Origin of the sequence: Marinicrinis sediminis (assembly GCF_042685085.1) — a bacterium.
Classification (GTDB): Bacteria; Bacillota; Bacilli; order Paenibacillales; family KCTC-33676; genus Marinicrinis; species Marinicrinis sediminis.
In genome coordinates, this window is sequence record NZ_JBHUMM010000038.1 from 1 (window position 1) to 55,991 (window position 55,991).

72 protein-coding genes, 1 rRNA gene and 1 other annotated feature (1 of these 74 running past the window's edge) are annotated in these 55,991 nt (G+C 47.3%); of the genes, 3 read left to right on the forward strand and 70 right to left on the reverse strand.

Features of this window, described 5'->3' with window-relative positions; genetic code table 11:
- The 3 genes from ACFSUC_RS12725 to ACFSUC_RS12735 form a co-directional block, all read right to left on the reverse strand.
- Positions 1–61 (reverse strand): 16S ribosomal RNA (locus ACFSUC_RS12725); the annotation flags it as partial.
- A 670-nt stretch (positions 62–731) separates the two neighbouring features.
- A complete protein-coding gene (locus ACFSUC_RS12730) occupies positions 732–959 on the reverse strand; it encodes a hypothetical protein (protein WP_379929998.1) in 228 nt (75 codons plus the stop codon).
- Between the two features lie 188 nt (positions 960–1,147).
- Positions 1,148–1,759 carry a stage II sporulation protein M gene (locus tag ACFSUC_RS12735; protein ID WP_379929999.1) on the reverse strand — a complete coding sequence of 204 codons (612 nt, stop codon included), beginning with the start codon at positions 1,757–1,759 and terminating at the stop codon, positions 1,148–1,150.
- A gap of 115 nt (positions 1,760–1,874) precedes the next feature.
- Here ACFSUC_RS12735 and pdaB point away from each other — a divergent pair, with 115 nt between their 5' ends.
- Entirely contained in the window at positions 1,875–2,645 is a 771-nt protein-coding gene (pdaB, locus tag ACFSUC_RS12740; RefSeq protein ID WP_379930000.1) for a polysaccharide deacetylase family sporulation protein PdaB, read from the forward strand.
- Positions 2,646–2,797: 152 nt separating this feature from the next.
- On the opposite strand, the gene ACFSUC_RS12745 is transcribed toward pdaB, so the two are convergent.
- Positions 2,798–3,430 (reverse strand): KinB-signaling pathway activation protein, encoded by a 633-nt coding sequence (locus tag ACFSUC_RS12745; protein ID WP_379930001.1) that lies wholly within the window; start codon positions 3,428–3,430, stop codon positions 2,798–2,800.
- 213 nt (positions 3,431–3,643) lie between these two features.
- Between ACFSUC_RS12745 and gerD the strand changes: the two genes are divergently transcribed.
- A complete protein-coding gene (gene gerD / locus ACFSUC_RS12750) occupies positions 3,644–4,291 on the forward strand; it encodes a spore germination lipoprotein GerD (RefSeq protein ID WP_379930002.1) in 648 nt (215 codons plus the stop codon).
- Between the two features lie 185 nt (positions 4,292–4,476).
- Here the strand turns inward: gerD and ACFSUC_RS12755 are convergent, their stop codons facing one another.
- From ACFSUC_RS12755 to ACFSUC_RS13065, 63 genes are all read right to left on the reverse strand, one after another.
- Positions 4,477–5,628: an Mrp/NBP35 family ATP-binding protein gene (locus ACFSUC_RS12755; RefSeq protein WP_379930003.1), complete on the reverse strand. Its 1,152-nt coding sequence runs from the start codon at positions 5,626–5,628 to the stop codon at positions 4,477–4,479.
- A gap of 45 nt (positions 5,629–5,673) precedes the next feature.
- Complete coding sequence (cwlD, locus tag ACFSUC_RS12760; protein WP_379930004.1) at positions 5,674–6,426, reverse strand: N-acetylmuramoyl-L-alanine amidase CwlD; 753 nt, start codon at positions 6,424–6,426, stop codon at positions 5,674–5,676.
- A gap of 79 nt (positions 6,427–6,505) precedes the next feature.
- The gene (gene sat, locus ACFSUC_RS12765) at positions 6,506–7,681 is read right to left on the reverse strand and encodes a sulfate adenylyltransferase (RefSeq protein WP_379930005.1); all 1,176 of its coding nucleotides are present in this window, start codon (positions 7,679–7,681) and stop codon (positions 6,506–6,508) included.
- 78 nt (positions 7,682–7,759) lie between these two features.
- Positions 7,760–8,452 carry a phosphoadenylyl-sulfate reductase gene (locus tag ACFSUC_RS12770; protein ID WP_379930006.1) on the reverse strand — a complete coding sequence of 231 codons (693 nt, stop codon included), beginning with the start codon at positions 8,450–8,452 and terminating at the stop codon, positions 7,760–7,762.
- A 323-nt stretch (positions 8,453–8,775) separates the two neighbouring features.
- Complete coding sequence (rpsI, locus tag ACFSUC_RS12775; protein WP_379930007.1) at positions 8,776–9,168, reverse strand: 30S ribosomal protein S9; 393 nt, start codon at positions 9,166–9,168, stop codon at positions 8,776–8,778.
- 20 nt (positions 9,169–9,188) lie between these two features.
- On the reverse strand, positions 9,189–9,626 hold the full coding sequence (gene rplM / locus ACFSUC_RS12780; RefSeq protein WP_379930008.1) for a 50S ribosomal protein L13: 438 nt from the start codon (positions 9,624–9,626) through the stop codon (positions 9,189–9,191).
- A gap of 282 nt (positions 9,627–9,908) precedes the next feature.
- A complete protein-coding gene (gene truA / locus ACFSUC_RS12785) occupies positions 9,909–10,688 on the reverse strand; it encodes a tRNA pseudouridine(38-40) synthase TruA (protein ID WP_379930009.1) in 780 nt (259 codons plus the stop codon).
- 356 nt (positions 10,689–11,044) lie between these two features.
- On the reverse strand, positions 11,045–11,410 hold the full coding sequence (gene rplQ, locus ACFSUC_RS12790) for a 50S ribosomal protein L17 (RefSeq protein ID WP_379930010.1): 366 nt from the start codon (positions 11,408–11,410) through the stop codon (positions 11,045–11,047).
- 45 nt (positions 11,411–11,455) lie between these two features.
- Complete coding sequence (locus ACFSUC_RS12795; RefSeq protein WP_379930011.1) at positions 11,456–12,400, reverse strand: DNA-directed RNA polymerase subunit alpha; 945 nt, start codon at positions 12,398–12,400, stop codon at positions 11,456–11,458.
- Positions 12,401–12,532: 132 nt separating this feature from the next.
- A complete protein-coding gene (gene rpsK, locus ACFSUC_RS12800; protein WP_379930012.1) occupies positions 12,533–12,931 on the reverse strand; it encodes a 30S ribosomal protein S11 in 399 nt (132 codons plus the stop codon).
- Positions 12,932–12,950: 19 nt separating this feature from the next.
- Positions 12,951–13,319, reverse strand: coding sequence for a 30S ribosomal protein S13 (rpsM, locus tag ACFSUC_RS12805; protein WP_379930013.1), 369 nt, complete (start codon positions 13,317–13,319; stop codon positions 12,951–12,953).
- A gap of 15 nt (positions 13,320–13,334) precedes the next feature.
- The gene (rpmJ, locus tag ACFSUC_RS12810; protein WP_003333770.1) at positions 13,335–13,448 is read right to left on the reverse strand and encodes a 50S ribosomal protein L36; all 114 of its coding nucleotides are present in this window, start codon (positions 13,446–13,448) and stop codon (positions 13,335–13,337) included.
- An 82-nt stretch (positions 13,449–13,530) separates the two neighbouring features.
- Positions 13,531–13,746: a translation initiation factor IF-1 gene (gene infA, locus ACFSUC_RS12815; protein ID WP_379895380.1), complete on the reverse strand. Its 216-nt coding sequence runs from the start codon at positions 13,744–13,746 to the stop codon at positions 13,531–13,533.
- Positions 13,747–13,748: 2 nt separating this feature from the next.
- A complete protein-coding gene (locus tag ACFSUC_RS12820) occupies positions 13,749–14,054 on the reverse strand; it encodes an RNA-binding protein (RefSeq protein WP_379930014.1) in 306 nt (101 codons plus the stop codon).
- 17 nt (positions 14,055–14,071) lie between these two features.
- Positions 14,072–14,818, reverse strand: coding sequence for a type I methionyl aminopeptidase (map, locus tag ACFSUC_RS12825; protein ID WP_379930015.1), 747 nt, complete (start codon positions 14,816–14,818; stop codon positions 14,072–14,074).
- The gene (locus ACFSUC_RS12830; protein WP_379930016.1) at positions 14,815–15,468 is read right to left on the reverse strand and encodes an adenylate kinase; all 654 of its coding nucleotides are present in this window, start codon (positions 15,466–15,468) and stop codon (positions 14,815–14,817) included. The genes map and ACFSUC_RS12830 overlap by 4 nt, the downstream gene beginning before the upstream one ends.
- Positions 15,469–15,612: 144 nt before the next feature.
- Positions 15,613–16,920 (reverse strand): preprotein translocase subunit SecY, encoded by a 1,308-nt coding sequence (gene secY, locus ACFSUC_RS12835; protein ID WP_379930017.1) that lies wholly within the window; start codon positions 16,918–16,920, stop codon positions 15,613–15,615.
- Positions 16,920–17,360 (reverse strand): 50S ribosomal protein L15, encoded by a 441-nt coding sequence (gene rplO, locus ACFSUC_RS12840; protein WP_379930018.1) that lies wholly within the window; start codon positions 17,358–17,360, stop codon positions 16,920–16,922. Before rplO ends, secY begins: the two co-directional genes overlap by 1 nt.
- Before the next feature lie 163 nt (positions 17,361–17,523).
- Positions 17,524–17,703 (reverse strand): 50S ribosomal protein L30, encoded by a 180-nt coding sequence (gene rpmD / locus ACFSUC_RS12845; protein ID WP_379930019.1) that lies wholly within the window; start codon positions 17,701–17,703, stop codon positions 17,524–17,526.
- Between the two features lie 12 nt (positions 17,704–17,715).
- Positions 17,716–18,213 (reverse strand): 30S ribosomal protein S5, encoded by a 498-nt coding sequence (gene rpsE, locus ACFSUC_RS12850; protein ID WP_379930020.1) that lies wholly within the window; start codon positions 18,211–18,213, stop codon positions 17,716–17,718.
- A gap of 26 nt (positions 18,214–18,239) precedes the next feature.
- The gene (rplR, locus tag ACFSUC_RS12855) at positions 18,240–18,608 is read right to left on the reverse strand and encodes a 50S ribosomal protein L18 (RefSeq protein WP_379930021.1); all 369 of its coding nucleotides are present in this window, start codon (positions 18,606–18,608) and stop codon (positions 18,240–18,242) included.
- A gap of 40 nt (positions 18,609–18,648) precedes the next feature.
- Positions 18,649–19,185: a 50S ribosomal protein L6 gene (gene rplF, locus ACFSUC_RS12860; protein WP_379930022.1), complete on the reverse strand. Its 537-nt coding sequence runs from the start codon at positions 19,183–19,185 to the stop codon at positions 18,649–18,651.
- A gap of 31 nt (positions 19,186–19,216) precedes the next feature.
- Positions 19,217–19,615, reverse strand: coding sequence for a 30S ribosomal protein S8 (gene rpsH / locus ACFSUC_RS12865; protein WP_379930023.1), 399 nt, complete (start codon positions 19,613–19,615; stop codon positions 19,217–19,219).
- Positions 19,616–19,644: 29 nt separating this feature from the next.
- Positions 19,645–19,830 carry a type Z 30S ribosomal protein S14 gene (locus ACFSUC_RS12870; RefSeq protein WP_379930024.1) on the reverse strand — a complete coding sequence of 62 codons (186 nt, stop codon included), beginning with the start codon at positions 19,828–19,830 and terminating at the stop codon, positions 19,645–19,647.
- Positions 19,831–19,849: 19 nt separating this feature from the next.
- Positions 19,850–20,392 (reverse strand): 50S ribosomal protein L5, encoded by a 543-nt coding sequence (rplE, locus tag ACFSUC_RS12875; protein ID WP_379930025.1) that lies wholly within the window; start codon positions 20,390–20,392, stop codon positions 19,850–19,852.
- A gap of 31 nt (positions 20,393–20,423) precedes the next feature.
- The gene (gene rplX, locus ACFSUC_RS12880) at positions 20,424–20,774 is read right to left on the reverse strand and encodes a 50S ribosomal protein L24 (RefSeq protein WP_379930026.1); all 351 of its coding nucleotides are present in this window, start codon (positions 20,772–20,774) and stop codon (positions 20,424–20,426) included.
- 75 nt (positions 20,775–20,849) lie between these two features.
- Complete coding sequence (gene rplN / locus ACFSUC_RS12885; protein WP_379930027.1) at positions 20,850–21,218, reverse strand: 50S ribosomal protein L14; 369 nt, start codon at positions 21,216–21,218, stop codon at positions 20,850–20,852.
- A 32-nt stretch (positions 21,219–21,250) separates the two neighbouring features.
- The gene (rpsQ, locus tag ACFSUC_RS12890) at positions 21,251–21,517 is read right to left on the reverse strand and encodes a 30S ribosomal protein S17 (RefSeq protein WP_379930028.1); all 267 of its coding nucleotides are present in this window, start codon (positions 21,515–21,517) and stop codon (positions 21,251–21,253) included.
- A 64-nt stretch (positions 21,518–21,581) separates the two neighbouring features.
- Positions 21,582–21,779 (reverse strand): 50S ribosomal protein L29, encoded by a 198-nt coding sequence (gene rpmC / locus ACFSUC_RS12895; protein ID WP_379930029.1) that lies wholly within the window; start codon positions 21,777–21,779, stop codon positions 21,582–21,584.
- Positions 21,766–22,203 carry a 50S ribosomal protein L16 gene (gene rplP, locus ACFSUC_RS12900; RefSeq protein ID WP_379930030.1) on the reverse strand — a complete coding sequence of 146 codons (438 nt, stop codon included), beginning with the start codon at positions 22,201–22,203 and terminating at the stop codon, positions 21,766–21,768. The genes rpmC and rplP overlap by 14 nt, the downstream gene beginning before the upstream one ends.
- Before the next feature lie 3 nt (positions 22,204–22,206).
- Positions 22,207–22,869, reverse strand: a complete 663-nt coding sequence (gene rpsC, locus ACFSUC_RS12905; protein WP_379930031.1) for a 30S ribosomal protein S3 — start codon at positions 22,867–22,869, stop codon at positions 22,207–22,209.
- A gap of 13 nt (positions 22,870–22,882) precedes the next feature.
- Complete coding sequence (rplV, locus tag ACFSUC_RS12910; RefSeq protein ID WP_379930032.1) at positions 22,883–23,215, reverse strand: 50S ribosomal protein L22; 333 nt, start codon at positions 23,213–23,215, stop codon at positions 22,883–22,885.
- A 44-nt stretch (positions 23,216–23,259) separates the two neighbouring features.
- The gene (rpsS, locus tag ACFSUC_RS12915; RefSeq protein ID WP_379930033.1) at positions 23,260–23,535 is read right to left on the reverse strand and encodes a 30S ribosomal protein S19; all 276 of its coding nucleotides are present in this window, start codon (positions 23,533–23,535) and stop codon (positions 23,260–23,262) included.
- Positions 23,536–23,646: 111 nt separating this feature from the next.
- Positions 23,647–24,477, reverse strand: a complete 831-nt coding sequence (gene rplB, locus ACFSUC_RS12920; RefSeq protein WP_379930034.1) for a 50S ribosomal protein L2 — start codon at positions 24,475–24,477, stop codon at positions 23,647–23,649.
- 30 nt (positions 24,478–24,507) lie between these two features.
- Positions 24,508–24,798: a 50S ribosomal protein L23 gene (gene rplW, locus ACFSUC_RS12925; RefSeq protein ID WP_379930035.1), complete on the reverse strand. Its 291-nt coding sequence runs from the start codon at positions 24,796–24,798 to the stop codon at positions 24,508–24,510.
- On the reverse strand, positions 24,798–25,421 hold the full coding sequence (gene rplD / locus ACFSUC_RS12930) for a 50S ribosomal protein L4 (protein ID WP_379930036.1): 624 nt from the start codon (positions 25,419–25,421) through the stop codon (positions 24,798–24,800). Before rplD ends, rplW begins: the two co-directional genes overlap by 1 nt.
- Positions 25,422–25,437: 16 nt before the next feature.
- Positions 25,438–26,064 (reverse strand): 50S ribosomal protein L3, encoded by a 627-nt coding sequence (rplC, locus tag ACFSUC_RS12935; RefSeq protein WP_379930037.1) that lies wholly within the window; start codon positions 26,062–26,064, stop codon positions 25,438–25,440.
- 36 nt (positions 26,065–26,100) lie between these two features.
- Complete coding sequence (gene rpsJ, locus ACFSUC_RS12940; protein ID WP_379930038.1) at positions 26,101–26,409, reverse strand: 30S ribosomal protein S10; 309 nt, start codon at positions 26,407–26,409, stop codon at positions 26,101–26,103.
- A gap of 392 nt (positions 26,410–26,801) precedes the next feature.
- Positions 26,802–27,995 (reverse strand): elongation factor Tu, encoded by a 1,194-nt coding sequence (gene tuf, locus ACFSUC_RS12945; protein WP_379930039.1) that lies wholly within the window; start codon positions 27,993–27,995, stop codon positions 26,802–26,804.
- Between the two features lie 35 nt (positions 27,996–28,030).
- The gene (gene fusA, locus ACFSUC_RS12950; RefSeq protein WP_379930040.1) at positions 28,031–30,106 is read right to left on the reverse strand and encodes an elongation factor G; all 2,076 of its coding nucleotides are present in this window, start codon (positions 30,104–30,106) and stop codon (positions 28,031–28,033) included.
- Between the two features lie 52 nt (positions 30,107–30,158).
- Complete coding sequence (gene rpsG, locus ACFSUC_RS12955) at positions 30,159–30,629, reverse strand: 30S ribosomal protein S7 (RefSeq protein WP_379930041.1); 471 nt, start codon at positions 30,627–30,629, stop codon at positions 30,159–30,161.
- A gap of 43 nt (positions 30,630–30,672) precedes the next feature.
- A complete protein-coding gene (gene rpsL / locus ACFSUC_RS12960) occupies positions 30,673–31,092 on the reverse strand; it encodes a 30S ribosomal protein S12 (RefSeq protein WP_379930042.1) in 420 nt (139 codons plus the stop codon).
- Positions 31,093–31,220: 128 nt separating this feature from the next.
- Entirely contained in the window at positions 31,221–31,469 is a 249-nt protein-coding gene (locus ACFSUC_RS12965) for a ribosomal L7Ae/L30e/S12e/Gadd45 family protein (protein WP_379930043.1), read from the reverse strand.
- 126 nt (positions 31,470–31,595) lie between these two features.
- Positions 31,596–35,219 carry a DNA-directed RNA polymerase subunit beta' gene (gene rpoC / locus ACFSUC_RS12970; RefSeq protein ID WP_379930044.1) on the reverse strand — a complete coding sequence of 1,208 codons (3,624 nt, stop codon included), beginning with the start codon at positions 35,217–35,219 and terminating at the stop codon, positions 31,596–31,598.
- 47 nt (positions 35,220–35,266) lie between these two features.
- Complete coding sequence (gene rpoB / locus ACFSUC_RS12975; RefSeq protein ID WP_379930045.1) at positions 35,267–38,812, reverse strand: DNA-directed RNA polymerase subunit beta; 3,546 nt, start codon at positions 38,810–38,812, stop codon at positions 35,267–35,269.
- Positions 38,813–39,249: 437 nt separating this feature from the next.
- Positions 39,250–39,846: a class I SAM-dependent methyltransferase gene (locus ACFSUC_RS12980; RefSeq protein ID WP_379930046.1), complete on the reverse strand. Its 597-nt coding sequence runs from the start codon at positions 39,844–39,846 to the stop codon at positions 39,250–39,252.
- A gap of 193 nt (positions 39,847–40,039) precedes the next feature.
- A complete protein-coding gene (rplL, locus tag ACFSUC_RS12985) occupies positions 40,040–40,408 on the reverse strand; it encodes a 50S ribosomal protein L7/L12 (RefSeq protein ID WP_379930047.1) in 369 nt (122 codons plus the stop codon).
- Between the two features lie 69 nt (positions 40,409–40,477).
- Positions 40,478–40,987, reverse strand: a complete 510-nt coding sequence (gene rplJ / locus ACFSUC_RS12990; RefSeq protein ID WP_379930048.1) for a 50S ribosomal protein L10 — start codon at positions 40,985–40,987, stop codon at positions 40,478–40,480.
- Between the two features lie 34 nt (positions 40,988–41,021).
- Positions 41,022–41,173, reverse strand: a sequence feature (ribosomal protein L10 leader region).
- Between the two features lie 75 nt (positions 41,174–41,248).
- Complete coding sequence (gene rplA, locus ACFSUC_RS12995) at positions 41,249–41,929, reverse strand: 50S ribosomal protein L1 (protein WP_379930049.1); 681 nt, start codon at positions 41,927–41,929, stop codon at positions 41,249–41,251.
- Between the two features lie 57 nt (positions 41,930–41,986).
- Positions 41,987–42,412, reverse strand: coding sequence for a 50S ribosomal protein L11 (rplK, locus tag ACFSUC_RS13000; protein ID WP_379930050.1), 426 nt, complete (start codon positions 42,410–42,412; stop codon positions 41,987–41,989).
- Between the two features lie 156 nt (positions 42,413–42,568).
- Entirely contained in the window at positions 42,569–43,102 is a 534-nt protein-coding gene (nusG, locus tag ACFSUC_RS13005) for a transcription termination/antitermination protein NusG (RefSeq protein ID WP_379930051.1), read from the reverse strand.
- Between the two features lie 25 nt (positions 43,103–43,127).
- The gene (gene secE / locus ACFSUC_RS13010) at positions 43,128–43,340 is read right to left on the reverse strand and encodes a preprotein translocase subunit SecE (RefSeq protein ID WP_379930052.1); all 213 of its coding nucleotides are present in this window, start codon (positions 43,338–43,340) and stop codon (positions 43,128–43,130) included.
- A gap of 18 nt (positions 43,341–43,358) precedes the next feature.
- A complete protein-coding gene (gene rpmG, locus ACFSUC_RS13015) occupies positions 43,359–43,508 on the reverse strand; it encodes a 50S ribosomal protein L33 (protein WP_379930053.1) in 150 nt (49 codons plus the stop codon).
- 345 nt (positions 43,509–43,853) lie between these two features.
- On the reverse strand, positions 43,854–44,504 hold the full coding sequence (gene sigH, locus ACFSUC_RS13020; RefSeq protein ID WP_379930054.1) for an RNA polymerase sporulation sigma factor SigH: 651 nt from the start codon (positions 44,502–44,504) through the stop codon (positions 43,854–43,856).
- A 140-nt stretch (positions 44,505–44,644) separates the two neighbouring features.
- On the reverse strand, positions 44,645–45,160 hold the full coding sequence (locus ACFSUC_RS13025) for an NYN domain-containing protein (RefSeq protein WP_379930055.1): 516 nt from the start codon (positions 45,158–45,160) through the stop codon (positions 44,645–44,647).
- Between the two features lie 5 nt (positions 45,161–45,165).
- Entirely contained in the window at positions 45,166–45,906 is a 741-nt protein-coding gene (rlmB, locus tag ACFSUC_RS13030; RefSeq protein ID WP_379930056.1) for a 23S rRNA (guanosine(2251)-2'-O)-methyltransferase RlmB, read from the reverse strand.
- A 1-nt stretch (position 45,907) separates the two neighbouring features.
- Entirely contained in the window at positions 45,908–46,330 is a 423-nt protein-coding gene (locus ACFSUC_RS13035) for a Mini-ribonuclease 3 (protein ID WP_379930057.1), read from the reverse strand.
- A gap of 6 nt (positions 46,331–46,336) precedes the next feature.
- A complete protein-coding gene (cysS, locus tag ACFSUC_RS13040) occupies positions 46,337–47,743 on the reverse strand; it encodes a cysteine--tRNA ligase (protein ID WP_379930058.1) in 1,407 nt (468 codons plus the stop codon).
- A gap of 1 nt (position 47,744) precedes the next feature.
- A complete protein-coding gene (gene cysE / locus ACFSUC_RS13045) occupies positions 47,745–48,392 on the reverse strand; it encodes a serine O-acetyltransferase (RefSeq protein ID WP_379930059.1) in 648 nt (215 codons plus the stop codon).
- A gap of 459 nt (positions 48,393–48,851) precedes the next feature.
- Complete coding sequence (gene gltX, locus ACFSUC_RS13050; RefSeq protein ID WP_379930060.1) at positions 48,852–50,324, reverse strand: glutamate--tRNA ligase; 1,473 nt, start codon at positions 50,322–50,324, stop codon at positions 48,852–48,854.
- A gap of 42 nt (positions 50,325–50,366) precedes the next feature.
- Positions 50,367–50,849, reverse strand: a complete 483-nt coding sequence (gene ispF, locus ACFSUC_RS13055; protein ID WP_379930061.1) for a 2-C-methyl-D-erythritol 2,4-cyclodiphosphate synthase — start codon at positions 50,847–50,849, stop codon at positions 50,367–50,369.
- Positions 50,850–50,888: 39 nt separating this feature from the next.
- Positions 50,889–51,620, reverse strand: coding sequence for a 2-C-methyl-D-erythritol 4-phosphate cytidylyltransferase (gene ispD, locus ACFSUC_RS13060; RefSeq protein ID WP_379930062.1), 732 nt, complete (start codon positions 51,618–51,620; stop codon positions 50,889–50,891).
- Between the two features lie 51 nt (positions 51,621–51,671).
- Positions 51,672–52,739 (reverse strand): PIN/TRAM domain-containing protein, encoded by a 1,068-nt coding sequence (locus tag ACFSUC_RS13065; protein WP_379930063.1) that lies wholly within the window; start codon positions 52,737–52,739, stop codon positions 51,672–51,674.
- Positions 52,740–53,047: 308 nt separating this feature from the next.
- Here ACFSUC_RS13065 and ACFSUC_RS13070 point away from each other — a divergent pair, with 308 nt between their 5' ends.
- Positions 53,048–53,443 carry a DUF1573 domain-containing protein gene (locus tag ACFSUC_RS13070; protein ID WP_379930064.1) on the forward strand — a complete coding sequence of 132 codons (396 nt, stop codon included), beginning with the start codon at positions 53,048–53,050 and terminating at the stop codon, positions 53,441–53,443.
- Positions 53,444–53,586: 143 nt separating this feature from the next.
- Here the strand turns inward: ACFSUC_RS13070 and pssA are convergent, their stop codons facing one another.
- From pssA to radA, 3 genes are all read right to left on the reverse strand, one after another.
- A complete protein-coding gene (pssA, locus tag ACFSUC_RS13075) occupies positions 53,587–54,321 on the reverse strand; it encodes a CDP-diacylglycerol--serine O-phosphatidyltransferase (protein ID WP_379930065.1) in 735 nt (244 codons plus the stop codon).
- A gap of 102 nt (positions 54,322–54,423) precedes the next feature.
- Entirely contained in the window at positions 54,424–55,500 is a 1,077-nt protein-coding gene (disA, locus tag ACFSUC_RS13080) for a DNA integrity scanning diadenylate cyclase DisA (protein WP_379930066.1), read from the reverse strand.
- Between the two features lie 38 nt (positions 55,501–55,538).
- Positions 55,539–55,991, reverse strand: the final stretch of a protein-coding gene (radA, locus tag ACFSUC_RS13085; RefSeq protein WP_379930067.1) for a DNA repair protein RadA. Its footprint extends 918 nt past the window's final position; the window shows 453 of its 1,371 coding nt (coding positions 919–1,371); its start codon lies beyond the right edge, outside the window; its stop codon occupies positions 55,539–55,541.

Below are 55,991 nucleotides of genomic sequence, written 5' to 3' on the forward strand. Positions count from 1 at the left end.
CTTGCATGTATTAGGCACGCCGCCAGCGTTCGTCCTGAGCCAGGATCAAACTCTCCAATAAAGGTAAAAAGTTTGGCTTGCTCATTTTGTTGCTGGTTGGAATTTTCATTCCGGGGGTTCCCGTCCAATCCATCATGGAAAGGACAATGAAACCTTATTTTGAAATTTGGACAATTTCGCTCGCTGTTCAGTTTTCAAAGGACAATGTGTTTCGTCTGTGTGATGCGTTTCTCAGTAGCTGCGTGGTTAGCAGCGAGAAGTATCATAACACATCCGTTTTTGTTTGGCAAGTCTTTTTTCACTCGGTGATGACTCTGTATGGAGTGAAGAAGAACTCATCCATGTCGCTGTCGTTTTCAGCGACGCTTTTTAATATATCACAATCGCTTGCGCTTTTGCAAGTGCTTTTTTCATCCGGTCTCTCGCACATGGCGCTGAGTCCAGAAGGTTTATGACGCTTGCTGAAGTCATGAAGCAACCGGATCATATCAGACCGCATATTCCCTATCTGACGATAAGGTTAGCTTGCAACAACTCCCCTCTCCAATTCACTCTATACGGAGATGAACTCGATTGCGGGATGTTCGATAGACAAGCCGTTTGAAGCGGCGAGTAATAATGTATCAAGAATCGCTTTTGTTGTCAATCTCAATTTATCATTTTATTGAAAACGACTGAAATGAAAAGACTCTGGCAGAACCAGAGTCCCTCGCTTATTCAAAATACAGGCGTTATTCACAAGGTCTGTATGTCTGGTTGATGACATACTTGGACAGTTCTTTCGGTGTCGCCAACCTTGCATACATGCGAAAAACCACTTTATATCGCGATGATATGTTGATCTTCATCCCTTTTTCCAATCTGTGATCTCGTAAATCATACAGCATTTCGTCTAATTCCTTACGCAGTAAATAGTTCAATTCCTTGCATTCCTTATCATTAAACAGAATTCCGAGCATGTGTATCATATACCCCCTACAGCAATAATAAACGGCAAAGTGTTCATGCAAGCTACCTCTGCTCATCCATCCATATGGCTCCGTCATCTCCATGCCGGTGAAACCAATTGGCGGGTGTTTTACTGTTATGCTCGTTTTCAGACTGTTTTATGAGCACGAAGTCAAAAAATGCAGGCAGCCTGCTGCCATCACTGAAGGATCAAGGGGGTGAGATAAGCTTCTATCAGGGCGGCAACAAAGAGTGCGCCTGCTATCAGAAGACTTAACGGCAAGGATACCTTGAACATGCCAGAGAGGGTCATTCCTCCGGCCTGTCGGTTCCCGCTTCTTCGGCCCAATGCCTGCAACGCTAACACGCCCATACGCAATCCATAGGACGCGGCCACTATAATGACAGGCAATTCTATGATGCCGTGAGGCAAAATGCCTTTCACAAAAATAAGCAGCGCTGATTCACCTGCCTGTTCCAGACTCATGTAGAGATAACCGAGAATCATGCCGTTCATGACGATGAACAACAAGGGCAGCAAACCGAGCAGCAGTCCGGCAAATATGATCAGTACCCCTTTAATGGCATTGTTTAAAAAAATAAACGCAAAAAACCAATGTTCTTTGTTGTCTTTTTCATTCAAATCTTGCGCCACTTCTCCAATTTGCTGCAGTTGTTCATCCAGCATTTGATGAAACGGCTCATACGAATAGCCCAATACCATAGAGGCGATAAACAACAGAGATCCAAATAAAAAATACCATTTCATCACTTTCAGATCTTCGCGCAATATCATCAGTGCCTGTTTCATTAGCTCACTCCTTCAAAAGACGTGGTCATAACGATGTGTGGTCCAAACATACATTGTACTAAATTCAATTTACTTGTCCTGTCAAAGGATCGCAAGTCAAAGGAGAGGAAGACGGATGAACTTCTTTTTTGTACTGAATGGAAGAAAGCTGAAAAAGGTGATCATTATCTTGGTTGCCGTCATCTTTGCAGCTGGTATTGTATACGTGGAAAGAGGCCATATTTCTGTGTTCTCGGCACAGGAGCCTTCCGCAATTTACAGTGTGGATACGGACAAGAAATGGATTGCGCTGACGTTTGACATCAGTTGGGGAGAAGAAAGGGCAACGCCGATACTGGAGATACTCAAAGAAAAAAATGTGAAGGATGCCACGTTCTTTCTTTCCTCACCCTGGGCGAAGGACCATCCCGATATCGTGAAGAGGATAACGGAAAACGGATTTGAAATTGGATCTCATGGGCACAAACATGTCAACTACAGCAAATTGTCGGATGAGGATATTCGAAAACAAATCACAACCGCCCATCGCATACTGTCCCAAGAAACCGGGCAAGCCCCCCGTCTGATCCGCATGCCCAACGGGGATTTTGACAAAAGAGTGCTGCAAATCGCCAACGAGCTTGATTACACAGTCATTCAATGGAATACCGATTCCCTGGATTGGATGAATAAAGGCGTGGAGCAAATCGTCCAACGTGTAGTAAGTAAGGCACACAAGGGCGACATTGTGCTCATGCATGCCAGTGATTCATCCAGGCAGACTCACTTGGCGTTGCCACACATTATTGACAAGCTCCGCGGACAAGGATATGAATTTGTGACTGTATCCAGGCTGCTGGCACAGTCAAATCTGAAGCATGAAGACGTGAAAGATCCTTCGCCCTAGCAATCCCTATTGGTGTAGATGAGCGATATGGTGAAAAAGGAGCCGCCTCAGCCGAGGTGCGCTCCTTTTATCTGTGCGATATGGATGTAACAATGGTGCAGTGAGCTCCGTAAGCGGATCGCTGCTTTCATCCCGCCCTGCCGTTTATCTGTTTACGTAAATGTTGCGGTTGGACGAGCACGCTCTCCATCCTGTCCAGCCTGTCCAGTCTGACCACTTCCCAGTAGGCGATGCAGAATCAGGATCTGCCAAAGGTTACAAGCCATAAGCGGAATCATCATGTTGATGGTGGAATCCATGTTGTTTTGACGAAGCGCCGGTACGGCTTCTACGATCGTCACCGCAAACAGGAAAAACAGGGTAGGTGTAAAGGCCGATGCGTTTGTCATTTGGCTTTTCCATTTCGCAGCCAGCCAGGAGATGATCCCTAGCACAACAGGCAAGATGGCATAATAGGCCCAGCCCTTGCTATCCTCGAACAGCCAGGCTCTCAATACGATGACATCAACAAAGGTAATGATGATAAGCACCCATTGTATCTGTCGCCAGGTGGCCGGTTTAAACATCCCTCTGGCTATGAAATTCAAGGTCAGATAAGCGAAGAAGCCCATTTGACTGAGTGCACTGTATGTGGCTCCGAATAACAAGCTGAATCCGATAACGGATAGATCATTCCATTTCAAATTCGGATCGGTGATCTGGATGACAAATACGGTCAATACGGAAGCGACCATACCTACAGCCAGGGTCGTCCAAAATAAATAAAACCATTTGCGTATGTTCAATGATTGCGGCCTCCTTGCTCTGCTCCCGCTTCCTTGTTCCCCATTGCTGCAGGACACACGATCCACGGATTTTTCCATCCTATATTGTACCAACGATCTCAAAAAAAAGCGAATGTTCTCCTGTGATATTTCCACCGTCTGATTCAAATACTATGGCTACACCAAACAGGAGAAGCATGAAGGAATACGGAGGATCGCAAGGAGGATCTCGTTATGAAAACAGGAAGGATTCGGACTGGCGTATTGGTCATGATCTTGATGATCCTGGTGTCCGGCTGCGGTTCCGATCAGGGCAGCAGTGGCATGATGAGTTACAAGGAAATGAAATCGATGGTCATTGATATTCTAAAAACCGAAGATGGCCAAAAAGCACTTGAAGAGGTCAGCAAAAAACAAGATGAAGAGAAGATGAAATCAAAAGCTATGCAAATGCTCTCTTCCGGTGAGAGCGAACAAATTCAGCTGGCTGTCAAAAATGTCCTGACTGACCCGGAGTTTCCCAAGACACTGGAAGGCATGATGACCGATCCCAAGTTCGCTGGCGAATTTGCCAAGGCTGTGCAAAAAGAAAACAAGCAGCTTCACAAGGATTTGATGAAAGACCCTGAATATCAGGGACTGCTGTTGCAAATTATGAAAGATCCGGAGTACGAGAAAATGCTGATGGATCTCATGAAAAGCAAGCAATACCGTCAACAGGCTATGACGATTATGCAGGATGCACTGAAAAGTCCTCTGTTTCGCACAGAGCTGATGGAGATGATGAAGACCGTTCTGGAGGAAGAAAGCAAGCCCAAGGATGAAAAGAAAAAAGAAGGACAGGAATCCGAAGGAAGTGAAGGAGGAGAGAAATCCGAATAAGGAAGTAAGGCCCTTACCTGTAGAAGGTATATAACCAAATACGGAACAGATAAAAAAGGCGAAAGAATAAAATGTGAAAGAACAGAATGTGAATGAGATTAGACAGGCCGCTGTTCTAGGTGACAGCGGCCTGTGTTATTTATTAAAAACCTTAATCCACCAAGCTGAATCCAGTCTCTAGCCGGCTATATCGTCTGAAGCACTCGTTGTGCCAGTTCCAGATAAATTTTCCCTGTAGGATCTTGCTCCTTATAAACAGACGGAGCAAAGTCTTTCTCCGTATAATGATTATCCGGTGCTCGCAGTGGAATCTGCGCCAGTAGTTCCGTGGACAGTTCTTCGGCAAGCTTGCCGCCCCCGCCCCGACCAAACACATAGTCTGGTTTGTCGCAATGCGGACACATGTAATAGGCCATGTTCTCCACCACACCCAGAACCTCATGGCTGGTATGTCTGGCCATCGCTCCTGCCCGGGCCGCTACGAATGCTGCAGTTGCATGTGGTGTCGTGACAATGATTTCCTTGCTCTGTGGAATCATCTGGTGTACATCGAGCGCTACATCCCCCGTACCAGGAGGCAGATCAAGCAGCAGGACATCCAGGTCGCCCCACTCGACCTCTGCGAAGAAGTTGCGAAGCATTTTCCCCAGCATTGGCCCTCTCCAAATAACAGGAGAATTGTCCTCGACGAAAAATCCCATCGACATGACCTTTACGCCAAACCGTTCAATCGGGATCACTCGCTCGTTCACCACAAACGGTCTCTCTTCGATACCCAACATATCAGGGATACTGAATCCATAAATGTCGGCATCGATAATGCCCACCTTTTTACCTAGCCTTGCCAGCGCTACCGCCAAATTCACGGTCACGGTTGATTTTCCAACCCCGCCCTTCCCGCTCGCTACGGCAATAAAGGCCGTTTTGGAGTCCGGTCCGAGGATGGGAGACAGTCCCTGTGCCTGACCTGTCCCCGTTGCCGTCTGGGGCTCTTTCGCATCCGATTTCGCATGAGACGACGAGGAAGCTGTCTGCGTGGCTTCACTCAGCAGCGTCCCTTTCTTCTCAAGCTGTTCCATTTCAAATTCATTGCACGCACGAAAACGAATATGTACCTGCACGGCCCCAATATGCTCCACGTAGTTCTGGATTTGCTGTTGAATTGCCTGCTGGGATTCTGGCTCTACCTGAGTCAACAATACGGTTATGGAGAGGCTGTCTTCCTTCACCATCATATCGCGAATCATACCCAGCTCAACCAGACTTTTTTTCAGATATGGCTCCTGAATCGGAGCAAGTGCTTCCAATATATGTGCTCTTGTGAGTTCTCTTGTCATCGTTCCATCCACCTCTTTCACCCACATTATATCACAGCTGTATGACTAGTACGAAGGTGTCGGGATGTCTCCACTTGCATAACGCAATGTACCCTGATAGATCGCAGCGGCAATCCGGTTCTGATACGCTGTTTCACTAAGCCGTCTGGCTTCTTCCGGATTAGACAGAAACCCGGCTTCTACAATGACCCCAGGGATGGGGTGGGAATGAAGGATATATTTGGTATCGGCAGAATGGGCTTCTCTCGTCGTGTTGCTCAACTGATGCTTTAGCTCATCCTGGATCGCAAGCGCCAGTCTTTTTCCTTCACTGTTTTTGGAGGCATAGAAGGTTTGGGCGCCTGACCAGCGTGAAGAGGCGATGCTGTTCAAATGGACGCTAATGAAAAAGTCCGCCTGATGTTTCGTAATGATCTCTACTCTGCGCATCAGGTCTTGACGCTTGCGAGTCCCTGGCGGATTCTCATCTGCCAGATCGGTGTCTGTTTCCCTCGTAAGGATGACAAGGGCACCTGCCTGCTGCAAATAATCACGAAGACGCAGCGAGATTTCCAGGTTCACCTCCGCCTCCTTTACGCCATCCTGACTGGTTGCCCCTCCGTCCGGCCCGCCATGACCGGGATCAATGACGATGACTTTTCCAGAGAGCGGCAAACTCCAATGATTCCAAGTATCCATGGATGGAAACTGGTAGCTCATGATAACGATCAGCAGGGCCAGCATGATGCCCGTCCATAAAACCCGTTTTTTGCTGCGATAGCGAATCCATATGACTCGTTTTTTTCTTCGTCTGAACATACGAACACCCCGTTCCAATAGACTCATTCATCTATATGGGACAGGGTGCTATTTTATGCCGATATGCTGTTATCCGGGATTAGCTTTCACTTGGAACGGTTTCACGCATGCCTTCAATCAAAATGGTAGCAACCTCTGGTCGTGAAAATTCCGGAGGCGGGCAGATGCCATCACGCAACATCGCTCTCACTTTGGTACCTGACAGGTGGAGATGATCTTCTTTGCTGTGCGGACATGTTTTGCTCGAAGCCATATTGCCGCATTTTTTGCAGAAGAAGCTATGTTCGAAAAACAGCGGGGTGATGCCGAGTTCTTCACTTGTAAAGTGTGAGAAAATCTCCTGCGCTTCATAAGTACCATAGTAGTCGCCTACACCCGCGTGGTCACGACCGACGATGAAATGGGTACAGCCGTAATTTTTGCGTACCATGGCATGAAAAATAGCCTCTCTTGGCCCTGCATAACGCATGGCGGCAGGGAACACGCCCAAGAATACGCGATCCTGTGGATAATAGTTGTCCAGTAGTGCCAGATAGCTCTTCATTCTGACATTTGCAGGAACGTCATCGGATTTCGTTTCACCAACAAGGGGATTCAGGAAAAGCGCGTCCACGATTTCCATGGCACTCTTTTGGATATATTCATGTGCCCGATGCACCGGGTTGCGTGTCTGGAAGCCAACGACCGATTTCCAGCCCTTTTCTGCAAACAGGCGTCTGGTTTCGGAAGGATCAAAATAGTACTCCTCAAATCGCTCAGGCTTTGGACGTTCGAGGACGTGGATCGGCCCTCCCACATAAACCGCAGAGTAGCTCATCATTTTGGCAACGCCAGGATGTTCTAAATCCGTCGTTTTGTATACTTGCTGTGCTTCTTTCTCCTGATCCGCTTCAAAGATGCTTTCAACGTCCAGAATACCATACAAGACGCCATCTTCCTTGCCGACCAGTGCAGCAGATTGACCTGTCTTCAGCTCGGCCCGTTTGCTCTCCGTTACAGACAGGGTAATCGGCAAACTCCATACCGTTCCGTCAGCCAAACGCATCTGTTCTACGACGGACACGTAGTCTTGTTCATTCATAAATCCGGTCAATGGTGAAAAGCCGCCGATCGCGATCAGATCGAGATCCGAGATACTGCGCTTGTCGATTTCAATGACAGGCAATGTCTTGGCTTTCTCCTTCAGCACCTGCTGCTGCTCCTCTGCCACTATTCTGTTTACGAGCTTGCCTCCATGAGGCGTAATTTGCGTCATATTACGTTCCACCTCTCCTTATCCATTCCCTATCAGACTGTCTGACTATCTGACTTGTTTATGCTTGTTTAAGCCCTATTATTTGTGCAATCCGCATTCTGTCTTTTCATTGCCCGACCAGCGACCTGCGCGCGGGTCTTCTCCTGGCATGACTTGTCTCGTGCAGTAGGAGCAGCCAATGCTCGGGTAGTTTTGGTCATGCAGCGGGTTATAGATCACATCGTTCTCACGAATATAGTTCCACACATCCTCAGACGTCCAGCTAGCCAACGGATTAAACTTCACGAGTCCAAACTTGGCATCATACTCCACTTTCTTCGAATTTGCTCTCGTTGGGGCCTGATCCCGACGGATACCCGTGATCCAGGCATCATACTGAGACAACGTTTTGATCAGCGGCTGTACCTTTCGAAGGTTACAGCAGGCATTGGCATCCTTCAGCCATAGTTCTTCCCCGTACTGACCAGCCTGCTCCTCCGGTGTAAGCTCAGCTTTCGCTTGAATAAACGTAATGCCATATTTTTCGGCCATCCGATCGCGTGTTTCGTACGTCTCCTGAAAATGAAAATCTGTATCCAAATAGAAGATATCGGTCTTCGGACTCACCTTCTGCAACATATCTACCAGTACAACGTCCTCAGCGCCAAAGCTGCAAGCCAACGTCAGGCTAGGAAAGGTCTCCACAGCCAATTGAATCAGCTCAAGGGGAGATTTGTTTTCATACTGCTCTGCGGATTCTGCGATCCAGCTTTCCTTTTCTAATAAATTCATATTTCCGCCCTCCACTTTAATTCCTACTATTTTCATCAGAATAATTATACTTAAGTACAATTATAGTTTGGTTGAGTAGAATGTCAACCATTATAATCGGTTTTATCAATAATTCTTATAAATAATTGAGGTGAATGGTCTGCTCTATATGTATGCAGGGTGTCGCACCCTTGTGAGGGAGGAAGCCTATCGTGAATTTCTTGTCATGGTGAGACTCTTGTCATTCGGATGGATCGCACAACCATGATACGGAAAAATACATATAAAAAACCCTTTGCACTTGATGCAAAGGGTTTTCGTATGTCTGATTTTGATCTGACAAATTAACGCTTGGAGAACTGAGGAGCACGACGAGCAGCTTTCAAGCCGTACTTCTTACGTTCTTTCATACGAGGGTCACGAGTAAGGAATCCTGCACGCTTCAAAGGAGAGCGAAGCTCTGGATCAGCCTTCAAAAGTGCACGGGAGATTCCATGACGGATTGCCCCTGCTTGACCGGTATAACCGCCGCCATGCGTATTAACGAGAACATCATATTTACCCAATGTTTCCGTTAAATCCAATGGCTGCTTCACGATCAATTTCAATGTTTCTAAACCAAAATATTCATCAATACCACGCTTGTTGATCACAATGCGACCTTCACCAGGTACAAGGCGAACACGAGCGACAGCATGCTTACGACGACCAGTTCCGTAGTATTGTACTTGAGCCACGTGAGTTACCTCCCTTTAAATTAACCGCGCAATTCGTAAACTTGCGGGTTTTGAGCTTGATGTGGATGTTCACTGCCAGCATAAACTTTCAAACGAAGTTTCATTTGGTTGCCAAGGCGAGTTTTTGGAAGCATACCATGAACTGCAAGCTCCATCATTTTCTCTGGTCTTCTTTCGACCATTTGCTTCGCTGTAGCAGATTTCAAACCGCCCGGATGTCCGGAGTGACGGTAGTACATTTTATTATCCATTTTCTTGCCTGTCAGTACAATCTTCTCTGCGTTGATGATGACAACAAAATCTCCAGTGTCTACATGAGGTGTGAATTGTGGCTTGTGCTTGCCTCTGATGAGGGTTGCAACTTCGCTCGCAAGACGACCCAATGTTTTACCTTCCGCATCAACGATGTACCATTTGCGTTCAACTTCTAGTGGCTTCGCCATATATGTGGTACGCATCGAATATCCTCCTCTTCAATACCAAACCAAAATGTGTATGCACATGGTTAGTTGTTCATTTCGTTATTCAAAGGGTATGTCTGTTACATACCGTTAATCATAGATGTCTTACATGCCTTGCGCATGTCTTACATGCCTCGTGCATGTCTGACAAGTTCTGTCGTTTTCATGTTGTGTACGTTCATGTTGTATGGCGAATTCCAGCCCGGGGCCGTGGGATAGCCGGCGAGAAACACCATTGAATATAATACTACATATCTTGCGTATTATCAAGCATAAGTTTTATATGTCAAAGTGCAGCTCGTCATACTGGACTTCCCAAAGAAAAAGACCTTTGGCTGGTGCAGTAGGCCCCGCCAGTGTCCGATCTCGCTGCTGTAAAATAAACAGCAGATCTTCCGGGCTTTTTCGGCCATCCCCCACCTGAATCAGGGTGGACACGATGATCCTGACCATGTTGTACAGAAATCCATTCCCCGTGATAGAGAACTCAATTTGTTCTGATTTGCCGCTCAAGTCAAAAGGACTCGGCTTCCACACACAATCTGCTCGGTAGATGGTCCGAATATGGCTGGCTTTGTCCGATTTTCGCGAGCAGAATGAGGTGAAATCATGTTCTCCTGTAAGGAGCTGCGCAGCCGCATGCATGCGCTCGACGTCAAGCGGTCTGGGATAGTGAAAAACATAGGGCAGAAACACATTGGGGATGCGACCATTTTGGATATAATAGCGATAGGTCTTGCGCCTGGCCTGCTTCCGTGCATGAAAGGCCAGCGGGACCTCCTGAGCTGCCACGATCGAGATATCTGAAGGCAGTTCGGTATTCATCGCAGCAGGCCAACGATCTGTCGGGATGGTGGAACCCGTCTGGAAGCTGATGACTTGCCCCCGTGCATGTACACCGGCATCCGTACGTCCTGAGCCGTGAAGATGCGCTTTCTCGCCTGTCAGCTTGAAAATGGCTTCCACCAATCGCTGCTGCACCGTAACCCTTTCTGGCTGGATCTGAAAGCCATGATAAGCGGTACCCTCATAGCTGACCAGCATCGCGATATTCCGCAATGAATCTGACCTCCCCTCGTATTTCTCCCTATTATCCTCCTATCCCTACCTATCTGTACCTATCCGTACCTGTCTGTACTTCATCCGTACCTACAAATTCCGATACGTATACAGGGTCCCGGCCTTTTCGACTTGGACCGATTCATTCTCATCCGTCCTCATCCGTTTGCATGCGCCCCTGTCAGTGAGGATTTTTCGTGCAGCCATCTCTAACACGACAGGTTCGGGCCCCTATCCCGAACAAGCCTTGCTTAGATCGCGCACACCAGCTTTGTTGTGAACCTTTTTGACGAACAAAAAAAGGGCTTCAGCAGAATCCGAAGATTCTGTCCACCCTTTTTGCATCCGTCTGGAAATTATGCTTGGTCAACCAGTTCCAAGTAGACCATTGGTGCAGCATCTCCGCGACGAGGTCCCAGTTTTAAGATACGCGTATACCCACCTGGACGCTCAGAGTAACGAGTCGCTAGCTCAGAGAACAATTTTTGGATTGCATCCTGCTCTCCATCGATCGTTTCGCGACGAACGAATGCCGCTACTTGACGACGAGCGTGAAGGTCCCCACGCTTTGCAAGCGTGATGAGTTTCTCCGCAATCGAACGAACTTCCTTCGCCTTTGCCTCTGTAGTTTCAATGCGCTCATATAAGAATAAGTCAGTAACTAGATCACGAAATAAAGCTTTACGTGCACTAGAATTACGACCTAGCTTTTGGTAAGCCATGTCTTTCCCCCTCCTTCTCGATCGTAGTTGTCTGAAAATGCGTCATTAGTCTTCTTTGCGAAGACCAAGGCTCAATTCCTCAAGCTTCTCTTGCACTTCCTCAAGGGATTTGCGACCGAGATTACGCACTTTCATCATGTCTTCTTCCGATTTGGTGATCAGTTCCTGTACGGTGTTGATCCCAGCACGCTTTAAACAGTTATAGGAACGAACGGAAAGATCCAGTTCCTCGATGGTCATCTCCAGAACTTTCTCTTTCTTGTCTTCCTCTTTTTCAACCATAATTTCAGCCTCTTGGGCTTCATCCGTCAGACTGACAAACAGCATGAGGTGCTCAGTCATAATCTTCGCACCCAGGCTGACCGCTTCTTCCGGCTTGATGCTTCCATCGGTCCATACTTCGAGGGTCAACTTATCGTAATTGGTAACTTGACCAACGCGGGTATTTTCCACGCTGTAGTTAACGCGGGCAATCGGCGTATAGATCGAGTCAATTGGAATGACCCCGATCGGCTGATCGTCGCGCTTGTTTCGATCTGCCTGTACATATCCACGTCCGCGGTCAGCGGTAATGCGCATATGAAGACGGGAATCGGAAGACAGGGTAGCGATATGCAATTCCGGGTTCAGAATTTCAACATCACTGTCCGCACGAATGTCGCCAGCTTTAATTGCGCCATCTCCCTCAGCGTCAATCTCAAGTACCTTTTCTTCATCGGAATGAATTTTTAGCGACAAGTTTTTGAGATTTAATATGATTTCCGTTACGTCCTCCAGGACGCCCGGAATGGTAGAGAATTCATGGAGCACACCGTCAATCTGTACAGATGTAGCGGCAGCACCAGGAAGAGAAGAAAGCAGAATGCGACGAAGGGAGTTCCCTAGAGTGGTGCCATAGCCACGCTCTAAGGGCTCAATCACAAACTTTCCGTACGTGCCTTCTTCATTGGTCTCCACGGTTTCAATCTTTGGCTTTTCGATTTCTATCATAAATTTGAACCCTCCTTACAAAACGTCGTTCCTCTGGATCATTCAAAATTTGCCCAAATGATGTAGTATACCTATCCTTGACATCCATTATGCACATGTCCTAGATAATTATACTACACTGCCCATGATGAATTAAACACGACGACGTTTTGGTGGGCGACATCCGTTGTGCGGAATTGGAGTTACGTCTTTAATCAGGTTAACTTCAAGACCTGTCGCTTGCAAGGAACGAATGGCAGCCTCACGGCCAGCTCCAGGACCTTTAACCATTACCTCAACAGTCTTCAGTCCGTGCTCCATTGCGGTTTTCGCAGCCGATTCAGCAGCCATTTGCGCTGCGAAAGGAGTGCTCTTTTTGGAGCCTTTGAATCCGAGACCACCTGAGCTAGCCCAAGATAGTGCATTACCGTGCGTGTCAGTAATCGTTACGATGGTGTTGTTAAACGTGGAACGAATATGAGCAACACCCGTTTCAACATTCTTACGGTCACGACGTTTTGTACGAGTTGCTTTAGTTTTAGGTTTCGCCATGGAAGTTCATCCTCCTTTCTTATTTCTTTTTGTTTGCTACCGTACGACGAGGACCTTTACGAGTACGCGCGTTCGTTTTGGAACGTTGTCCGCGCACTGGAAGTCCACGACGGTGACGAAGTCCACGGTAAGAACCGATTTCAACCAAACGTTTGATATTCAGTGAGATCTCACGACGAAGGTCACCTTCAACCTTAACGTTTTTGTCGATTGCTTCACGCAGTTTGCTTACTTCATCTTCAGTCAAATCGCGAACGCGAGTGCTTGCATCAATTCCGGTACTCTCGACGATTTTCTGGGAAGTGGAAAGACCAATTCCAAAAATGTAGGTCAATGCAATTCCCACTCGCTTATCACGAGGTAAGTCTACACCAGCTATACGAGCCATGCGATGGGCACCTCCTTATCCTTGTTTTTGCTTATGCTTCGGATTTTCACAAATTACCATTACGTTGCCTTTACGGCGAATAACTTTGCATTTTTCGCAGATCGGTTTGACGGATGGTCTCACCTTCATGTCTACTACCTCCTAAACATGTTGCGAAGCTTACGCTCGCCTGAATTCTCTATTCCTGCATGTATTTATCATCAGCCTATCCTTATTTACGATAAGTGATGCGTCCTCTCGTCAAATCATAAGGAGATAATTGAATAACCACTTTATCTCCTGTCAGAATGCGAATAAAGTGCATTCTCAATTTTCCGGATACATGAGCCAAAATTTGATGGCCGTTCTCCAATTCGACTTTAAACATTGCATTCGGAAGCGGTTCGATGACCGTTCCCTCAACTTCAATCACATCTTCCTTGGACACAGTCATTCTCCTTTCTGTGCATCGATTTGCTCATTGACATAGCGACTGATGACAAAACGAAGTTTCCCATTTGTAACCCTACCGGTTTCCTGGATGCTGTCTACCACCTCTGGGCAGATCTCATCGTGAAACTCAAGATGAAGCAAGTTCTTCTTCTTCGGCTGGTCAAACTTGCGTTTATCTCCGTCAGCAATTAGTGCAAATCGTTCATCAGCAAATCCGATAATCACAGCGAATTTGCCCTGATCCCTGCCACGCAGTACTTTTACGATTTGCCCAACGATCGGGAACCTGCTTGTGTCGTCCACGAAAAACCACCTAAACCTTAAATTTTGGTTAATATTTCATATCCATCTTTCGTAATGGCGATCGTATGCTCATAATGTGCACACAGCGAGCGATCTACCGTAACAACCGTCCATTTATCGCTTAGCGTCTTCACATGACGCCCGCCAAAGTTCACCATCGGTTCGATGGCCAGCACCATGCCAGGCTTCAGTCTCGGACCGCGATCTGGAATACCGTAGTTCGGTATTTGCGGTTCTTCGTGCAGCTTCGCTCCGATTCCATGACCGACATATTCCCGAACGACGGACATGCCCGCCTCCTCGATGACGTTCTGAATCGCATGAGAGATGGTATATAGCCGGACATCCGGCTTTGCTTGTTCCAGTCCGGCGTACAGGGATTGCTCCGTTACTTCCATCAATCTGGCCGCATCGGACGAAATCTCTCCCACACCGTAGGTCCAAGCCGAATCTCCATGATAACCTTTAAAGTTCGCACCAATATCGATGCTGATGATGTCGCCTTCAACCAAAACCCGGTCGCCCGGTATGCCATGAACAAGTTCTTCGTTCACCGATGCACAGATACTGCCGGGAAAGCCACCATATCCTTTGAATGAAGGTGTGGCATTCTGACTGCGAATGTACTCTTCCGCGATTTGATCGAGTTCCCTGGTTGTAACCCCTGGCTTCACCGCCTGATTCATCAGACGATGGGTTTCGGCAACAATTCGGCCTGCTTCACGCATCAGGTCAAGTTCAACCTCGGACTTGCAGATGATCATTCAGCCTGCCCCCGCAGTAATGAGGAGATGTCTCGGGTCACATCTTGGATGTCTTGTTCCCCGTTTACTTCACGAAGTAACGATTTAGCTGCATAGTAATCGAGCAGTGGAGCCGTTTTGTTCATGTATTCATCCAAACGGGTTCCGACTTTTTCCTCTGTATCATCCGAACGCTGGTATAACGCTCCTGCACATTTATCGCACACGCCTTCTTGCTTGGGCGGGTTAAACAGAACATGATAGGTGGCGCCGCATTCTTTACAGATACGACGTCCAGTCAGTCTGGCCAAGAGCAATCCGCGATCCACCTTGAGGTTAATCACATGATCAAGCTTGCGTCCCATTTCCGTAAGCATCTGGTCCAATGCATCTGCTTGAGCGACCGTTCTTGGAAAGCCATCCAGTAAAAATCCCTTCTCACAGTCCGGCTGTTCCAATCTTTCCTTCACAATGCCGTTTGTGATTTCATCCGGCACAAGAAGCCCCTGATCTACATACTCTTTCGCTTTTTTCCCCATTTCCGTACCTTGCTTCATGGCCAAGCGAAAAGCGTCTCCTGTAGATATGTGAGGAATTTGAAATTCGTTGACGATAGATTCTGCCTGAGTCCCTTTCCCTGCACCGGGAGGACCCATAAACAAGATATTCAAGATCTAACCTCCCAGATCGTTCTCCGATCTCCCATTGAGGAACATCATTCAACCGATGTCATGCTCATCACAGGCTTGCGATCAGAATGGATGAAAAGGCCCATCCTAATTGGGGCCCTATCCATCTCGTTCATCCCAACTCACTTACTTGTTAATGAAGCCTTTGTAATGACGCTTGATCAACTGGCTTTCTACCTGTTTCATCGTTTCAAGAGCAACCCCGACCACAATGAGCAGTGAAGTCCCGCCGATGGTAACAGATTGCGGCAAATCAGCAATGTTGCTGAAGAAGACCGGAATAATGGAGATCAAGGCCAGGAAGAGGGCACCAGACAAGGTAATGCGGTTCAGCACACGAGTTAGATATGTGCTTGTCGCTTTGCCCGGGCGAATTCCAGGAATGTATCCACCATTCTTCTTCATCTGATCCGCCATTTGAATCGGATTGATTTGTACAAACGTGTAGAAATACGTAAATCCAATGATCAACATTACATAGAGCACCATGCCTAGCGGCTCTGTGTAAAGAAGGTTGTTGGAGATCCACTGTGCCCAGGACTGATCCTGCCAGAAGGAAGCGATCGTGACCGGGAAGTAAAGCAGGGAGATCGCGAAGATCACGGGGATAACCCCAGCTGCATTTACTTTCAGTGGAATGTGGGTGGACTGGCCGCCGTACATCTTGCGTCCGACAACACGCTTCGTATATTGTACCGGAATTTTACGTACCCCTTGCTGCACATAGATAACGCCGACGATGATAACGATAACCGCGACGACAATGAGCACCACTTTGATAATATTGAAGAACAATGCATCGTTGGCATCACCCGTGAACAATGTTGTGTACAACTGGTTGATGGCATTTGGAAAAGCTGCAACGATACCTGCGAAGATCAGGATGGAGATCCCGTTTCCGATACCTTTTTCCGTGATTTGCTCACCCAGCCACATCAGGAACGCGGTTCCTGCTGTGAGGATAATAGCAATCAACGTGTAGGTTGTGAATCCAGCATTGTTCACCATTTCAAATCCATACAGTCGATTAAATCCAATCGCAAGTCCGTACGCTTGAATGAAACCAAGCAAGATGGTTCCGTAACGTGTAAACTGCGTCAGTTTCTTTCTGCCGTTTTCTCCTTCTTTTGCCCATTCAGCAAATTTCGGGATCACATCCATAGAAAGAAGCTGGACTATGATTGACGCGGTGATATAAGGGAAGATCCCCATCGCGAAGATGGAGAAGTTATTGAGCGCTCCACCTGAGAAGGTATTGAGCAGCCCAAAAATATCATCGTTTTGTGAGCGATCCACATTACGCAAAAAATCAATATCGATATTCGGTACCGGAATGAAGGAACCGATCCGATAGATCAGCAAAGCAAATAATGTGAACAGTATTTTGTTTCTCAAGTCCGCAACTTTCATGATGTTCGAAATGGTCTTAAACATTAGATCACCTCGGTTTTACCGCCGGCAGCTTCAATCTTCTCAACCGCAGATTGAGAGAACTTATTCGCCTTCACGGTTAGTTTTACGGTTACTTCACCGTTGCCCAGAATCTTGATGCCGTCTTTTGCATTCTTTACAACACCGGATTCAAGAAGGGTCTCAGGTGTCACTTCCGTTCCTGCCGCGAATCGATTTAGTTCATTCAAATTCACGATCGCATATTCTGTCCGATGGATGTTCGTGAATCCACGCTTTGGTAGACGACGGTAAATCGGGTTTTGTCCCCCCTCAAAACCAGGGCGAACACCTCCGCCGGAACGAGCATTTTGACCTTTATGACCTTTACCTGCTGTTTTTCCGTTTCCGGAACCGATTCCGCGCCCTTTGCGCTTGCGCTCTTTGCGGGAACCTGGAGCTGGAGTTAACTCATGGAGTTTCATCGTTGCACCTCCTTCAAGATTCAACATGTAATTCGCTAAAGCAGTGCCAATTCCTGCCTGTCGCTTCCATCTATTTTGTTAAGATGATGTTTCATCTTCATTTCAATGGAAAAATCCGCTCACGGGAGAGTCGATTATGCCTCAACCCGCATATTTGGCCAGATTACGCTTCTTTTACTTCAACCAGATGGCTCACTTTATTGATCATACCGCGAATCGCAGCATTGTCTTCTTGCTCAACTGTTTGGTTCAGCTTTTTCAGACCCAGTGTTTTCACGGTTACTTTTTGGTCTTCCGGACGTCCAATTACGCTCCGTTTGAGGGTGATTTGGATTTTAGCCATTATATTCCCCTCCTAACCTAAGATTTCTTCCACAGTTTTACCGCGAAGTTTTGCAACCTCTTCAACGGTTTTCAAACGGCTCAGTCCTTCGAGTGTTGCATTCACCATGTTCATGGAGTTTGAAGAACCCAAGGATTTTGTCAGAATGTCACCTACACCAGCGAGTTCAAGTACTGCACGTACAGGACCGCCAGCGATAACTCCGGTACCTTCGGAAGCCGGCTTCAGCAATACGCGGCCAGCGCCAAAGTGACCAAGCACCTGGTGAGGAATGGTGGTTCCAACGAAAGGAACTTTGATGAGGTTCTTTTTCGCATCATCAATGCCCTTGCGGATCGCATCCGGTACTTCAGATGCTTTACCAATCCCTGCGCCCACATATCCGTTACCGTCTCCGACTACGACCAACGCGCTAAAGCTGAAACGGCGTCCGCCTTTTACAACTTTTGCAACGCGGTTAATATGAACTACTTTTTCAGTTAGTTCCAATGTATTTGGATCGATGCGCAACTTGTTTACCTCCTTATAAGCATTTTTTAGAATTCAAGACCTGCTTCACGAGCTGCATCAGCCAAAGCCTGAACTCTTCCATGATAAATGTATCCGCTGCGGTCAAAAACCACTACTTTAACACCTTTTTCAATCGCTCTTTTAGCGATCAATTCGCCCACTTTACGTGCGGACTCGACGTTGCCGCCATTTTCAATATCACCGTTCAGCCCTTTATCCACAGTAGAGGCAGATGCAATGGTCACGCCATTTGTATCGTCAATAATCTGTGCATACATGTGCTTCGCAGAACGGAATACGTTCAAACGAGGACGAGCTGTTGTACCAGTGATTTTCTTGCGGACGCGAAGATGTCTTTTCAAACGCGCTTTATTTTTATCGGGTTTGCTAATCACGAGGAAGTCACTCCCTTCTCATGCATACTTTCGTTCAAGCTTACTTACCGGACTTACCTTCTTTGCGAATAATTCTTTCGCCTTCATACTTGATACCTTTACCTTTGTATGGCTCAGGCTCACGTACAGAACGGATCTTTGCTGCAACAGCTCCGACGCGCTCTTTATCGATCCCTTTTACCGTGATCTTTGTATTGGAAGGAACATCAAATTCGATTCCTTCTTCCGCTTCAATCTCAACCGGGTGAGAATATCCAACGTTCAATACGATTTTATTTCCGTTCTTCTGTGCACGGTAACCAACTCCAACGAGTTCCAGGTTCTTGGAGAACCCTTCTGTTACACCGTTCACCATATTTGCGATAACACTACGAGTCGTACCATGTAATGCACGATGCGTTTTATTATCAGAAGGACGGTTTACCTGAATCTCATTTTCCTGAATATTCACTTCCATCTCCTTGTGAATTTCACGAGCCAGGGTTCCCTTTGGTCCTTTTACTGTAATCTTTGTATCTTCTAGGTTAACGTCTACACCGCTAGGAATAGCGATCGGTTTGCGACCAACACGAGACATGGTTGCACCTCCTATCTAATCAGCTGTTAAATTACCAAACGTAGCAAATCACTTCTCCGCCAGCTTTTGCTTGACGAGCTTCTTTGTCTGTCAAGACACCTTGGGAAGTAGAGAGAATCGCGATTCCCAATCCACCAAGTACTTTTGGAAGTTCTGTGCTTTTTGCATAAACGCGCAGTCCTGGTTTACTGATTTTCTTCAGTCCAGTAATTACACGCTCATTGTTCGCACCATATTTCAAGAAGATCCGGATGATCCCTTGCTTATCGTCTTCAATAAATTCAGCGTCACGGATGAAACCTTCTTTTTTCAAAATCTCAGCGATTTGCTTTTTGATTTTTGAAGCAGGTACCTCAACCTTCTCATGACGCACTGTATTGGCATTGCGAATGCGTGTCAGCATATCTGCAATCGGATCAGACATTACCATAGTTCAAACCTCCTTCCCGAATCGGGTCATTACCAGCTTGCTTTTTTAACGCCAGGAATTTGTCCTTTATAAGCCAGTTCTCTGAAGCAAATTCTGCAAATCTTAAATTTGCGAAGTACAGAATGCGGTCTTCCGCAACGTTCACACCGTGTGTATGCACGAACTTGAAACTTCGGTTGACGTTGTTGTTTCACTTTCATCGAAGTTTTTGCCACTTTGCTTTACACCTCCACTTTATTTCGCAAATGGCATCCCTAATTGCGCCAGCAACTCGCGCGCTTCTTCGTCCGTTTGCGCAGTCGTTACAACGACGATGTCCATTCCGCGAACTTTATCGATTTGATCATACTCAATCTCAGGGAAAATGAGCTGCTCTTTCAGGCCAAGCGTATAGTTACCGCGTCCGTCGAAAGCCTTATTAGATACCCCACGGAAGTCACGTACACGTGGAAGTGCTACGTTAAACAGCTTATCCAGGAAGTGATACATGCGATCACCGCGAAGTGTTACTTTGACTCCGATAGGCATTCCTTCACGAAGTTTAAATCCTGCGATGGATTTTTTCGCTTTTGTAATGACTGGTTTTTGTCCAGCAATTTGGGTAAGTTCTTGAACCGCTGCATCCAGCACTTTGGAGTTCTGAACGGCCTCACCAACCCCCATATTGATGACAACTTTCTCAATCTTCGGAACCTGCATCACTGTAGAGTAGTTAAACTTCTCGATCAGTGCAGGTGTAATATCATTTAAATACTGATCTCTCATTCTAGCACCCATGGGCTAAAAAACCTCCTTTCCGCCGCAAACATTAGTCGATAATTTCGCCAGATTTTTTTGCAACCCGTACTTTATTTCCGTTATCCAAGACTTTATATCCGATACGAGTCGGACCGCCAGTCTTCGGATCAACAAGCATTACATTGGACACGTGAATCGGAGCTTCCTGATCAATGATGCCCCCTTGCGGATTTGCCTGCGAAGGACGAGCATGCTTTTTCACCATGTTGACTCCTTCAACGAGCACTCGGTTCTGACGCGGGTAAGCCGCGATGATACGACCTTTCTTCCCTTTGTCTTTACCGGAGATGACGATGACCGTGTCTTCCTTTTTCACGTGAAGCTTGTTGTTGTGAGACTCAAGCTTTTTCTCTCTTGCCATGGATTGTACACCTCCTACGTGCATTCCTTCGTTCAGCTGCCTCGCAGCAGCTGATCTATCTTAATATCCGTTCAATTAAAGCACTTCCGGTGCCAATGATACGATTTTCATGTAGTCCTTCTCGCGAAGCTCACGAGCAACTGGTCCGAAAATACGAGTACCACGAGGCCCCTTGTCATCCTTTACGATTACCGCTGCGTTCTCATCGAATGCGATGTAAGATCCATCTTTACGACGAGTAGAGCGCTTTGTACGTACGATGACGGCTTTGACCACATCACCTTTTTTGACAACGCCACCTGGTGTTGCTTGTTTGACCGAACATACGATTTGATCGCCGATATGCGCTGCACGACGTCCTGTTCCTCCAAGCACACGAATACACATCAGTTCCTTCGCACCTGAGTTGTCAGCTGCCTTCAAACGTGTAAAAGGTTGAATCATGGTATTCCCTCCTTCCGTGTTCGCCTATGAAATTATACGATTACCGCTTTTTCAACCACATCAACGAGTCTCCAACGCTTGTCTTTTGAAACCGGACGAGTTTCCATAATACGAACCGTATCTCCGATTTGCGCTGTGTTGTTCTCATCATGTGCCTTGAATTTCTTGGTGTATTTAATCCGCTTATGATACAGAGGATGTTTTTTGTACGTTTCTACTGCAACAACAATGGTCTTATCCATTTTATCGCTCACTACTTTACCAATTTGGACTCTGCGTTCGTTACGTTCTTCAGTCACAGAATTTCCTCCTTCCTGCATGGATCTATCGAATGCCGTTTGCTTCTCTAGCTAATATCGCCAATTAGCTGATTCCCAATTCTCTTTCACGGATGACCGTTTTTGCTTTCGCAATGGACTTGCGAACATCACGAATGCGACTTGGGTTGTCTAATTGTCCAGTAGCCAGTTGAAAGCGAAGGTTGAACAACTCTTCCTTGAATCCGGCAATTTTCTGTTCAATCTCTGCAGTGGTTAAGTTGCGAAATTCACTTGCTTTCATTGACTTCACCACCCAATTCTTCACGTTTTACAAATTTCGTTTTGATCGGAAGCTTGTGAGCAGCAAGTCTCATCGCTTCACGAGCTACTTCTTCGCTGACACCAGCAAGTTCAAAAAGAATTTTGCCTGGTTTTACAACGGATACCCATTTTTCCACGTTACCTTTACCGCTACCCATCCGCACTTCAAGAGGCTTTTGCGTAATTGGCTTGGAAGGGAAAATTTTGATCCATACTTTACCGCCACGCTTGATGTAACGAGTCATAGCAATACGAGCTGCCTCAATCTGGCGGTTCGTGATCCATGCTGGTTCAAGCGCTTGTAATCCATATTCACCGAAAGCAACCTCGGTGCCGCCTTTTGCGCGACCCTTCATGCTTCCACGGTGTTCTTTACGGTGTTTTACACGTTTAGGTACTAACATCGATTAGTTGCCTCCTTCCTGAACTGCCTTTTTCTTGGAGGGCGGAAGAACTTCACCGCGGTAGATCCACACTTTTACGCCGATACGGCCATAAGTGGTGTGTGCTTCCGCAGTTCCATAGTCAATATCTGCACGCAATGTATGAAGCGGTACAGTACCTTCGCTGTAACCTTCGCTTCTTGCAATCTCAGCACCGCCAAGACGTCCACTTACAAGGGTTTTGATCCCTTTAACGCCTGCGCGCATAGATCTTTGCATTGCTTGCTTCATTGCTCTACGGAAAGATACGCGACGCTCCAATTGTTGAGCAATGCTCTCTGCGACTAGAATCGCATCCCATTCCGGGTTTTTGATTTCTGCAATGTTGATATGAACTTTCTTCCCAGTCAACTTCGCCAGGTGTGCGCGAACATTTTCAACTTCCGCTCCACCTTTACCGATAACCATCCCCGGCTTAGCTGTATGGATGGTCACGTTGACGCGGTTTGCAGCGCGTTCGATCTCAATGCGAGACACGGCGCTGTCTTTCAGTTTATTTTTCAGGTACTCGCGGATTTTCACGTCCTCGATCAACAAAGTACCGTATTCTTTGTCAGCATACCATTTGGATTCCCAATCACGAATTACTCCGATTCTCAGGCCCACTGGGTTTACCTTTTGACCCACACGTCATCCCTCCTTATTTTTCAGATACCACAAGCGTGATGTGGCTTGTGCGTTTGTTAATCCGGCTTGCGCGACCCATCGCACGTGGGCGGAATCTTTTCATGATCGGACCCGGATTCACGAATACTTCGCTAATAACCAAGCTGTTTGGATCCAAAGAATAATTGTGTTCTGCATTTGCGATAGCAGAGTTCAAAAGCTTTTCCACAACTGGGGATGCTGCTTTTGGCGTGTGACGCAGAATGGATACTGCTTCACCTACTGCCTTGCCACGAATCAGGTCAATCACGAGCTTGACTTTGCGTGGAGCAATGCGTACGAACTTCGCATGTGCTTTTGCCTGCACAGGAAACCCTCCTCTCAATACATCGAGTGTTTATCCTAGAAGAATTATCTTCTTGTTTTGCGGTCTTCGTCCGTATGACCTTTGTACGTACGAGTAGGTGCAAATTCACCTAGCTTATGTCCGACCATATCCTCAGAAACATATACCGGTACATGTTTGCGTCCGTCATACACGGCAAATGTGTGTCCAATAAACTGAGGGAAAATAGTGGAACGGCGAGACCATGTCTTAATTACTTGCTTTTTGTTCTCATCCATTGCTTCGACTTTCTTCATCAGATAGTCATCAACAAAAGGTCCTTTTTTCAAACTGCGGCCCATAGCGTGATCCTCCCTTCACTTCGAACTGACACCCGAAAAGGGAATGAAGACGAATGCTTCATCCACTTTCTTTCCTGGGTTCCATACCTGCTATAACGGTCTCCGATTCGCTTATTTCGTGCGGCGACGAATGATAAGCTTGTCAGAACCCTTGCCTTTTTTACGTGTCTTGTATCCAAGTGTCGGTTTACCCCATGGAGACATCGGAGATTTGCGTCCGATCGGGGAGCGACCTTCACCACCACCGTGTGGATGGTCATTCGGGTTCATTACAGATCCGCGAACTTCTGGACGCTTGCCTAACCAGCGGCTACGGCCTGCTTTACCGATGTTCAGAAGCTCATGATCCTCGTTGCCTACGGAACCGATTGTAGCACGGCACTCTTTCAGCACTCTTCTCATTTCACCAGATGCCAAACGAACAGATACATACTTGTCTTCTTTACCAAGAAGCTGAGCTTCTGTTCCAGCAGCACGAACCATTTGTCCGCCTTTGCCTGGTTTCAATTCGATGTTGTGGATAACTGTACCGACCGGAATGTTGACAAGTGGCAACGCGTTTCCGACTTTGATGTCAGAATCCGCTCCGGAAGTAACAACATCCCCAACTTTCAATCCTTTTGGAGCCAAGATGTAACGCTTCTCACCGTCTGCATAATGAAGCAATGCGATGTTGGCGGAACGATTCGGATCGTACTCAATCGTGGCGACTTTTGCAGGAACGCCGTCTTTTGTACGTTTGAAATCGATGATCCGATATTTGCGCTTATGCCCACCACCGTGATGGCGAGTCGTAATTTTACCTTGGTTGTTGCGGCCCGCTGTTTTGGAAAGCGGAGCTAAAAGAGATTTTTCCGGCTGATCCGTAGTGATCTCTTCAAATGTAGATACCGTCATTTCGCGACGACTCGGTGTCGTCGGTCTAAAGCCCTTTACTGGCACGTGGATTCCCTCCTTTTTTCCGTTTTAGGATTATACAGTTTCAAAGAACTCTAATGGTTTGCTGTCGTCCGTCAGTTGAACGTATGCTTTCTTCCATTCGGAAGTGTAACCATTATAACGTCCATAACGCTTCGGCTTCGCAGGCATTCTCAACGTGTTGACTTTCTTTACCTTCACTTTGAAAATTTGCTCTACCGCTTGTTTGATTTCGGTTTTGGATGCACGAAGATCCACTTCGAAGGTGTACTTCATGCTCGCCATCATATCACTGGTTCTTTCAGTAATAATCGGGCGCTTGATAATATCACGAGGGTCTTTCATTACGCAAGCACCTCCTGTACCTTCTCAACTGCTTCCTTCGTCATGATCAATTGATCAAAGTTTAACACATCAAGTACGTTAATCCCGTCAGCAGTGAGGAATTTCACACCAGGAATGTTGCGAGCAGACAGATATACGTTCTCTTCTTGTCCAGCTGTTACGATTAGAGCTTTGCGCTCAATCTTCAGGTTGTTCAAGATCGCCGCAAATTCCTTCGTTTTCGGTTGATCAAGCGTCAACTGATCAAGCACAACCAATTGATTGTCGATCACCTTAGCAGACAAAGCAGAGCGAATCGCCAGTCTGCGAACCTTTTTAGGCAGTTTGTAGGAATAGCTTCTTGGAGTTGGACCGAATACGGTACCACCGCCTACCCATTGCGGGGAGCGAATACTTCCTTGACGAGCTCTTCCTGTACCTTTTTGTTTCCATGGCTTACGTCCGCCTCCGCGCACTTCGGAACGACCTTTGGTCTTGTGTGTTCCTTGGCGAAGAGAAGCCAGCTGCATGACAACTGCATCGTGAAGCACGTGTTTGTTAGGCTCAATGCCGAAAACGGAATCTGTCAGTTCCAGCTCGCCTACTTGCTCACCGCTTACGTTAAATAAAGATACTTTTGGCATGTGTTATCCTCCTTTCTTATCCTTGTTTTTTCACAGAGGATTGGATTTTCACGTAGCTGTTTTTCGCACCTGGGATCGAACCTTTTACTAGCAAAAGATTACGATCAGCATCTACGCGCACAACCTCTAGATTTTGCAAAGTAATCGTATCTACACCCATATGTCCAGGTAGAATTTTACCTTTGAATACACGGTTTGCAGCAATGGAACCCATGGAACCAGGACCGCGATGATAACGGGAACCGTGCGTCATTGGACCTCTGGATTGATTGTTTCTTCTGATTGTGCCCTGGAATCCTTTACCCTTGGAAGTTCCGGTCACGTCAACGAAATCACCTGCAGCGAAGATGTCCGCCTTAAGCTCTTGACCTACTTCGTATTCCTCACTCAAGTTGCGGAATTCTTTAACGTAGCGCTTAGGCGCAGCTCCTGCTTTTTTCGCATGACCTTGCTCAGGCTTGTTGATTCTGGATTGCTTCTTGTCATCATAACCAACCTGAACTGAAGTGTATCCATCTGTTTCTACATCTTTCTTTTGAAGAACAACGCAAGGACCTGCTTCAACGACTGTCACCGGAATGACTGTACCGTCTTGTGCAAAAACCTGTGTCATTCCGAGTTTTTTACCTAAGATACCTTTCATCTTCGTTTCCACCTCTTTTCTTCTGAAAGCTATTTATTATAATTTAATTTCAATGTCCACACCGGACGGCAAATCTAAACGCATCAATGCATCCACAGTTTGCGGTGTAGGATTCACAATGTCGATCAGACGCTTGTGCGTGCGCATTTCAAACTGCTCACGAGAATCCTTGTACTTATGAACCGCACGAAGAATCGTGACAACTTGCTTTTCAGTTGGCAAAGGAATCGGACCGGATACTCCAGCACCAGAACGCTTTGCGGTTTCCACGATTTTCTCAGCTGATTGATCCAACACTCTGTGATCATAAGCTTTCAAACGGATACGGATTTTTTGTTTTGCCATATTACTCCCTCCTTCTATCGCCCAAATTTTTATTCGGACATACTCCGCGAGAATATCCTGATTCCCCGTTATGGCAAAGGGGCCGGGTGTGTCAGCAACCTCTCACATCATCGCACAGTCACAGACCAACGTTCACTATTATACTGAATCCATAGGTAATATGCAAGAGATTTTTTCAACTTGTTTACTTTCCTTCTATAATGCCTGTGCAGATCTTGTTTTGTGATCGGATCACAACGAGATCACAACGATTTTCATTATAACGTGCGGGCTTGCCAAATGCACTGGTTTGATTTTTCCAGTTGCTTGTGATGCCTTGTACAACACGATCCCGATCATAAAGAAAAAGCCTCTCACAATTCGAGAGGCTTTCTTATTAACAATCAAGGTGATTACTTCTGGATAGAAGCAACTGCACCTGCACCTACTGTACGGCCACCTTCGCGAATCGCGAAGCGAGTACCTTCTTCGATAGCGATAGGAGCAATCAACTCAACGGTTACCGTGATGTTGTCTCCTGGCATTACCATTTCAGTACCTTCTGGCAGGTCGATAATTCCAGTTACGTCCGTTGTACGGAAGTAGAACTGTGGACGGTAACCTGTGAAGAAAGGCTTGTGACGGCCACCCTCTTCTTTAGTCAGAACGTAGATTTGAGCTGTGAAGTTCGTGTGTGGCTTAACTGTACCTGGCTTAACAAGTACTTGACCACGCTCGATGTCACTGCGGTCTACACCGCGAAGAAGAGCACCGATGTTGTCACCAGCTTGAGCAGAGTCAAGCAATTTACGGAACATTTCTACTCCAGTAACAACGGATTTGCGGCTTTCTTCAGCAAGACCAACGATTTCGATCTCGTCCCCAACTTTAACCGTTCCACGCTCTACACGACCAGTCGCAACTGTTCCACGACCTGTGATGGAGAATACGTCCTCAACTGGCATCAAGAAAGGCTTGTCAGTGTCGCGCTCTGGCTGAGGGATGTACTCGTCTACGATTTCGAACATTTCAACGATTTTCTCAGCCCACTCACCAGTTGGGTTCATAAGTGCTTCACGAGCAGAACCTTTGATAACTGGCGTGTCGTCGCCTGGGAATTCGTATTCGTTCAGAAGATCGCGCACTTCCATCTCAACAAGCTCAAGAAGTTCTTCGTCTTCTACCATGTCACATTTGTTCAGGAATACCACGATGTATGGTACGCCAACCTGACGGGAAAGAAGAATGTGTTCACGAGTTTGTGGCATAGGGCCGTCAGCTGCGGAACATACGAGGATCGCGCCGTCCATCTGAGCAGCACCTGTGATCATGTTTTTAACATAGTCAGCATGGCCTGGGCAGTCAACGTGAGCATAGTGACGCTTGTCAGTTTCGTACTCAACGTGTGCAGTGGAGATTGTGATACCACGCTCGCGCTCTTCTGGCGCTTTATCGATTTGATCGAATGCTACAGCGCTACCGTTTCCGTATTTCGTGTTCAATACGGTTGTGATCGCAGCTGTCAGCGTAGTTTTACCATGGTCAACGTGACCGATTGTACCGATGTTCAAATGCGGTTTATTACGTTCGAATTTAGCTTTTCCCATGAGTAGGTTGCCTCCTTAAATTTTCAATAATTTATTTATTCACCTTTGTTCTTTGCGACAAGCTCATCCGCGATAGACTTAGGCAGTTCTTCGTAGTGAGAAAGCTCCATCGAGTAGACGCCGCGACCTTGTGTACGAGAGCGCAAGGTTGTGGAGTATCCGAACATTTCCGACAATGGAACGTGAGATCGAATAATTTGTGCGCCTGCACGTGTATCCATACCTTCAATGCGTCCACGACGAGAGTTGATATCACCCATTACATCGCCCATATATTCTTCTGGAACAACAACTTCCACTTTCATAATAGGCTCAAGGATAACAGGCTTACACTTGTCTTTGGCAGCTTTCAGCGCGAGGGAACCCGCCACTTTAAACGCCATCTCGTTGGAATCGACATCATGGTAGGAACCATCAAAGATGGTCGCTTTAATATCTACAAGCGGATAACCCGCAAGAACACCATTCTTCATCGCTTCTTCGATACCATTTTGAACCGCTGGGACGTATTCACGAGGAACGACACCACCAACGATTTTGTTTTCGAATTGATAGCCGGAACCTGCTTCAAGCGGTTCAAACTCAATCCAAACGTGACCGTATTGACCGCGTCCACCAGACTGGCGAACGAACTTTCCTTCCACTTTAGCAGCTTGACGGAAAGTTTCTCTGTAAGCAACCTGAGGTTTACCTACATTAGTCTCTACTTTGAATTCACGATTCATGCGATCTACGATGATTTCAAGGTGAAGCTCACCCATACCGGAAATGATCGTTTGACCAGTTTCCTCATCGGTTCTCGCACGGAAAGTCGGATCTTCTTCGGAAAGCTTGGACAGCGCCACAGACATTTTGTCCTGGTCCGCTTTTGTCTTCGGCTCAACGGCTACGTGAATAACCGGATCCGGGAAGTCCATGGATTCAAGTACAACCGGGTTCTTCTCATCACAGAGAGTATCTCCTGTTGTAGTGTCCTTCAATCCAACTGCAGCTGCGATATCCCCTGCATAAACCTGATCAATCTCTTCACGACTGTTGGCATGCATTTGCAGGATACGGCCGATACGCTCACGCTTGCCTTTGGTGGCATTCAGCACGTAAGAACCAGCGCTGAGCACACCGGAATAGGCGCGGAAGAACGTCAGCTTTCCTACATATGGATCCGTCATGATTTTGAATGCCAGTGCAGAGAAAGGCTCGCTGTCAGAAGATTTACGGGATACTTCTGTACCGTCTTCGAGTTGACCTTTAATCGCAGGAACGTCAACTGGAGCTGGCAAGTAATCGATCACCGCATCAAGAACAGCTTGAACCCCTTTGTTCTTATAAGAAGATCCACAAAGAACCGGGAAGATTTTAACGTCACAAACCCCTTTACGCAGGGCTTGCTTGATCTCATCAACAGTCAGCTCTTCGCCTTCCAGATATTTCATCATCAGTTCTTCATCAAGCTCAGCTACGCGCTCGATCAGATCCGTCCGAATCTCTTCTACCTGGTCTTTGAATTCAGCCGGGATTTCGATCTCATCATAATCACGGCCCAGATCATCTTTAAAGATCCAAGCTTTCTGTTCAACGATGTCGATAATTCCGTTAAATTCATTTTCCGCACCGATTGGTAATTGAATCGGTACTGCATTGGCTCGGAGACGCTCGCGCATATCCTTCACAACGTTCAGGTAATCTGCGCCGATGATATCCATTTTGTTTACATAGGCAATCCGTGGCACACCATAACGATCCGCCTGTCTCCATACGGTTTCAGATTGAGGCTCAACACCTTCTTTGGCACTGAAAACCCCAACTGCGCCGTCGAGAACACGCAGGGAACGTTCTACTTCAACGGTGAAGTCTACGTGTCCAGGAGTATCGATGATGTTGATTCGATAACCTTTCCACGCAGCTGTCGTTGCAGCAGATGTAATGGTGATCCCGCGCTCTTGTTCCTGCTCCATCCAGTCCATGGTTGCAGCACCTTCGTGAACCTCACCGATTTTGTGAGTACGTCCGGTATAGAACAAGATCCGCTCAGTCGTCGTCGTTTTACCGGCGTCGATATGAGCCATGATGCCTATGTTTCTTGTATTTTCCAAGGAAAACTCTCTAGGCATGAATCGGTCTCCTTCCATTGATTAACTATAGATTCACAAAACCATTTTAATCCTACCAGCGATAATGAGCAAATGCTTTGTTCGCTTCGGCCATTTTGTGTGTATCTTCACGTTTCTTCACTGCTGCACCTGTGTTGTTGCTTGCATCGATAATCTCGTTTGCAAGACGCTCTTGCATCGTGTTCTCACCGCGAAGACGAGCATAGTGCACCAACCAGCGCAATCCTAGGGAAGTACGTCTTTCAGGCTTGACTTCGATCGGCACCTGATAGTTCGCACCACCTACACGACGTGCTTTCACTTCCAATACAGGCATGATGTTCTTCAGTGCTTGTTCAAACACTTCCATCGGATCGTTGCCTGTACGTTCCTTGATCATTTCGAATGCATCATACAGCAATGTTTGCGCTACACCTCTTTTACCGTCCAACATGATACGGTTGATTAGGCGAGTCACCAGCTTGCTGTTATAGATCGGATCTGGCAATACGTCTCTGCGTGCTACGGGTCCTTTACGTGGCATGGGTTATCCCCCTTTCCTGATAATGATATCGTAATGAAACGAATTATTTTTTCTCTTTCGGACGCTTCGCGCCATATTTGGAGCGAGCCTGCATACGGTTGTTCACACCTGCTGTATCCAATGCACCGCGAACGATGTGATAACGAACCCCTGGCAGGTCTTTTACTCTTCCTCCACGAATCAATACGACACTATGCTCTTGCAGGTTGTGTCCGATTCCCGGAATATAAGCGGTTACCTCAACACGGTTTGTCAAACGCACACGCGCGTATTTACGAAGCGCGGAGTTTGGTTTCTTCGGCGTCATCGTACCTACACGAGTACAAACGCCTCTTTTTTGCGGAGAGCTGATATCCGTTTCCTCACGCTTCAAGGCATTGTATCCTTTTTGCATCGCTGGAGATTTGGATTTTACAACTTTCGCTTTACGACCGTTACGTACGAGCTGGTTAATTGTTGGCATGTCTGCACCTCCTTCCAAGCATTTGTTAATGTTTTTTTAAGTCCACAGATCCAGGCGGTTCATCCTGAGACAAAGGAAATGTTTTTGCCAAAGTCCGTTACCTGAACCTCAACAAAAACATCGGTCTTTCATTTTTCAAGAGCCGCCATTGCAGCCCCAACTTCAATTCCGCATGCTTTTCCAAGCATTTTCATTGTATCGACATGGACGACTTTCACTCCATGTTTTTTACAAAGCGAAACCGCTCTGTGAATTAACTTCGGATCTGCATCTTTTGCCACATAGACATGCTCGGCTTTGCCTAGCTCCACCGATTTCAACGTCTGTTTCGTGCCAATCTTGTAGTTGCCTTCCCGAATCACTTCATCATTAGACATTCGATCCTCCAAAGTATCAATCAGGGTTTTGGCACACTTCGATATATTAGCATCTTTGAAATAGGGGTGTCAAGAAGAGTTTTGAATTAATTCTTCCTGACACCTTTGTCTTTTTCAATGAGCGGTTTATTGTTCCACTGGCACCGCTTCTGTCTCCACTTCCGCTTCTGCTGCTGCCTCTACAGCAAGCGGGTCGTGCATGTTGACATTGCGATAGCGATTCATGCCTGTTCCAGCTGGAATCAGTTTCCCGATAATGACATTTTCCTTCAGTCCGAGCAACTGGTCCACCTTGCCTTTAATCGCTGCATCTGTCAAGACACGCGTGGTCTCCTGGAAGGAGGCCGCAGACAGGAAGGAATCTGTTTCAAGGGATGCCTTGGTGATTCCGAGCAAGATTGGCTTGGCTACAGCCGGTTCTCCACCTGCATAAAGGGCTTTCTTGTTCGCTTCTTCATATTCATGAATATCTACGAACGCACCTGGCAGCAAGGTGGTATCTCCAGCATCTACGATGCGGATTTTGCGAAGCATCTGACGAATCATAACCTCAACGTGCTTGTCGTTGATCTCAACACCCTGGTTACGGTAAACGCGCTGCACTTCTTGCAGAATGTAGTTTTGAACGCCACGGATCCCTTTGATACGAAGCATTTCCTTCGGATCGATGGAACCATCGGTCAGTTCATCACCGGCTTCGACACTCTGCCCGACGGTGACGCGAATACGAGAACCATACGGTACATTGTAGGTTTTGGATTCTGCTTCACCCTCTACCTCAATTTCACGACGATCTTTTGCCTCGCGGATTTCCTTGACGGTACCGTCCAGCTCTGTGATGATCGCCTGACCTTTTGGATTACGGGCTTCGAACAGCTCCTGGATACGCGGCAAACCTTGCGTGATATCGTCTCCGGCAACCCCTCCCGTATGGAAGGTACGCATCGTCAGCTGTGTTCCTGGCTCTCCGATGGATTGTGCTGCGATAATACCGACCGCTTCCCCAATCTCAACGAATTTGCCAGTAGCCAGGTTGCGGCCGTAGCATTTTTTACATACGCCATGACGAGTGCGGCAGCTTAGTACCGAACGAATGGTAATTTTCTGTATGCCTGCATTGACGATGGCGGTCGCAATTTCATCTTCGATCAGCTGGTCTGGCTGACAGATGACTTCATTGGTTTCCGGGTGGCGTACGGTCTGGAATGCATAGCGACCTTCGATCCGGTCGTAAATGCCTTCAATGACTTCCTTGCCATCCTGAATCGGATACACGACAACTCCCTTGTCTGTACCACAGTCATCTTCGCGAACGATCACATCCTGCGCCACATCAACGAGACGACGTGTGAGGTAACCGGAATCCGCTGTACGCAGTGCGGTATCGGCAAGACCTTTCCGCGCTCCGTGAGTGGAAATAAAGTATTCCAATACGGTCAGACCTTCACGGAAGTTGGACTTGATCGGCAACTCGATAATCCGACCAGACGGATTCGCCATCAGACCCCGCATTCCGCCAAGCTGTGTAATCTGGGATTTGTTACCCCGTGCTTTTGAATCTACCATCATGGAGATGGAATTGTATTTATCCATCGATTTCATGAGAATTTCCGTCAGTTCATCCTTCGCCTTGCTCCAAATTTCGATGATTCTGTCATAACGCTCATCGTTTGTGATCAAGCCGCGACGGTATTGCTTCATGATCGTTTCTACTTTTTCTTCTGAAGCGGTCATGATTTCTTTCTTCTCACTTGGTACGAGTACGTCCGCAACCGCGATCGAGATCCCCGCCTTCGTGGAATACGTGAAACCATTCTGCTTGATATTATCAAGAATGATGGACGTTTCAGTCGTATGATAACGACGGAAACATTCACCGATAATGGTACCCAGGTAGTCTTTGCCGATCGCTTTTGTTTCCGGCAGTTCCTTCATGAGCTCCACAAGGTCTTTCCCTTTTTCCGACACAATGAAACGTTCATGGATCGCCGTCAGGTTTTCCTTTGTTGGTTCATTGATATACGGGAACGAAGTCGGATAAATTTCGTTGAAGATCAATTTACCAACGGTCGTAATCAGCATGCCTTGTTGCTGTTCTTCTGTAAAGCTCTCACGATTGAGCGCTTTAACCGGAATGGCAATTCGGGCATGCAAGGAGGCAAGACCTGTCTGGTAAGCAAGCACCGCTTCATTGACGCTGGTGAAGATAGAGTAAGAGCCTTTGGACTCTTTGTTCTCTACGGTCAGGTAATAACTTCCAAGTACCATATCCTGTGACGGTGTAACGACCGGCTTCCCATCCTTCGGATTGAGAATGTTGCCGGATGCCAGCATCAAAATCCGAGCTTCTGCTTGCGCTTCCGCGGATAATGGAACGTGTACCGCCATCTGGTCTCCGTCAAAGTCAGCATTGTAAGCCGTACATACGAGTGGATGAAGACGGATCGCCTTGCCATCTACCAGTGTGGGCTCAAATGCCTGAATACCAAGTCTGTGCAACGTAGGGGCACGGTTCAGCAGAACCGGATGCTCCTTGATGACTTCTTCTAGTACATCCCATACTTCGAAGCTGACTTTCTCTACCTTGCGCTTCGCACTCTTGATGTTGTGCGCCAACCCTTTGTTGACAAGCTCTTTCATGACGAACGGCTTGAATAGCTCCAGCGCCATTTCCTTCGGCAATCCACATTGGTACATTTTCAGTTGCGGCCCTACGACGATAACAGAACGACCGGAGTAGTCCACCCGTTTTCCGAGCAGGTTCTGACGGAAACGACCCTGTTTCCCTTTCAGCATGTGGCTGAGGGATTTCAGTGGACGGTTTCCTGGACCCGTAACCGGACGTCCGCGACGACCATTGTCGATGAGCGCATCGACTGCTTCTTGCAGCATCCGCTTCTCATTTTGAACAATGATGTCCGGAGCTCCGAGATCAAGCAGGCGCTTCAAACGGTTGTTGCGGTTAATGACCCGGCGATACAGATCGTTCAGGTCTGAAGTCGCGAATCTACCCCCATCGAGCTGCACCATCGGGCGCAGTTCTGGCGGGATGACAGGCAGTACGTCCAGCACCATCCAGTCGGGATGATTGCCGGAGTTGCGGAATGCCTCTAGTACTTCAAGACGCTTGATCGCACGATTTCTGCGCTGCCCCTGTGCAGTTTTCAACTCTTCCTTCAGCAGCACGACATCTTTATCTACATCGATATCAGCGAGCAGTTTCTTGACTGCTTCTGCACCCATGCCTGCCTGGAAGGCGTATCCGTACTTTTCACGGTAGCTGCGGAATTCCTTCTCGGATAACAGCTGTTTCTTCTCAAGTGGTGTGTCCCCCGGGTCCGTGACCACGTAGGACGCAAAATAGATGATTTCTTCCAGGGAACGCGGAGACATATCCAACGCCAGGCCCATACGGCTTGGAATCCCTTTGAAGTACCAGATATGGGAAACCGGAGCGGCAAGCTCAATGTGTCCCATCCGCTCACGTCGTACTTTTGCCCGTGTTACTTCAACGCCGCATCGATCACAGACAACGCCCTTGTAACGTACGCGCTTGTATTTTCCGCAATGACATTCCCAGTCTTTGGTCGGTCCGAAGATTTTCTCACAGAAAAGCCCTTCCTTCTCGGGCTTTAATGTCCGATAGTTGATGGTTTCAGGCTTTTTTACTTCTCCTCTTGACCAGGATCTGATTTTATCTGGCGAGGCCAGCCCGATTTTCATAAACTCAAAATTATTCACGTCGATCAAGGAGCAACCCTCCTGCAGTTTGTCTAGTGGTTACACTTGACTATCTATTATTCACTACCTGTTTCTGCGCCTTCAAGATTCAAACTCAACTTGTCACCTGAATGATCGTCCTCATCATCCAGTTCTTTCATAATGATTTCCTCTTCGTTCTCCGTCAGGATTTTCACGTCCATCCCGAGACTCTGCAATTCCTTAATCAATACCTTGAAGGATTCAGGTACGCCAGGCTCAGGAACATTCTCGCCTTTGACAATGGATTCATAGGTCTTCACACGACCGACTACATCATCGGACTTGACCGTAAGAATCTCCTGCAAGGTGTAGGCCGCTCCATAAGCTTCAAGTGCCCATACTTCCATCTCTCCGAAGCGTTGTCCACCGAACTGCGCTTTTCCTCCCAGAGGCTGCTGTGTAACGAGCGAGTAAGGACCTGTAGAACGCGCATGGATCTTGTCATCTACCATGTGCGCCAGTTTGATCATGTACATGACCCCAACCGTCACTTCACGCTCAAACGGTTCTCCGGAACGACCGTCAAACAAGAGGGTTTTCCCGTTTCGCTGCATGCCAGCTTCTTCCATTGTGTCAAATACATCATGTTCTGAAGCTCCGTCAAAGACCGGCGTAGCGGTATGAATGCCCAGGTACTTGGCCGCCATGCCGAGATGAAGCTCCAGCACCTGTCCGATGTTCATACGGGACGGAACGCCCAGTGGATTCAGCACAACCTGGACAGGCGTGCCATCAGGCAGGAACGGCATATCTTCTTCCGGAAGTATACGGGCAATAACCCCTTTGTTTCCGTGACGACCTGCCATTTTATCCCCTTCTGAAATTTTACGTTTCTGGGCAATATAAACCCGAACCAGCTGATTGACACCCGGAGGCAGCTCATCTCCGTTTTCACGAGTGAATACTTTAACATCGACGACAATCCCGTCTGTACCATGCGGTACGCGCAGGGAGGTATCACGAACTTCACGCGCCTTCTCACCAAAGATTGCGTGCAGCAAGCGTTCCTCAGCCGTCAGCTCTGTAACCCCTTTAGGCGTTACTTTCCCTACCAGGATGTCTCCGGCAGATATTTCTGCACCCACGCGAATAATTCCTCGCTCATCCAGGTTTTTCAGCGCATCTTCCCCTACGTTCGGGATGTCACGCGTAATTTCTTCCGGTCCCAGCTTCGTATCTCTCGCCTCAGATTCATATTCTTCAATATGAATGGACGTGTATACATCTTCCTTCACCAGCTTCTCACTGAGCAGGATCGCATCCTCGTAGTTGTAGCCTTCCCATGTCATAAAGGCCACGACAACGTTTTGACCGAGCGCAAGCTCACCCTGTTGTGTAGAAGGACCATCAGCCAGGATATCTCCTGCCTTGACGACTTCGCCCTTATGTGTAATCGGACGCTGGTTGATACAGGTTCCCTGGTTGGAGCGAATGAACTTGGTCAGTTTGTATTTGACGAGATCGCCATTTACAAGTTTTCCATCCACCATTTCCTGGCGGCGAAGGTGAATTTCTTTTGCACTGACCTTTTCAATCACACCGTCGTACTTGGACACAATACATACACCGGAGTCTTTGGCAGACTTGTGCTCCATCCCGGTCCCTACGAGCGGGGAACGTGGTACGAGAAGCGGAACTGCCTGACGTTGCATGTTCGATCCCATGAGCGCACGGTTCGAGTCATCGTTCTCGAGGAACGGAATCAGTGCGGTTGCAACGGATACGACCTGTTTAGGAGATACATCCATGTAATCCACTCGTTCCCGAGGGAGGGTCAGGATATTATCAGACGTTTTATTGTAACGAACGATAATCGACTCGTTCGTGAAAGTTCCGTCTTCATTCAGCTTCGCATTCGCCTGCGCGATAATATAGTTATCTTCCTCATCTGCTGTGAGGTAATCTATCTTACCTGTCACCTGATGCGTTTTCGGATCTACCCAGCGATATGGCGCTTCGATAAACCCGTACTCATTGATTCTGGCATAGGTAGACAAGGAGTTGATCAATCCGATGTTCGGACCCTCCGGCGTCTCAATTGGACACATACGTCCGTAGTGAGAGTTATGAACGTCACGAACTTCAAACCCTGCACGCTCACGAGTCAGACCACCCGGTCCCAAAGCAGACAAACGTCTCTTATGTGTCAATTCAGCCAGTGGATTCGTCTGATCCATAAACTGTGACAACTGGGAGCTTCCGAAGAACTCTTTAATCGCAGCGATAACCGGTCGAATATTAATGAGCTGCTGCGGGGTTATGGTGTTGGCATCCTGAATGGACATCCGCTCACGTACCACACGCTCCATCCGTGACAATCCGATCCGGAACTGGTTTTGCAGCAATTCCCCGACAGAGCGAAGACGACGGTTCCCCAGATGATCGATGTCATCGGTATCACCTACGCCGTGCAACAAATTCAGGAAGTAGTTAATAGAAGAGACAATATCAGCCGGTGTAATGTTTTTGACGCTTTTCTCAATATAGCCGTTCGAGATGACTTTAATGACCTTCCCGTCTTCCGAAGGCGAGAACACATCAATCATTTGCATCGGAATGTCAACTGCATCCAGCACACCGTTTTGCACGCTGTAATCTCTCAGATTTACACCATTTTCAAGACTCGGCAGAATCTCATCAAGCAATCGACGATCTACGACCTGTCCAGCTTCCGCAATAATCTCACCTGTCTCAGGATCAATCAGGGATTCAGCCAGACGCTGATTAAACAATCTATTTTTAATGTGCAGTTTCTTATTGATCTTGTAGCGACCCACGTTTGCCAGGTCATAACGCTTTGGATCAAAGAATCTGGCTACCAGTAAGCTTTTTGCATTATCCAGTGTTGGCGGTTCGCCCGGACGCAACCTTTCGTATATTTCGATCAGTGCTTTGTCCGTGGAATCTGTATTGTCCTTGTCGAGCGTATTCCGAATAAATTCGTCTTCCCCAAGCAAGTCAATGATTTCCTGATCCGTACCAAAACCGAGCGCTCTAAGAAGAACCGTTACCGGGATTTTACGCGTACGATCAATCCGTACATATACGATATCCTTGGCGTCGGTTTCCAGTTCCAGCCATGCTCCGCGATTTGGAATCACAGTAGCTGTATACGCATTTTTTCCGTTCTTATCTACCTTGGTGCTGAAATAGACGCTAGGAGAGCGAACAAGCTGGCTGACGATAACCCGTTCAGCACCATTGATAATAAATGTCCCTGTCTCTGTCATCAGCGGGAAGTCACCCATAAACACTTCCTGCTCTTTGACTTCCCCTGTTTCCTTATTCAGAAGACGCACTTTTACCCTGAGCGGAGCCGCGTATGTAACATCGCGCTCTTTGCATTCATCTACGGAATATTTGGGTTCACCAAGACTGTAGTCAATGAATTCGAGGACCAGATTGCCTGTGAAATCCTGAATTGGCGAAATGTCCTGGAACATTTCTCTCAATCCTTCATCCAAAAACCATTGATAGGATTTTTGTTGGATTTCAATGAGGTTCGGCACCTCCAGAACTTCATTGATACGGGCATAGCTTCTTCGTGTGCGGCGACCGTATTGAACAAGTTTACCTGCCAACTTCCCTTCACCCCTTATGTCTATTGACGCAAATTGCACAGAAAAAAGTGAAAACAAAACAAAGCCCCCTACTTCCATCCTTGCCCGAAAACCCGGTCAATGACCTCATGAAGTCAAGTAGGCAGCTATTCGGAGGGATTCACCAGCTTGTGCGCTACATTGACTCGCAACGGGTGCCACTCCTGATCCTTGTTCTTGTTCACACTTTTCCCTTATCATGTAGATTTGCCCAAAATCATCTTATTATTCGTAAAATGCCAAAATATTATTCCTCTCAAGTTGCAATGAAATTTATCCTTGACATTTCACTGTACTAAAGACATATAGAGCATCCCAATACTGACATTTTATAATTTTAACACAACAAAAAACGAGAGTCAATCAAAAACTTTCAGATTTGCATGAAAAATAATTCGCTTTCTTTCTATATTTCTGCTTTACTTCACGGCTCTGTAGATCCGATACCCCTTGTCTTTCGTCAGCTCTTCAACCTCATCGAATAAATCCTGGAGTTTGGCCTGGGCGGAGGGAGCTCCCTGTTTTTTTTGAATGACGATCCACAGTGTGCCACCCTTGTTCAGACAGGCATGTGCCGATTCGAAAATGCCATGGACCACTTGTTTGCCTGCCCGTATGGGCGGATTGGTCACGATCATGTCAAATTTCTGATCCTGAACAGCTGACAACTGGTCACTCTGGTGAATACGCACCTGATCCAGTCCATTTCGCGCTGCATTTGTGGCAGCCAACTGCAGGGCTCTCTCATTAATATCAATCATCGTCACCTGACATGTGGCATTTAGTTTCTGTGCAAACAAACCAATCGGGCCATATCCGCAGCCTACATCAAGCAATCTGGACTGATCTGGAATCTGCATCGTTTCAATTAAAAGCCTGCTCCCGAAATCAATCCCGCCTTTCGAAAAAACGCCCCGATCGGTCATGAAAGACATCCGTACCCCTCGAATTTCCTCTTCGATCCAGCGCGTTTGATGTTCCGTACTTGGCTTGGCTGTATAATAATGCTCCGACATAGACTCCTCCTGTTTGATTGCGGACTCAAGGATCGACACCATACGGCATTCTCATTCCCTGTTCATGACCCTTTGATTCATCCTCATTCGACATATCTTTTCCTGCCGATACCCGTATTCCTCATACACTCCATGGATTCATGTATGAAGACAATCCCCTTGAAGGGGTTTCAAGGGGATTGTTCAAGCATTCCTATTTCAATTCTACAGTTGCGCCAGCTTCTTCAAGCTTCGCTTTCGCAGCTTCTGCATCTTCTTTGGATACTTTTTCTTTGATTGGCTTCGGAGCTTCGTCAACCAAAGCTTTCGCTTCTTTCAGGCCAAGACCTGTGATTTCACGAACAACTTTGATTACGTTGATTTTGGATCCACCAGCGTTTGCCAATACAACGTCGAACTCAGTTTGTTCTTCAGCTGCCTCAGCACCACCAGCAGCGCCACCCATAACTGCTACTGGAGCAGCAGCCGTTACGCCGAATTCTTCTTCAATTGCTTTTACCAAGTCGTTCAGATCAAGAACGGTCATTCCTTTAATCGCTTCAATGATTTGTTCTTTGCTCATGGTAAACCTCCATATAATCTTAATTTTTTATTTTTGTCATACGATCGAATACTTAGTTCAAACCTAAACTTAAGCTTCTTGTGCTTCGCCGTCTTTTTCAGACACAGCTTTAACAGCCAATGCGAAGTTGCGTACAGGAGCTTGAAGCACGCTAAGCAACATAGAGAGAAGTCCTTCTCTGGATGGAAGTTCAGCAAGAGCTTTAATTTCATCCATGGAAACAACCTTACCTTCTACGACACCTGCTTTAATCTTCAAATGCTCGTTTTTCTTAGCAAACTGGTTCAAAATCTTCGCCGGAGCAACTGCATCATCATTGCTGAAAGCAATCGCAGTCGGGCCCGTCAAATGCTCATCCAGTTCAGTCAGTTCCGCACTTGCAGTTGCACGTCTAAGCAATGTGTTTTTAATAACGGAAAACTCTACACCTGCTTCACGCAGATTCTTACGAAGCTCTGTTACTTGCGCAACATTCAAGCCGCGGTAATCCGCAATGACGGTACATGCACTGTCACGAAATTTATCTGTCACTTCAGCAACCATTTGCTGTTTTTGTTCAAGAACTTTTGCGTTTGGCACCAATCACACCTCCTGAAAGTTAAGTGTGGGATATTTGGATAATATAAAAGCCTCCGCAGACATAACGGAGGCAGGATGTCATAAAGATGCATGAATGTTCATGTTCAATCTTCATCTATCGCAACACCTCGGTAGGAAATTAAGCCAATTGGCACCTACTGTCTACGGCAAGCATATTCAATTCCAAGATAACTTCCCAAAGCCACAACATAGATTATCACATCCAGTTAGATATGTCAACTATTTGCGACTGAAGCTTTATTATACGTCAACGCGAACGCTCGGACCCATTGTAGAAGAAACGGCTACATTTTTCATGTATGTTCCTTTTGCAGCTGCCGGTTTCGCTCTGTTGAGCGCATCTACTAAAGCAGACAGGTTTTCAGAGAGTTGTTCTGCAGAGAAAGACACTTTTCCAACTGGAGCGTGAATTTGTCCTGCTTTATCCAAACGGAACTCAATTTTACCTGCTTTGATTTCCTGTACAGCTTTTGTAACGTCAAACGTTACGGTACCTGCTTTCGGATTTGGCATGAGACCTTTACCACCAAGCAAACGTCCCAATTTACCAACTTCACTCATCATGTCAGGTGTTGCTACACAGACATCAAATTCGAACCAGCCTTGCTGAATTTTGTTGATCATATCCTGATCGCCTACATAATCAGCACCAGCGGCTTCTGCTTCTTTTGCTTTGTCTCCTTTTGCGAAGACTAGCACTTTTTTGGTTTTACCTGTTCCGTGCGGCAATACAACCACACCGCGAACAGCCTGATCCTGTTTCTTCGGATCTACGCCCAGACGAACTGCAGCTTCGACGGTTTCGTCAAACTTGGCAGTCGCTGCTTTTTTGACAAGTTCCATTGCTTCTTGCGCACTGTAAGAAGCTTCTTGATCAATCAGCTTGAGCGCTTCTTGATATTTCTTGCCTAGCTTAGCCATTTTTCTTCCTCCTTCGTGGTATTAACGGTTGAACCTCCCACATATACGCGCCGGAAATTAGTCTTCGATGACGATTCCCATGCTGCGAGCTGTACCTTCAACCATACGCATTGCAGCTTCAACGGATGCTGCGTTCAGGTCAGGCATTTTCGTTTCAGCGATCTCTTTAACCTTGTCACGCTTCACTTTAGCCACTTTTGTTTTGTTCGGTACACCAGAACCTTTTTCGATCCCCGCTGCCTTCAACAACAAGACTGCAGCTGGAGGAGTTTTGGTGATAAAGGTGAATGAGCGATCTTCGAATACGGAGATCTCTACTGGAATAATCAAGCCAGCTTGCTCTTGCGTACGTGCGTTGAACTCTTTACAGAATGCCATAATGTTCACACCCGCTTGACCTAGAGCCGGACCTACTGGAGGAGCTGGATTCGCTTTCCCTGCAGGAATTTGCAGTTTCACCATTTTGATTACCTTTTTAGCCATGCGACACACCTCCTTGCCATAGTGTGGTATTGTCGGGACTTGCCCTCCCACTTCAAAGCAACCCTTCCAGGCATGTTGTTACCTGAGCAATCGTACCCCAGGATCACTTCAAAATCCACTGAAAAAGATTGCCATAGAGAAATCACTGCGATCTCTTTACACTTTCTCTACTTGATTGTAGTCCAGTTCAAGAGGTGTTTCTCTACCAAACATGTTAACATGCACCTTGACTTTGCTTTTGTCGGCAATAATTTCTTCTACGGTACCAACAAAATTTGCGAAAGGACCTACTTTTACCTTCACTGTCTCTTTGAGTTCAAAGTCAATCTTCGGTTTTGGCTGCTCAATTCCCATATGCTTGAGAATCGACTCCACTTCCTCAGGCAGAAGTGGTGTAGGTTTCGATCCGGATCCTGTAGATCCTACGAACCCCGTTACACCCGGTGTATTGCGAACCACATACCAGGAATCGTCCGTCTGAACCATCTCTACGAGCACATAGCCAGGATAGACCTTGCGCATGACGGTCTTTTTCTTGCCATCCCGATTGACGATTTCCTCTTCCATCGGTACGAGCACGCGAAAAATCTTGTCTTGCATCCCCATAGAATCCAAACGTTTCTCCAGATTCGCCTTCACCTTATTTTCATACCCAGAGTAAGTATGAACCACATACCATCTTTTTTCCATACAAAAAGCCACCTTTGAAAACCACTTAGTCAAACACCAAGCGAATCAGTTCAGATAAACCTAGGTCAAGCACTGCAAAATAAACCCCGACAAAGATCACGGTTACCAGTACCACAATCGTATAGGAAACCAGTTCTTTGCGTTTGGGCCAACGCACCTTTTTTAGTTCAGACCAACTATCTGAAAAGAAAGAAAACGTCGATCCAAATCCTTGTTTTAATCTGGATAAGAACGCCATGACTACACCTCCCAGTGATTACCTGGTCTCACGATGAGTGGTATGTGCATTACAAAACTTGCAATGTTTCTTTAATTCCATACGGTCTGGGTGCGTCTTTTTGTTTTTGTTGGACGTGTAATTTCTTTGCTTGCATTCTGTACAAGCCAATGTTACCGTCACCCGCATGTGCATCCACCTCCTGCAACGACCTAAAGATAAAGAAGCTTCTTTATTTACAACAACAGTTCCTAATATTGCGCATATTTAGGGCTACCTAAAAAACTTTATCACATGGCGTATGGCGTGTCAAGAAAAAGCTTGACAAGGGAAACAAGAGCTTCTCCAAGCTCTTCCACTCTATTATCGACCACTTTCATGCCATGTAAACCTGTCTGTTTTTACAACTCTTCATAATGGCTTCGGACGCTTAGGAAGAGAACAGGTGTACGCACGGCATGCATAAGGACAATAACTGGCAGAATGATAGAGAACATAAAAAAAGACACCCCGTGTAACAAGGATGCCGCGCCGTCAATGGCTCGTATCTCTCAGTTCCAAATACCGTTCCAGCTTTCGCTTGACCCTCTGCAACGCATTGTCAATCGATTTGACATGTCGATCCAGATCCACTGCAATTTCCTGATAAGACCTGCCGTCCAGATAGAGCATAAGCACCTGTCGTTCCAGATCACTCAGCAGCTCGCCCATTTTGTCTTCCAGACCGCTGAATTCTTCCTTGTTGATCATCAGTTCTTCAGGATCTGACACCTTCGATCCACAGATCACGTCTAGCAAGGTGCGATCGGAATCCTCATCGTAAATCGGCTTGTCCAGTGAAACATAGGAGTTGAGCGGAATATGCTTTTGTCTGGTTGCGGTTTTGATCGCAGTAATGATCTGCCTGGTGATGCAAAGCTCTGCAAATGCTTTGAAAGAAGCGAGCTTGTCCCCTCGAAAATCACGAATGGACTTGTATAAGCCAATCATGCCTTCCTGAACAATATCTTCTCGATCTGCACCAATCAGAAAGTAGGAACGCGCCTTCGCTCGAACAAAGTTTCTATACTTGTGAATCAAGTATTCCAACGCATTACTATCGCCTTCTCGGACCGCATCGACGATTTGTTCATCTGTTTTGAGGTCATACTCGTGCATTATGAGTTCGTTGAGGTCAACACTCACGGATATCCCTCCGGCCTACAAGGCTGATAACCCTTGTCTTTCCTACAAAAGATAGGATAAGTATACCCGAATTCGCCACAAACCGTCAACCAATGTTTGAATGTTTTCAAAAGATTGGAAATCCATTCTGATTCTTGCTTCTACTTTCCTCGTCGCCACTTTTCGAGCATCATCTTGACATCCAGGTTGATCTTGTTTTCAAATGAATTCCATCTCTGTTTGTTGGATGCTTGCAGCTGGTTGCGCAGTTGCTTCTGGCTTTCCATGACCTCGACATGCAGCTCGCGGGCGGAAATGCGCAGCGCCCCTTTACCGAATATGACGTGCTGTTCCACAAAATCGGATGTGGCTACATAAATGCGAGTTCTTCTGCTCATCCATTCATAGACCAGCTTCTCGATACATTCATCTGCCGTCTCTTTTTCCTTTGTGTATCGCACATCTACCCGCAGCTGATTGTAACGCTTTCCAAGACCGGGCACCTGATGAGCGTCGAAAACGAGGATGACCTTCATCCCGCTATATCCCTGATAGTTGGCGAGCTGAGAGATCAGTTCATCCCTTGCATCCTCGAGATGATTCTCTGCGAGCTTTGCAAGGCTCGGCCAGGCCCCGATCATGTTGTAGCCATCTACGATTAGGATATCCTGAACCATGCCCACTAGCCTCTACCTGTTCTTTGTCTGACCACCTCATACATAAATAATCCGGCAGCCACCGAAGCATTCAAGGAGTTAATCTGACCGAACATCGGCAGCTTGGCCAGAAAATCGCATTTTTCGCGGATCAGCCGGTTCATACCCTTGTGCTCATTGCCAATAACAATGGCCAGCGGCATCTTCATATCAACCTCATACAGCTCTTGCTCAGCTGTGCCATCGGCTCCGACGATCCAGATTCCCGCTTCCTTCAGCTGCTCCATAGTCTGGGCCAGATTGGAGACTCTGGCCACCGGCACATATTCGACCGCTCCGACAGAGGTCTTGGCAACCGTGGCCGTCAACCCGACCGATCTTCGTTTGGGAATGATGATGCCATGCACCCCTGCACATTCAGCAGAACGGAGAATCGATCCGAGATTATGAGGGTCCTCCAACTCATTCAGCAGCAAGATGAACGGAGGTCGCCCGCTCTGTGCAGCGCGTTCCAGAATATCCTCTACTTCCACATAGGACGCAGCAGCCACCTGGGCAATTACACCCTGATGCTGAACACCTTCTGCCAGTTGATCGAGTTTTTTTCGATCGACTTTGCTGACAATGATTCCCGCTTCTTTGGCTGCCTGCAGAATCGGCTGGGCCTGATGCGGCTGGAGATGACTTGCCATCCAGATTTTATGAATTTCTCTGCCTGCCTTCAGCGCTTCCATGACGGCATGTTTTCCACCTAAATATTCAGACATGTCATTCCTCATCCTCTTCAATGATGTAGCGCATGATCTCTACGAGTCGATCATGTTCGTCGCTTAAATACAAGTGCCCGATCAACGCTTCCAATGCGGTGCTGTGCCGGTAATCCGAAACCGTGGCGCTTTTCGGAATCGTGCCGCTCTTGGCATTCCTGCCTCTTCGAACGACATCCTGCTCTGTCTCTGTCAAATGGGGCATCAGACGCGTCAAGGCTGCGGCCTGAGCTGTAGCGGATACATAGGATACCGCCTGTTTCTGCAAATGATGCGGCTTCAGATTCGGACGGGTAAGCAGGCAATGCCGGATAAACAGTTCATATACGCTATCCCCGATATATGCCAGTGCCAGTGGCGGAATCAGCTCCACTTTGCGATTCATTTCAAAAGTGGACCGGGAAGCTTTCAATATTTCCTTCATCTCTATTCACTTCCTCCGCCAGCGTGTCCCTTGCGGTGTATCTTCGAGCAGGATGCCCTGCTCCTGCAACAGATCGCGAATTTCATCTGAGCGTGCATAATTTTTGGCCTTTCTGGCCTCAATTCGTTCAGTCAGCAGCTGTTCAATCTGCTCATCCAGAAGAGCTTCTTCTTCCATCGGCAACAATCCCAAAACCTCATTCATGTCCTGGAAGGCCTGCTGCATGAACTGCAACGTCTGCAAACCCAATTGCTCGGGCTGCTGCAAGGCCTGATTGATTTCCTGCACTAGCTGGAACATCGCGGTGATGGCATCCGGCGTATTGAAATCATCTTTCATTTTCAGATCGAACTGATGCATGGCAGCTTCGATGGCCGGCTTGACTTGCTCCAGCCCCTCGTCACCCTGTTGTTCACAGTGATCGCAGGCATACTGCAGATTGGTCCAGCAGTTCTCCATGCGACTGACGCTCTGCTCCGCCTGCTGCAGGGCCTCTTCACTGTAGTTCAGAGGACTTCTGTAATGGGAAGAGAGCATGAAATAGCGGATAGCAGCTGGTTTCACTCTTTGCCGCAGTTCTACCACATTCACGCCATTGCCAAGTGATTTGGACATTTTTTCATGATTAAAATGAATGTACCCATTATGCATCCAGTAACGGGCAAAAGGCTGATCATGAAGCGCTTCTGACTGGGCAATTTCGCACTCATGGTGGGGAAATGTCAGGTCCTGACCTCCCCCGTGGATGTCCATCGTTTCTCCTAGGTGGGCTTTTGCCATCGCCGAACATTCAATATGCCATCCGGGACGACCGGCTCCCCACGGACTCTCCCAGGAAATTTCGTTTTCCTTCGCTTGCTTCCACAGCACAAAATCCTGGGGATTTTCTTTGCGCTGATCCACTTCGATTCGGATGCCATGCTGCAGCTCTTCTATTTTTTGATGAGAGAGCTTGCCGTATTCCTCGAAGCGTTCCGTTCGGAAGAAGACATCGCCCCCGTTCTCATAGGCGTAGCCTTCTTGCTCGAGCTGCGCGATAAAAGCGATGATCTGTTCCATATGATCAGTCACCGTCGGATGTACGGTCGCTCTTCTGACTCCCAATGCATCCAAATCCTCAAAGAACGCTTCCGCGTAAGTACGGGAGAGCTCCTTGACACTGGACTGCTGTTCCTGGGCTTTGCGAATGAGCTTGTCATCCACGTCCGTCACATTTTGAACATAGGCCACTTCATAGCCGATGCGCTCCAGATATTTTCTCACGACATCAAAAAAGATGACCGGTCTGGCATTGCCAATATGAATATGGTCATAGACGGTAGGGCCACAGACATACATCTTTACCTTTCCCTCTTCCAGCGGGATAAAGACCTCTTTTTGTCGAGACATCGTATTGTAAATGGATAGAGTCATACTATTTTCTTGCCTCCAATTGTTTGTTGCGTGATATTTCTTCCTTCAGACGATCAATTTCACTCTGCAAATGACTGCACAGTTCAATGACCGGGTCCGGCACATTGCCATGATCCAGCTTGCCGATGCGAACCCCGTCCCGCTTCACGACCCTGCCTGGAATGCCCACGACCGTACAGTTAGGCGGAACTTCTTGCAGGACTACCGAGTTGGCGCCGATGCGTGAATAGTCTCCTACGGTGAAGGAGCCGAGCACCTTGGCACCTGAGCTAATGACGACATTGTTGCCGATCGTTGGGTGACGCTTCCCCTTTTCCTTCCCGGTTCCACCCAGGGTGACCCCCTGATAGATCACCACGTCATCGCCAATCTCACACGTTTCTCCGATCACAACTCCCATTCCGTGATCGATAAAGAAGCGCTGGCCGATTTGTGCCCCAGGATGGATTTCGATCCCCGTGAAGAAACGACTCACCTGCGAAATGAATCGGGCGACCATCGGCAACCTTTTCTTGTAAAACCAGTGAGCAAAACGGTGAGCCCATAGCGCGTGCAATCCTGAATACGTGAAAATGACTTCGAAGGTATTTCTCGCAGCGGGATCATTTTCAAAAATTGTTCGCACGTCCGAGCGCAATGTGCTAAACATGATTTTCCCCCTTCCCTCTTAAATGGTTGCAGGCATGGTGACCGCCTATGGATGCACATTCCTCATTGGTGTCTAAATCAAAAAACGCCTCCGCAGCCGAAGCTGCAGAGACGTTCTAAACGCGGTTCCACCCTGCTTGATACCGAAAGTTCCGACAGATCCTCCGTTATCCTCTTTCGTTCCTTAACGCGGAATCCTCGATAGAATCTCCTGACAAGCCCGCATCCCAATCCCGGTGTCAGTACCCTTCTACAGCTCCCAGGCGCACTTCCGCTTAAGTCGAATAGATAACTCTCAGCTTCAGCTCTCGCTATGAACCTCAGTGGGTTCCTTCGATCGAGCTGACATTATCTTCTCTGAAATTCGAAACTTAAACATACTTTCCTGTTCCCAGCTTTTATGGATGTCGATTTTTGATTGAAGTCGTTCACAGAAGTAGTTTGATTATGTTTGATCTTATCATAATGTTGGATCGTTTGACAACTGAGCGGAGATGCGCTTGATCACGGTCTTCTGCCCGAGCAGAGACAAGGTCTGGTTCAGGTCTCTTCCGTGTGTCTGTCCCGTTGCAGCTGCACGGATGGTCATGAATAACGGCTTGCCTTTATACCCCGTTTCCTTTTGAACCGCCTTGCACATCGCTTTGATATCTTCTGCACTGAAGGCTTCCGCTTCCTCGATTTGTTTCAAGAAACTATTCAGCACGACAGGCGCATGTTCCTGCTCCAGCATTTCCTGGGCTTCTGTTTCCATCTGAAGCTGATCCATAAAAAACAGTCGAGCCAATTCCACAATATCTGCTGCACAGGTCATCTGTTCCTGATATAACGCTACCAGTTGCTCGGTCCATTGATACGTCGCGTCATCGATCTGATCAAACAAATAGCCCGCCTGCTGCATGTGCGGAATGCATAATTCAGTCAACCGTGCTAGATCGGCCTGCTTGATATACGTGTTGCTCATCCAGCCCAGCTTGTCCCGGTCAAAGACGGCCGGACTCTTGGATAATCGACTCGCATCGAAAATCTCAATCAGTTGCTCTTTCGTGAAGAGTTCTTCCTCCCCTTCCGGAGACCATCCGAGCAACACAATGAAATTAAACAAGGTTTCAGGCAGATAGCCAAGATCGGCATACTGTTCAATGAACTGAATGATCGATTCGTCCCGCTTGCTGAGTTTCTTTTTGTTTTCGTTAACGATCAGGGTCATATGCCCGAACTGCGGTGCTTGCCAATCCAGTGCTTCATAAATCATCAGCTGTCTCGGGGTATTGGTAATGTGGTCATCCCCGCGCAAGACGTGTGAGATTTTCATGGTATAATCATCAATCACCACGGCAAAGTTGTAGGTCGGAATGCCATCTTTTTTAATGATGACAAAATCACCGAAGTCTTCACTGCTGAAGCTGACCTCTCCCTTGACGATATCCTGAAATGTATACGTCTGGTTGTCCGGCACGCGAAAGCGAATGCTCGGCACACGTCCTTCAGACTCGAACTGCTGTTGCTCTTCAGCGGAAAGATGGCGATGCTTGCCGGAATACTTCGGATTGTCTCCGCGTGCAATCTGTTCTTCTCGCTCCGCTTCCAGTTCTTCTTCTGTACAATAGCACTTGTACGCCAAGCCCTTTTCCATCAGTTTCTCTACATAGGTCTGGTAAATATCCAGGCGCTCGGTTTGACGATAGGGACCATATTCGCCTCCCACATCTACCGACTCATCCCATTCAATGCCCAGCCACTTCATATACGTAAGCTGATTTTCGACACCGCCTTCTACATTCCGCTTCAGGTCGGTATCCTCAATCCGAACGATAAACTTGCCGCCCTGGCTCTTGGCAAATAAATAGTTAAACAGAGCGGTTCTGGCGTTACCAATATGCAAATGTCCGGTAGGACTTGGTGCGTAACGAACGCGTACTTCTTGGATCATGCTTGTGAACTCCTCTCTCATATCCATTAGAATTAGTTGAATTTATCTGGCATCCTTCATCAGACAGACTACGGATTGGGCTGCAATGCCTTCTCCCCTGCCCGTAAAGCCAAGCTGCTCGGTTGTGGTGGCTTTCACATTAATTTGATCAGGACTGGCATCCAGTGTATGGGCAATCACCTTCACCATCTCCGGGATATAGGCAGCCATCTTCGGCTTTTGAGCAATGATGGTGGCATCGATATTCCCCAGACGATAACCCGCCTCCCCCGCAAACCTCCATACTTCCTCCAGCAGCTTTACACTGTCAGCATCCTTGAAAGCGGGGTCAGTATCTGGAAAATGCGTGCCAATATCCCCTCTTCCCAATGCACCGAGGATGGCATCTGTGATCGCATGCAGCAGTACGTCTGCATCGGAATGGCCGAGCAATCCTTTCTCATATGGAATCTGCACGCCACCAATGATGCAGGGCCTACCCTCGACCAGCTGATGCACATCAAATCCTTGTCCCACTCGTATCATTCATTTTCTCCCCTTGTTCGCTTCAAATTGGCTTTTCGCCTATTTGATATCATCTCGTTCTGCCTGTTCTGTCGCTCGTTCTGCTGCCAATTCGTCGCAAATCTGTGTAGCTACGGACAGATCCTCCGGCGTGGTGATCTTGATATTCCGATAATCCCCCATGACCACTTTGACCGGTTCATCCATTCGCTCCAGGAGCGAAGCATCATCTGTTCCTGTAAATCCGTCTTTTCTAGCCGCTTCATGGGCGGCGAGCAAATGAGAAGCACGAAAAGCCTGTGGCGTTTGCACCGCCCACAAGCTTTGCCGTTCCGGGGTTTCCACAATGACCTGATCCGCCCCGACCTTTTTAATCGTATCCTTGACCGGTACTGCCGGAACCGCTGCACCATACTGTCTGGCAGCTTCCAGACAATCGTTTATACCGGAAGAGGTGATGAACGGGCGCACTCCGTCATGAACCAGCACCCACTCGATGTCCGCCGGCAGCTGGGTGAGTCCCAGATAGACGGACTCCTGACGCTCGCGACCTCCGGCTAGAACTTGCTCCACCTTGTGCAGTTGTCCGGTGTGAACCCAGCCCTTCACCCGCTCCACATCTGAAGCGCCCACCACGACCGTCATATGATCGATATAGCGGGAACGTTGGAAGGCCTCCAATGTGTGAAGAAGGATCGGCTTGTCCTTTATATTCAAATATTGCTTGTGCTCTGCTGACTTCATACGAGAGCCTTTGCCTGCAGCTACAATGACAACCCCTACTCGACTCATGCCTATCGACTCCATTATACGATCTATTACCTCATAGAAAGTATACTGGTTTTACAACGCTTTTTCCAATAATTTCGGCTTGGCAAAGATCATTCTTCCTGCAGACGTTTGCAACACACTGGTGACTAGTACCTCGATCATCGAACCGATATATTCGCGCCCGCCTTCTACAACAATCATCGTCCCGTCATCGAGATAGGCCACACCTTGTCCATGTTCCTTGCCGTCCTTGATTACCTGTACCAGGATTTCTTCACCGGGAAGCACAACCGGCTTCACGCCATTCGCCAAATCATTAATATTCAATACCGGTACACCCTGCAATTCACAGACTTTATTCAGATTGTAATCATTGGTCACCACTTTGCCTTCCAATACCTTGGCGAGTTTGACCAGCTTGCTGTCTACCTCGGAAATTTCCTCGAAATCCCCTTCATAGATCAATACTTTGACATCAAGCTCCTTCTGAATCTTGTTGAGAATGTCCAGCCCTCTTCGACCCCGGTTACGTTTAAGCAAATCAGAAGAATCAGCAATATGCTGCAATTCCTCCAATACAAACTCCGGTATAACCAGCGTGCCTTCTACAAACCCCGTTTTACAAATATCTGCGATCCGTCCATCAATAATAACGGACGTATCCAGAATTTTATGTTCATGTCTCGGAATCTCGTCCCCCTGATCGGAGGGTCGATGATTTTTGTATGACATCACTTGAAAAAACTCCTGCAGCTCCTGCTGCTTGAGCGTGCCCATCCGATAGCCAAGCAACCCGAGCAGCAGGGTTACACCCGCCGGAATCCAGGCAGCCGCCCCTTGTAATTTTGCAAGAGCCGGATAAATAAGAGCCGCAATGATTAACCCCATCACAAGTCCGACCAAGCCGGACGCAAATTCATGGGTGGACATCTCTGACAATTTCGTCTCGCTCCATGTCAACAAGACTCGCACACATTTATGCAGTCCAAGCACACAAATCCATACCCCGATCGCTCCGCCCAGCATCATCACGAATCGATGTGTATCTTCCAACCAACCTACCGGATGAGAATAGTAGTAATTTCCGAGAAAAGCACCTGCCAGCAACGACAATATCTGTAGTCTTGCTCTCAACCACATCCGTGATCACCTCCAACATTTGTGTAATGATTTCTTTAACAGTATGAACCAAACTGCGCGTGAATAATCTTCCCCCTTCCTGTTTTTGTGTAATTTTTCTTTGAACTCCCCTCCCTTTTTGCTCTATAATAAGAACAAAGCTTTTACCGATGAAAGGTGCAAGATAGCCACACTGTTTCATCTACGGCTTTGCTTGAAACGACAGAAGGAGAATAATTGTCTCTGGAGTCAATATGTACCATTTATGGTCACGCCAAGGCCATCTTGATCAAGATGGAGAAGTATAAAATCTGAAAGAGGTGATTTGATTGAGCGCTAACCAATTAAATGAATTCCAAGATCTCGTATCCAATTTATTGCTCCGTCACCGAAGTCTGCTGGATGTTCTGTCCAAATTCGATCAATCCAATGCTTCGGTTCATCGTTCTGTCGTGAAAGCCGTTACGGAATGCGGATGTATTGAAATCCATGCTCACAAGCAGGAGATTACATCTGAAATGAGCATGGAGGAAGCACAAGAAGCGATCAAATCCCACGTGAAAGGCAATCTGTGCGAAAGCTGCCTGGAAGCCGTAAGCGGCCAGCTAGGTCGAAACATGTTCTATGTGTCTGCCCTGTGCAACCTGCTTGATTTGAAGCTGGAGCACATCGTGGAAGAAGAAGCCAAACGCTGCTCGACGCTGGGGTTGTTCAACCTGTCTTAGGTTACGAGCCCGCAAAGCGTTAGCGAAGGTATGTAGACATAAAAAAGCATTTATTTCCCGGATTCTGTCTGGAAAATAAATGCTTTTTATTTTTCCTTATGTGATGTTCATGATGGGAGAAACGTTCGTCACGATCCATTTTTTCATCTGCTTTCTTGTACTTGCTCTTCCGGCAGAGGCTTTTTCTTGCGTCGACGAACGATAAAACGGATGATTCTAACGTTTTTTTTTAAGCCATACAACGCATATATCACTAAGGGAACCATGATGATTTTGGAGATCTGTCCCGGAAACAGTACGGCCAGCCCTACCGCCACTGCGACGATGATGGGTGTCACCCAGATGGCCGCTTTCGGAATGCCTACTTTTTTGAAGTTGGGGTACTTGACGTTGCTGATCATCAGTACGGATAACAGCACCGTACTCGACAGCAATATCAGTGACGACAGCTCGTCATGGAACAGGGCCAGCGTACTGAGGACGCCACCAGCTGCCGGGATGGGAAGCCCGATGAAGTATCCCGGGGTTCCGGCGTTCACATTGAATCGAGCCAGTCGCAAAGCACCGCAAATCGGAAAGAGAGCGGTTACGGTCCAGGCGAGCGGTTCATTGATGCCTTGAAAAGCGACGACATACATAATGAATGCCGGGGCCACGCCAAATGATATCACGTCCGACAATGAATCCAGTTCCTTGCCAAATTCACTCTGAACATTTAATGCCCGGGCTACACTGCCATCCAGTCCATCGGTCAGCATCGCTACAATGACCATGATTGCCGCGAGTTCCGGTTTTTCGTTAAATACAAATATAATGGCCAAAATGCCGAGAAATAAGTTGGTGATGGTAAATAGACTCGGTAACGATTTTGTAAACATGATTGTCCACCTCTAGACTACTGTACCCGATTTACCAGCATGGTATCCACTTCCAATTATGGTGTAATATCGGATGTAGTTCATTGTTTGATTGTATGCAATTTAGATATGTCTGTCAATGAAGACTTGCTCCTGAATCCGTTTCAAACCTTCCTTGATTGCTCTCGCTCTGACTTCTCCAATGCCGTCTACCTCGTCCAGTTCCTCAATCGTCGCCATCATGACGTGCGGCAAGTATTCAAACCGCTCAACCAGGTTGTTAATAATGATAGAGGGCAGTCGCGGTATTTTATGAAGCATGCGATAACCCCTTGGTGAAATGGACTCTTCCATCGCTGTATTCGTGTTCGGATAGCCCAGAATGCGCACAACATGATGAGGGTCCAGCAATTCATCATTGCTCAATCGCTTGAGCTGGTTACGCAATTCGGCGATTTTAGTATCGTCGGTATCCTTGGCATAGTCTTTCATCAGGTAGTGGCCTTCTGCGTCAATCCGTGCGGTCAGCTCTTCCATCTGCATACTAATCAAGCGACCTTCTGTTCCAAGCTCATTAATGTAGTTTTTAATTTCCGACTTAATGCGAAGCACCATTTCCACACGCTGAATGACATTCAAAACTTCGTGCAAGGTTACAAGCTCCTCAAACTCTGTCGCACCCAGATTGGTAAAGGCCTGATCCAATACCACCTTATATTTCTCCAGTGTCTGAATGGCCTGATTGGCTTTGGTGAGGATAACCCCGATATCCTTTAGCGAATAACGCAAGCTGCCCTGGTAGAGCGTAATGACATTGCGTCGCTGGGAGATCGATACGACAAGTTTGCCGGTCTGTTTGGCTACCCGCTCCGCCGTTCGATGACGGATGCCGGTCTCGGTCGATGGAATGGACGAATCCGGTATGAGCTGTGTATTGGCATACAAGATCCGTTTCAAATCTTCACTCAGGATAATGGCTCCATCCATCTTGGCCAGTTCATACAAGTAGTTGGGGGAGAAATCACAATTGATGGAGAACCCTCCATCCACAATTTCCATGACTTCCGGACTGTATCCGACGACCAGCAGGGCTCCTGTCTTGGCACGAAGAACATTCTCAAGTCCATCCCGAAAAGCTGTACCTGGCGCAACGAGCTGCAGCAGCTTGCTCATAACATCCTGTGTTGTATCTTCTTTCATCTATTCGCCACCCCCATCTTTCTTCCATGTTCTTCGAGCTAATCAAATGCTGTCTGCAGCGCGTCGGAGACAGTCTGAACACCTATAATCTCGATTCCGACCGGAGGTGTCCAGCCCTTCAGGCTGTTTTCCGGTAATATCACGCGTTTAAAACCAAGCTTCATGGCTTCATTTACCCGCTGCTCCACACGTGAAACAGCCCGTACTTCACCCGTTAGTCCGATCTCACCAAATACGACATCAAATGGTTTGGTAGGCCGGTCTCTGAGGCTGGATGCCAAACTTACAGCAACCGCCAAATCCGCGGCCGGTTCGTCAATTTTAATGCCGCCTGCCACATTAATATACGCATCGTGGTGCTGTAAATGCATGCCGTTTCTTTTTTCCAGCACCGCAATAATGAGCGACAGCCGGTTATGGTCAAACCCGGTTGCCGTTCTGCGGGGAGAAGGGAAATTGGTTGGAGAGACGAGCGTCTGAATCTCAACCAG

Excerpts from the sequence above, each read along its gene's own strand:
- ACFSUC_RS12730 (WP_379929998.1), bottom strand. The coding sequence starts at position 959 with ATGCTCGGAATTCTGTTTAATGATAAGGAATGCAAGGAATTGAACTAT.
- ACFSUC_RS12735 (WP_379929999.1), bottom strand. The coding sequence starts at position 1,759 with ATGAAACAGGCACTGATGATATTGCGCGAAGATCTGAAAGTGATGAAA.
- pdaB (WP_379930000.1), top strand. The coding sequence starts at position 1,875 with ATGAACTTCTTTTTTGTACTGAATGGAAGAAAGCTGAAAAAGGTGATC.
- gerD (WP_379930002.1), top strand. The coding sequence starts at position 3,644 with ATGAAAACAGGAAGGATTCGGACTGGCGTATTGGTCATGATCTTGATG.
- ACFSUC_RS12755 (WP_379930003.1), bottom strand. The coding sequence starts at position 5,628 with ATGACAAGAGAACTCACAAGAGCACATATATTGGAAGCACTTGCTCCG.
- cwlD (WP_379930004.1), bottom strand. The coding sequence starts at position 6,426 with ATGTTCAGACGAAGAAAAAAACGAGTCATATGGATTCGCTATCGCAGC.
- sat (WP_379930005.1), bottom strand. The coding sequence starts at position 7,681 with ATGACGCAAATTACGCCTCATGGAGGCAAGCTCGTAAACAGAATAGTG.
- ACFSUC_RS12770 (WP_379930006.1), bottom strand. The coding sequence starts at position 8,452 with ATGAATTTATTAGAAAAGGAAAGCTGGATCGCAGAATCCGCAGAGCAG.
- rplM (WP_379930008.1), bottom strand. The coding sequence starts at position 9,626 with ATGCGTACCACATATATGGCGAAGCCACTAGAAGTTGAACGCAAATGG.
- rplQ (WP_379930010.1), bottom strand. The coding sequence starts at position 11,410 with ATGGCTTACCAAAAGCTAGGTCGTAATTCTAGTGCACGTAAAGCTTTA.
- ACFSUC_RS12795 (WP_379930011.1), bottom strand. The coding sequence starts at position 12,400 with ATGATAGAAATCGAAAAGCCAAAGATTGAAACCGTGGAGACCAATGAA.
- rpsK (WP_379930012.1), bottom strand. The coding sequence starts at position 12,931 with ATGGCGAAACCTAAAACTAAAGCAACTCGTACAAAACGTCGTGACCGT.
- rpsM (WP_379930013.1), bottom strand. The coding sequence starts at position 13,319 with ATGGCTCGTATAGCTGGTGTAGACTTACCTCGTGATAAGCGAGTGGGA.
- rpmJ (WP_003333770.1), bottom strand. The coding sequence starts at position 13,448 with ATGAAGGTGAGACCATCCGTCAAACCGATCTGCGAAAAATGCAAAGTT.
- map (WP_379930015.1), bottom strand. The coding sequence starts at position 14,818 with ATGATCATCTGCAAGTCCGAGGTTGAACTTGACCTGATGCGTGAAGCA.
- secY (WP_379930017.1), bottom strand. The coding sequence starts at position 16,920 with ATGTTTAAGACCATTTCGAACATCATGAAAGTTGCGGACTTGAGAAAC.
- rplO (WP_379930018.1), bottom strand. The coding sequence starts at position 17,360 with ATGAAACTCCATGAGTTAACTCCAGCTCCAGGTTCCCGCAAAGAGCGC.
- rpmD (WP_379930019.1), bottom strand. The coding sequence starts at position 17,703 with ATGGCTAAAATCCAAATCACCCTCAAACGGAGCGTAATTGGACGTCCG.
- rplF (WP_379930022.1), bottom strand. The coding sequence starts at position 19,185 with ATGTCTCGTGTTGGTCGCAAACCGATCGCTATTCCTAGCGGTGTAGAC.
- rpsH (WP_379930023.1), bottom strand. The coding sequence starts at position 19,615 with ATGGTAATGTCTGATCCGATTGCAGATATGCTGACACGCATTCGCAAT.
- rplE (WP_379930025.1), bottom strand. The coding sequence starts at position 20,392 with ATGGGTGCTAGAATGAGAGATCAGTATTTAAATGATATTACACCTGCA.
- rplX (WP_379930026.1), bottom strand. The coding sequence starts at position 20,774 with ATGGCAAGAGAGAAAAAGCTTGAGTCTCACAACAACAAGCTTCACGTG.
- rplN (WP_379930027.1), bottom strand. The coding sequence starts at position 21,218 with ATGATTCAACCTTTTACACGTTTGAAGGCAGCTGACAACTCAGGTGCG.
- rpmC (WP_379930029.1), bottom strand. The coding sequence starts at position 21,779 with ATGAAAGCAAGTGAATTTCGCAACTTAACCACTGCAGAGATTGAACAG.
- rplP (WP_379930030.1), bottom strand. The coding sequence starts at position 22,203 with ATGTTAGTACCTAAACGTGTAAAACACCGTAAAGAACACCGTGGAAGC.
- rpsS (WP_379930033.1), bottom strand. The coding sequence starts at position 23,535 with ATGGGCCGCAGTTTGAAAAAAGGACCTTTTGTTGATGACTATCTGATG.
- rplW (WP_379930035.1), bottom strand. The coding sequence starts at position 24,798 with ATGAAAGACCCTCGTGATATTATCAAGCGCCCGATTATTACTGAAAGA.
- rplD (WP_379930036.1), bottom strand. The coding sequence starts at position 25,421 with ATGCCAAAAGTATCTTTATTTAACGTAAGCGGTGAGCAAGTAGGCGAG.
- rplC (WP_379930037.1), bottom strand. The coding sequence starts at position 26,064 with ATGAAAGGTATCTTAGGTAAAAAACTCGGAATGACACAGGTTTTTGCA.
- rpsJ (WP_379930038.1), bottom strand. The coding sequence starts at position 26,409 with ATGGCAAAACAAAAAATCCGTATCCGTTTGAAAGCTTATGATCACAGA.
- tuf (WP_379930039.1), bottom strand. The coding sequence starts at position 27,995 with ATGGGAAAAGCTAAATTCGAACGTAATAAACCGCATTTGAACATCGGT.
- fusA (WP_379930040.1), bottom strand. The coding sequence starts at position 30,106 with ATGCCTAGAGAGTTTTCCTTGGAAAATACAAGAAACATAGGCATCATG.
- rpsG (WP_379930041.1), bottom strand. The coding sequence starts at position 30,629 with ATGCCACGTAAAGGACCCGTAGCACGCAGAGACGTATTGCCAGATCCG.
- rpsL (WP_379930042.1), bottom strand. The coding sequence starts at position 31,092 with ATGCCAACAATTAACCAGCTCGTACGTAACGGTCGTAAAGCGAAAGTT.
- ACFSUC_RS12965 (WP_379930043.1), bottom strand. The coding sequence starts at position 31,469 with ATGTCTAATGATGAAGTGATTCGGGAAGGCAACTACAAGATTGGCACG.
- ACFSUC_RS12980 (WP_379930046.1), bottom strand. The coding sequence starts at position 39,846 with ATGTCGGAGCATTATTATACAGCCAAGCCAAGTACGGAACATCAAACG.
- rplL (WP_379930047.1), bottom strand. The coding sequence starts at position 40,408 with ATGAGCAAAGAACAAATCATTGAAGCGATTAAAGGAATGACCGTTCTT.
- rplA (WP_379930049.1), bottom strand. The coding sequence starts at position 41,929 with ATGGCTAAGCTAGGCAAGAAATATCAAGAAGCGCTCAAGCTGATTGAT.
- rplK (WP_379930050.1), bottom strand. The coding sequence starts at position 42,412 with ATGGCTAAAAAGGTAATCAAAATGGTGAAACTGCAAATTCCTGCAGGG.
- nusG (WP_379930051.1), bottom strand. The coding sequence starts at position 43,102 with ATGGAAAAAAGATGGTATGTGGTTCATACTTACTCTGGGTATGAAAAT.
- secE (WP_379930052.1), bottom strand. The coding sequence starts at position 43,340 with ATGGCGTTCTTATCCAGATTAAAACAAGGATTTGGATCGACGTTTTCT.
- rpmG (WP_379930053.1), bottom strand. The coding sequence starts at position 43,508 with ATGCGGGTGACGGTAACATTGGCTTGTACAGAATGCAAGCAAAGAAAT.
- ACFSUC_RS13025 (WP_379930055.1), bottom strand. The coding sequence starts at position 45,160 with ATGGTTCAGGATATCCTAATCGTAGATGGCTACAACATGATCGGGGCC.
- rlmB (WP_379930056.1), bottom strand. The coding sequence starts at position 45,906 with ATGTCTGAATATTTAGGTGGAAAACATGCCGTCATGGAAGCGCTGAAG.
- ACFSUC_RS13035 (WP_379930057.1), bottom strand. The coding sequence starts at position 46,330 with ATGAAGGAAATATTGAAAGCTTCCCGGTCCACTTTTGAAATGAATCGC.
- cysS (WP_379930058.1), bottom strand. The coding sequence starts at position 47,743 with ATGACTCTATCCATTTACAATACGATGTCTCGACAAAAAGAGGTCTTT.
- cysE (WP_379930059.1), bottom strand. The coding sequence starts at position 48,392 with ATGTTTAGCACATTGCGCTCGGACGTGCGAACAATTTTTGAAAATGAT.
- gltX (WP_379930060.1), bottom strand. The coding sequence starts at position 50,324 with ATGATCCAAGAAGTACGCGTTCGTTACGCACCAAGTCCTACCGGACAT.
- ispF (WP_379930061.1), bottom strand. The coding sequence starts at position 50,849 with ATGATACGAGTGGGACAAGGATTTGATGTGCATCAGCTGGTCGAGGGT.
- ispD (WP_379930062.1), bottom strand. The coding sequence starts at position 51,620 with ATGAGTCGAGTAGGGGTTGTCATTGTAGCTGCAGGCAAAGGCTCTCGT.
- ACFSUC_RS13065 (WP_379930063.1), bottom strand. The coding sequence starts at position 52,739 with ATGTGGTTGAGAGCAAGACTACAGATATTGTCGTTGCTGGCAGGTGCT.
- pssA (WP_379930065.1), bottom strand. The coding sequence starts at position 54,321 with ATGTTTACAAAATCGTTACCGAGTCTATTTACCATCACCAACTTATTT.
- disA (WP_379930066.1), bottom strand. The coding sequence starts at position 55,500 with ATGAAAGAAGATACAACACAGGATGTTATGAGCAAGCTGCTGCAGCTC.